The sequence below is a fragment of the Paenibacillus motobuensis genome, from assembly GCF_039521865.1.
Classification (GTDB): domain Bacteria; phylum Bacillota; class Bacilli; order Paenibacillales; family Paenibacillaceae; genus Fontibacillus; species Fontibacillus motobuensis.
This window is the reverse complement of record NZ_BAAACX010000007.1, coordinates 210,684-264,312: the sequence shown is the minus strand read 5'-3', so window position 1 is coordinate 264,312 and position 53,629 is coordinate 210,684. Positions and strand designations below refer to the sequence as shown.

The 53,629-nt window shown below is 47.9% G+C and carries 48 protein-coding genes (1 of these 48 running past the window's edge); 4 read left to right on the top strand and 44 right to left on the bottom strand.

What is annotated here, in order from left to right:
- From ABD014_RS06405 to ABD014_RS06350, 12 genes are all read right to left on the bottom strand, one after another.
- Window positions 1–2,586, bottom strand: a 2,586-nt coding sequence (locus ABD014_RS06405; RefSeq protein WP_343858897.1) for a VWA domain-containing protein, incomplete at its 3' end; no start/stop codon positions are given.
- The gene (locus ABD014_RS06400) at window positions 2,570–4,741 is read right to left on the bottom strand and encodes a vWA domain-containing protein (protein ID WP_343858895.1); all 2,172 of its coding nucleotides are present in this window, start codon (window positions 4,739–4,741) and stop codon (window positions 2,570–2,572) included. The genes ABD014_RS06400 and ABD014_RS06405, both read right to left, overlap by 17 nt.
- 496 nt (window positions 4,742–5,237) lie before the next feature.
- On the bottom strand, window positions 5,238–6,251 hold the full coding sequence (locus ABD014_RS06395) for a DUF58 domain-containing protein (protein WP_343858893.1): 1,014 nt from the start codon (window positions 6,249–6,251) through the stop codon (window positions 5,238–5,240).
- The gene (locus tag ABD014_RS06390; RefSeq protein ID WP_343858890.1) at window positions 6,248–7,237 is read right to left on the bottom strand and encodes an AAA family ATPase; all 990 of its coding nucleotides are present in this window, start codon (window positions 7,235–7,237) and stop codon (window positions 6,248–6,250) included. The genes ABD014_RS06395 and ABD014_RS06390 overlap by 4 nt, the downstream gene beginning before the upstream one ends.
- Before the next feature lie 24 nt (window positions 7,238–7,261).
- Window positions 7,262–9,004, bottom strand: a complete 1,743-nt coding sequence (locus ABD014_RS06385) for a phage tail tape measure protein (protein WP_343858888.1) — start codon at window positions 9,002–9,004, stop codon at window positions 7,262–7,264.
- A 254-nt stretch (window positions 9,005–9,258) separates the two neighbouring features.
- The gene (locus ABD014_RS06380; protein ID WP_343858885.1) at window positions 9,259–10,206 is read right to left on the bottom strand and encodes an ABC transporter permease; all 948 of its coding nucleotides are present in this window, start codon (window positions 10,204–10,206) and stop codon (window positions 9,259–9,261) included.
- The gene (locus ABD014_RS06375) at window positions 10,203–11,132 is read right to left on the bottom strand and encodes an ABC transporter ATP-binding protein (protein ID WP_343858882.1); all 930 of its coding nucleotides are present in this window, start codon (window positions 11,130–11,132) and stop codon (window positions 10,203–10,205) included. Before ABD014_RS06375 ends, ABD014_RS06380 begins: the two co-directional genes overlap by 4 nt.
- Entirely contained in the window at window positions 11,129–13,471 is a 2,343-nt protein-coding gene (locus ABD014_RS06370; RefSeq protein ID WP_343858879.1) for a DUF7408 domain-containing protein, read from the bottom strand. The genes ABD014_RS06375 and ABD014_RS06370 overlap by 4 nt, the downstream gene beginning before the upstream one ends.
- 208 nt (window positions 13,472–13,679) lie before the next feature.
- Window positions 13,680–14,576 (bottom strand): formyltetrahydrofolate deformylase, encoded by an 897-nt coding sequence (gene purU, locus ABD014_RS06365; RefSeq protein ID WP_343858877.1) that lies wholly within the window; start codon window positions 14,574–14,576, stop codon window positions 13,680–13,682.
- Between the two features lie 84 nt (window positions 14,577–14,660).
- Entirely contained in the window at window positions 14,661–15,773 is a 1,113-nt protein-coding gene (locus ABD014_RS06360; RefSeq protein WP_343858873.1) for a deoxyribonuclease IV, read from the bottom strand.
- 102 nt (window positions 15,774–15,875) lie between these two features.
- Complete coding sequence (locus ABD014_RS06355; protein WP_343858871.1) at window positions 15,876–17,012, bottom strand: sensor histidine kinase; 1,137 nt, start codon at window positions 17,010–17,012, stop codon at window positions 15,876–15,878.
- Window positions 17,002–17,724, bottom strand: coding sequence for a response regulator transcription factor (locus tag ABD014_RS06350; RefSeq protein WP_343858869.1), 723 nt, complete (start codon window positions 17,722–17,724; stop codon window positions 17,002–17,004). Before ABD014_RS06350 ends, ABD014_RS06355 begins: the two co-directional genes overlap by 11 nt.
- A gap of 163 nt (window positions 17,725–17,887) precedes the next feature.
- Here ABD014_RS06350 and ABD014_RS06345 point away from each other — a divergent pair, with 163 nt between their 5' ends.
- The 4 genes from ABD014_RS06345 (at window position 17,888) to ABD014_RS06330 (ending at window position 22,557) form a co-directional block, all read left to right on the top strand.
- Entirely contained in the window at window positions 17,888–20,167 is a 2,280-nt protein-coding gene (locus ABD014_RS06345) for an MFS transporter (protein WP_343858866.1), read from the top strand.
- A gap of 333 nt (window positions 20,168–20,500) precedes the next feature.
- The gene (locus tag ABD014_RS06340; RefSeq protein WP_343858863.1) at window positions 20,501–20,950 is read left to right on the top strand and encodes a GNAT family N-acetyltransferase; all 450 of its coding nucleotides are present in this window, start codon (window positions 20,501–20,503) and stop codon (window positions 20,948–20,950) included.
- Between the two features lie 59 nt (window positions 20,951–21,009).
- On the top strand, window positions 21,010–21,477 hold the full coding sequence (locus tag ABD014_RS06335; protein WP_343858860.1) for a DUF2621 domain-containing protein: 468 nt from the start codon (window positions 21,010–21,012) through the stop codon (window positions 21,475–21,477).
- 96 nt (window positions 21,478–21,573) lie between these two features.
- Complete coding sequence (locus ABD014_RS06330; protein WP_343858858.1) at window positions 21,574–22,557, top strand: TIGR01777 family oxidoreductase; 984 nt, start codon at window positions 21,574–21,576, stop codon at window positions 22,555–22,557.
- 135 nt (window positions 22,558–22,692) lie between these two features.
- On the opposite strand, the gene ABD014_RS06325 is transcribed toward ABD014_RS06330, so the two are convergent.
- From ABD014_RS06325 to ABD014_RS06170, 32 genes are all read right to left on the bottom strand, one after another.
- Window positions 22,693–24,471, bottom strand: coding sequence for a DUF6382 and FHA domain-containing protein (locus tag ABD014_RS06325; protein ID WP_343858856.1), 1,779 nt, complete (start codon window positions 24,469–24,471; stop codon window positions 22,693–22,695).
- A 17-nt stretch (window positions 24,472–24,488) separates the two neighbouring features.
- On the bottom strand, window positions 24,489–24,998 hold the full coding sequence (locus ABD014_RS06320; protein ID WP_343858854.1) for an A24 family peptidase: 510 nt from the start codon (window positions 24,996–24,998) through the stop codon (window positions 24,489–24,491).
- Window positions 24,999–25,069: 71 nt separating this feature from the next.
- Window positions 25,070–26,071, bottom strand: a complete 1,002-nt coding sequence (locus ABD014_RS06315) for a pilus assembly protein (protein ID WP_343858851.1) — start codon at window positions 26,069–26,071, stop codon at window positions 25,070–25,072.
- A complete protein-coding gene (locus ABD014_RS06310; protein WP_343858849.1) occupies window positions 26,040–28,256 on the bottom strand; it encodes a hypothetical protein in 2,217 nt (738 codons plus the stop codon). The genes ABD014_RS06315 and ABD014_RS06310 overlap by 32 nt, the downstream gene beginning before the upstream one ends.
- Window positions 28,257–28,349: 93 nt before the next feature.
- Window positions 28,350–29,027: a TadE/TadG family type IV pilus assembly protein gene (locus ABD014_RS06305; protein WP_343858847.1), complete on the bottom strand. Its 678-nt coding sequence runs from the start codon at window positions 29,025–29,027 to the stop codon at window positions 28,350–28,352.
- A 6-nt stretch (window positions 29,028–29,033) separates the two neighbouring features.
- Window positions 29,034–29,231, bottom strand: a complete 198-nt coding sequence (locus ABD014_RS06300; RefSeq protein ID WP_379338156.1) for a Flp1 family type IVb pilin — start codon at window positions 29,229–29,231, stop codon at window positions 29,034–29,036.
- A 63-nt stretch (window positions 29,232–29,294) separates the two neighbouring features.
- A complete protein-coding gene (locus ABD014_RS06295; RefSeq protein ID WP_343858843.1) occupies window positions 29,295–30,170 on the bottom strand; it encodes a type II secretion system F family protein in 876 nt (291 codons plus the stop codon).
- A gap of 10 nt (window positions 30,171–30,180) precedes the next feature.
- Window positions 30,181–30,990, bottom strand: a complete 810-nt coding sequence (locus ABD014_RS06290) for a type II secretion system F family protein (protein ID WP_343858841.1) — start codon at window positions 30,988–30,990, stop codon at window positions 30,181–30,183.
- 17 nt (window positions 30,991–31,007) lie between these two features.
- The gene (locus ABD014_RS06285) at window positions 31,008–32,240 is read right to left on the bottom strand and encodes a TadA family conjugal transfer-associated ATPase (protein WP_343858839.1); all 1,233 of its coding nucleotides are present in this window, start codon (window positions 32,238–32,240) and stop codon (window positions 31,008–31,010) included.
- Window positions 32,237–33,382 carry a P-loop NTPase family protein gene (locus ABD014_RS06280; RefSeq protein WP_343858837.1) on the bottom strand — a complete coding sequence of 382 codons (1,146 nt, stop codon included), beginning with the start codon at window positions 33,380–33,382 and terminating at the stop codon, window positions 32,237–32,239. Before ABD014_RS06280 ends, ABD014_RS06285 begins: the two co-directional genes overlap by 4 nt.
- A 164-nt stretch (window positions 33,383–33,546) precedes the next feature.
- Window positions 33,547–33,969 carry a thiol-disulfide oxidoreductase DCC family protein gene (locus ABD014_RS06275; protein ID WP_343858835.1) on the bottom strand — a complete coding sequence of 141 codons (423 nt, stop codon included), beginning with the start codon at window positions 33,967–33,969 and terminating at the stop codon, window positions 33,547–33,549.
- Between the two features lie 147 nt (window positions 33,970–34,116).
- A complete protein-coding gene (locus ABD014_RS06270; protein ID WP_343858833.1) occupies window positions 34,117–34,395 on the bottom strand; it encodes a hypothetical protein in 279 nt (92 codons plus the stop codon).
- A 587-nt stretch (window positions 34,396–34,982) separates the two neighbouring features.
- Window positions 34,983–35,207, bottom strand: coding sequence for a phage holin (locus tag ABD014_RS06265; RefSeq protein WP_343858831.1), 225 nt, complete (start codon window positions 35,205–35,207; stop codon window positions 34,983–34,985).
- Window positions 35,204–36,118, bottom strand: a complete 915-nt coding sequence (locus ABD014_RS06260) for a glycoside hydrolase family 25 protein (RefSeq protein WP_343858828.1) — start codon at window positions 36,116–36,118, stop codon at window positions 35,204–35,206. The genes ABD014_RS06265 and ABD014_RS06260 overlap by 4 nt, the downstream gene beginning before the upstream one ends.
- Before the next feature lie 16 nt (window positions 36,119–36,134).
- Window positions 36,135–36,335 (bottom strand): BhlA/UviB family holin-like peptide, encoded by a 201-nt coding sequence (locus ABD014_RS06255; protein WP_343858822.1) that lies wholly within the window; start codon window positions 36,333–36,335, stop codon window positions 36,135–36,137.
- A 76-nt stretch (window positions 36,336–36,411) separates the two neighbouring features.
- On the bottom strand, window positions 36,412–40,881 hold the full coding sequence (locus ABD014_RS06250; RefSeq protein ID WP_343858820.1) for an LPD38 domain-containing protein: 4,470 nt from the start codon (window positions 40,879–40,881) through the stop codon (window positions 36,412–36,414).
- Window positions 40,882–40,893: 12 nt separating this feature from the next.
- Window positions 40,894–41,271 carry a glucosaminidase domain-containing protein gene (locus ABD014_RS06245; RefSeq protein ID WP_343858818.1) on the bottom strand — a complete coding sequence of 126 codons (378 nt, stop codon included), beginning with the start codon at window positions 41,269–41,271 and terminating at the stop codon, window positions 40,894–40,896.
- Between the two features lie 32 nt (window positions 41,272–41,303).
- On the bottom strand, window positions 41,304–42,818 hold the full coding sequence (locus ABD014_RS06240; RefSeq protein WP_343858816.1) for a hypothetical protein: 1,515 nt from the start codon (window positions 42,816–42,818) through the stop codon (window positions 41,304–41,306).
- 56 nt (window positions 42,819–42,874) lie between these two features.
- Complete coding sequence (locus ABD014_RS06235) at window positions 42,875–43,453, bottom strand: hypothetical protein (protein ID WP_343858813.1); 579 nt, start codon at window positions 43,451–43,453, stop codon at window positions 42,875–42,877.
- Window positions 43,454–44,062, bottom strand: a complete 609-nt coding sequence (locus ABD014_RS06230) for a hypothetical protein (protein WP_343858810.1) — start codon at window positions 44,060–44,062, stop codon at window positions 43,454–43,456.
- Between the two features lie 53 nt (window positions 44,063–44,115).
- Window positions 44,116–44,787 carry a hypothetical protein gene (locus ABD014_RS06225; RefSeq protein WP_343858807.1) on the bottom strand — a complete coding sequence of 224 codons (672 nt, stop codon included), beginning with the start codon at window positions 44,785–44,787 and terminating at the stop codon, window positions 44,116–44,118.
- 10 nt (window positions 44,788–44,797) lie between these two features.
- On the bottom strand, window positions 44,798–46,192 hold the full coding sequence (locus tag ABD014_RS06220) for an SMP-30/gluconolactonase/LRE family protein (RefSeq protein ID WP_343858804.1): 1,395 nt from the start codon (window positions 46,190–46,192) through the stop codon (window positions 44,798–44,800).
- The gene (locus ABD014_RS06215) at window positions 46,192–46,746 is read right to left on the bottom strand and encodes a phage adaptor protein (RefSeq protein ID WP_343858802.1); all 555 of its coding nucleotides are present in this window, start codon (window positions 46,744–46,746) and stop codon (window positions 46,192–46,194) included. The genes ABD014_RS06220 and ABD014_RS06215 overlap by 1 nt, the downstream gene beginning before the upstream one ends.
- Before the next feature lie 30 nt (window positions 46,747–46,776).
- Complete coding sequence (locus tag ABD014_RS06210; protein ID WP_343858800.1) at window positions 46,777–46,917, bottom strand: XkdX family protein; 141 nt, start codon at window positions 46,915–46,917, stop codon at window positions 46,777–46,779.
- Complete coding sequence (locus tag ABD014_RS06205; protein ID WP_343858797.1) at window positions 46,914–47,471, bottom strand: hypothetical protein; 558 nt, start codon at window positions 47,469–47,471, stop codon at window positions 46,914–46,916. Before ABD014_RS06205 ends, ABD014_RS06210 begins: the two co-directional genes overlap by 4 nt.
- A gap of 14 nt (window positions 47,472–47,485) precedes the next feature.
- Window positions 47,486–49,945, bottom strand: coding sequence for a hypothetical protein (locus ABD014_RS06200; RefSeq protein WP_343858795.1), 2,460 nt, complete (start codon window positions 49,943–49,945; stop codon window positions 47,486–47,488).
- Between the two features lies 1 nt (window position 49,946).
- Window positions 49,947–50,444 carry a phage adaptor protein gene (locus ABD014_RS06195; protein WP_449290193.1) on the bottom strand — a complete coding sequence of 166 codons (498 nt, stop codon included), beginning with the start codon at window positions 50,442–50,444 and terminating at the stop codon, window positions 49,947–49,949.
- Entirely contained in the window at window positions 50,407–50,622 is a 216-nt protein-coding gene (locus ABD014_RS06190) for a hypothetical protein (protein WP_343858790.1), read from the bottom strand. The genes ABD014_RS06195 and ABD014_RS06190 overlap by 38 nt, the downstream gene beginning before the upstream one ends.
- Before the next feature lie 77 nt (window positions 50,623–50,699).
- A complete protein-coding gene (locus tag ABD014_RS06185) occupies window positions 50,700–51,659 on the bottom strand; it encodes a Mu-like prophage major head subunit gpT family protein (protein WP_343858787.1) in 960 nt (319 codons plus the stop codon).
- Between the two features lie 17 nt (window positions 51,660–51,676).
- The gene (locus ABD014_RS06180; protein ID WP_343858785.1) at window positions 51,677–52,096 is read right to left on the bottom strand and encodes a hypothetical protein; all 420 of its coding nucleotides are present in this window, start codon (window positions 52,094–52,096) and stop codon (window positions 51,677–51,679) included.
- A 19-nt stretch (window positions 52,097–52,115) separates the two neighbouring features.
- Window positions 52,116–53,063, bottom strand: coding sequence for a hypothetical protein (locus ABD014_RS06175; protein WP_343858783.1), 948 nt, complete (start codon window positions 53,061–53,063; stop codon window positions 52,116–52,118).
- Window positions 53,064–53,120: 57 nt separating this feature from the next.
- Window positions 53,121–53,629 carry the 3' end of a portal protein gene (locus ABD014_RS06170; protein ID WP_343858781.1) on the bottom strand. 1,564 nt of this gene lie beyond the right edge of the window, so 509 of the gene's 2,073 nt are visible here — the last part of the coding sequence; the start codon falls outside the window, past its right edge; the stop codon is at window positions 53,121–53,123.

The following is a 53,629-nucleotide window of genomic DNA, read 5'->3' as shown; positions in this document are numbered from 1 at the left end:
TCCAGCGCGGCGTCCCCATGGCCGCAAGCGCTCCGCGATGCGGCCCCAGGGCAGCGACATCCGCCGCACGGCGATGTCGGCCAGCCAGAGCAGGAGCGCCGCGATCAGCAGCGGGCGCTCCCAATCGTGCGGCTCGGCGTAGCCCGCCGCATGATACTTCAGCGCTTCGCCCGGCTTATCCCAGCTCAGCACCCGCCCGCCGGACAGCTCGGCCAGAGCGGCGAGCCTGTCAGGCGGGTTCCCGGATGCCAGCGAATATTCGGGAGAATACGGTACAACGAAGCCGCTCCCCGAACCATAGCTTGGCCGAAGCCCATCCCCGTTCTCTCCCCCCTGTAGCTGCACCAGAAAAGAGCCCGGATCGCTCACCTCCAGCGAACCCGTGTAAACCCCTGGAGAAGTCTGAAGGAGCGGCACCCGCTGTTCCGGTACGGCTTCCGAACTGATTACAGCATCGAGCTTTCCAGGCAGGGCTTCACCGTCTGCACGAACTTCGAAACGGACCTGATTGCCTTCAACCGTTGTCTGCACAGCATAATCCGAAGCCGTGAATTGCGGTAACGTCCACTTCACCATCTCCGCGAAAATCTCGGCAAACCGCGGCCAACCTACCCAATCCCGCGACCATTTGCCGGTCATATCGCTAGTCCAGGCTACAGTACGCCCTGAACCATACTGCCAGCGTGCAAGTAATGGATCAGGTTCCGGGCTGGACAGAACCGTCTGCGCCGTCGTTTTTGGCGTAGCCGCTACATAGCCATAAATCTGCGGTAGCCCGGCAGCGAACAAAGACTGCCAATCACCAGGCTGTACTAACGCCGGAACGAACGGTTTGTTCACCACATAAGTTCTGGATATCATCGCTGCCTCACGGCTAAAGATAGCCGGCAGTGTCGTTGCATCCTGAACATAATAGTAGCGCCCCTTGGCCCCATCTGCCAGCGACTGCAGCAGCTGCACATCCGCGTCTTCGCCGACAGCCACGGTGGACATCGTAATTTTCTCCTCTAGCATCGTATTCAGCAGATCGTTGTAACCGGAACTACCTGCCGATTGGCCGTCTGTCAAAAGAATAATATGCTTGCGCTGTGCCTCGACATCAAGCATCTTCTTCGTCGCATCAGCAACCGCAGGATAAATATCCGTACCACCAGCGCTCGGAATGCTATTGATCTGCGATAGAACAAAGTCTTTATCGCTGAGAACCTGGGGTTCAACAACCCACCAAGGTTGATCATCAAATGCCACCACGCCCACAGTATCCTTCGCTCTGAGCAGTTCAACCGTGCGCATCGCCGATTCCTTGGCCAGCTTGAGCTTATCGCCCTCCATGCTTCCGGAACGGTCAATCACCAGAATCAGACCGAGCGACGGAACCTCCCGCTTGCCCTCCAGCTCCATCGATACTGGCAGCAGCTTCTCGATTGGCGTCTTGAAGTAACCACCCATTCCAAAGCTGTCTTCTCCGCCGACCATCACGAACCCGATGCCGTAAGAACGTACCGCTTGTTCAATCAGTTCCATCTGCTTGCCACCAACCTGCTCACCGGACACATTATTGAAAATTATACTGTCATATCCAGCATACTTCGCTAGCTCAAGCGGAAGCATCCCAGGGGCAGTGACCTCATAGTTGATCAAGCTGGATTTGAGCGAATTTTCCAAATTGGTGCTCGTATTCGCTTCTCCTTCCACGATCAGCACCTTAGGGCTCCCTGTTACTCTCGTAAAAGCGTAGGACACATTATTCGCTGCCTGCTCGTCTCCAGAGGCGAACACCTCAGCCCGATACCGATGCATCCCGGTTTTTCGAGCCAAGCCCTGCAAAGCCACACGGTTCTCTCCGCGCTCCAGCGTCAGCTTCGTACGGCCGATCTCCTCATTATCCTCATAGAGCCTTAGTTCCCCTTCTCCGGCAAAAGTACTCTGCACCGTAACCTCGAAGCTGAACGACTCGGCCTGATACAACTTGTCCGGCATCTTGAGGGACTCTATCGCTACATCCTGGATCGGCTTGCGCACACTCGGCAGCACATCAAGCATAATTCCACGTTCCCGCAACAACAGAGCAGCGGAGCGTACATCGCCAACATTCTCTTCCCCATCTGAGATGAGAACGATCCGTCCGCCCCCATGCCCGCTGAACAAGCTGCCAGCTAATTGAAGCCCCTTTTCGAGATTTGTATACTGCGGGTTTATCGCTGCTTTCGAGCCAGTATTTGCCGACCAGGCAGTATCAAGGCTCTTCTCCACGACCGCATCAAGCCCCGCCCCGACGATGCCCAGTTTGTCCCGGGGATTTTTGCCCTGAGCCGCTTGATTCATCCACCCCAATGCTTGCTCGCCCTCCGGCATACTTGCGGAACGGTCGACGACAAAGACCATTTCCTTGTCGTACACCAACCTGAAGGTATGGAAGCCTGACATCACGAGAACGAGCAATATCGCTACTGTGATTCTGAGGCCGATCGCCCATTTTCTCCTCGCTCCGCTTAAGCGAAAGTCGCTGCGGAAGGCATATACAGCAAAGGCCGCCACTGCAATTAATAACAATAAGAACAAGGGATGCTCAAATTGAACGCCCACGCTGATACACCCCCCATTCGGCAAAAATAACGATAAAAGCGAGCAGCGCGATCAGGAAAGCAAGCGAGTACCTGCTCGAAAAATCTCCTTGCTCTTCTCCCGCCCTGGCTGTCTGCCCGGACTCGCTGACCTGTACTGCTGTGCTATTCCCTGCACCGTCAGCTACTTCAGTTCCAGACTGGTCCATCTGCTCTCCGCCCTGCGCTGCAGCAACCGGCTGCAATGGCCACAATGCTTGAGTGGACGATTCCAGCGGACTGGCTGTCGTCTGTAAATAGTAACTGGCCAACTCATTCCCATCCACATCACGCTGTACGAACCGCCACAATCCGGGAATCATCGGTGCTGTCTGCTCAGCCAATATGCTTCCATCCTTCGATTCTGCGGGGATATCAGCAGCTTTGCTTAACATCGCATACCCGCTGACTGGAGTCCATCTCCCCTGCCTGGCGTCGGCATTCACTGGAATGGCGACCTTTGCTTCAACCATAGCCCTACCAAGGCCAGTGGCCCTTCCGGATTGCAGCCACTCCACCGCATTATGCACCAGTATCGGAAATTCGGGACGTAACGGCAGATCACTATCCTCAAGTGCAAACAGAAATCCGAGTCTTGCTGTACCGGCTTCACTTCCCGCATAGATCGCTGGCAATCCATCGATTTTCATAATTGTCTTGGCCCATTCAGGTACCTGCGCTTGCTGAAGAAAGCCTGTTGGTGAATCCTTTAACGTAAAATAACGGGTCAGAGGATGATCCTCTATCTTCAGTTCTCCGCTTGACAATTGGAGCTTGTCGCCATCTCCTCCGATGGTCCACAGCGGAGTATGGGATACCAGTTCCGCCCAAGCTCCTTGCTGCATGTAATCCGGCATAATGCCATCAGCGACAATGATATCCGGCTTTGGCTCTGGAAGCTTGGGCTCTGTCACCTCTCCATTCCCATCCTTGTCAGCTGGAGTCATACGGATTACGCTCGCTCCAGCTAGCTGCAGCGCTTTTTCCAGAAATAGATTGCCACGAGAGACTAGCAGCACATCAGGAGCGGTATGCTGCTCCTGAAATGCATATGCCTCATTGTCCAATAGATAAGAATCTCCCGGACTGAGCGCAAGCCGATAAACTTCCGCCACAGGTAGCTCAGCAAATGATTCTGTAATAGCTTGTCCCGCACTAATCATAACTTGACGCGAAGCCAATAGCCGGTCGTCTCCGTATAGATCCAGTTCCGCCTCCAGTTCATCGCTTCCATTATTGCGAACGATGGCAACCCCATCTACCGTTCCAGATGCCTCATTACTTCTTACCCCAAACTGTTCAATGGCAGCATTGCCAGCCTTCGCATCACGAATCGTCATAATACTGACAGGAACATCAAATAAAATATCATCAGACCGCTCCATCCAACTCCCATCGGTAAAAATAACGACCTGCGCCTCCGGATCATCCTTCGTCATGGCCGCAGCCAGGGACAGCGTCTCACGATACGCGGATACCCCATAGTCCACAGCTAACGCCGATATCGCTTGCTTCCATTTACCGCGATCATTCTCCCGCGACAGAAGCACCTCCGGCTTGCTGCCCAATTTAAGCAGCGTCAGCTCGCTCTTCTTGCTCAGTGAAGCAGTGAATTGGCCTAGCTCATTTTTTAGCCGTTCCATTCGACTAATCGTTCCGATCTGCCTTACGTCTTTTCCGCCCAAACTGGTCATCCCGGACTTTCCAGCTGCCTGTCGAACGGGTTCACTTCCGGCCTGCGTGCTCAGACTCCCTGCTTCCCGAAGGAACTTACCATTCTCGGCACCTGTATCACCAGCCCAATCGGCCCCCTGCTCTGCCTGCTCATCCCAGATCGCACTCATGCTCGCCGAGGCATCAATAATCACAATCGTATGCTTACTACCGCCCTGGACCCATAAATATGGAGCCATAAGTGCAAATACAAGCAGTGCAGCCGCAAGTAACTGCAGCCATAACAGCAGACGATTCTGCAGCTTCTGCCAAGGACGGTTCGCCTCAATGTTGCGGAGAACATGATTCCATAGCAGGTGGCTCGATACCGTCGTATCTATGTATTTTCGCTTGAACAGATACATAAGCAGAATGGCCGGAATGGCCAAACCGAACCATAGGCCGGACCACAACGCTATCCCCATGTTTCTCCCCTCCTTAAGGTAGTTCATCAAGTCGGCATTTCGCTAAGAAAGCCCTCTAAATCAAGGCCAGTCAAGAGCGAGCGGCCACACCGCTGCTAATCCATAACCTGCTGGTCAGCAAGCAGGATGACTCCAATCTAAGAGACAACGCCGCTTCCCTCTTTTACCTACCAAGTTGCCTTGACGGTTTTAAAAACTGCAGATTTGCATCTTTTTATTCGCCAAACCCACTCTTTTAAGAAAAAGATGCAAATCTGCAGGCTTTTGTCCTCATTTTCCGAGAGTCAGGGCTAAAACGTATAGAAAACCTGCACTTTTGCAGGTATTTTTCTTTTCAAGGGATCCCACTGGGAAAAAGATGCATTTTTGCAGGTATTTCCGCTCCACAGTTACATGCTACGTTTCTATACGGAACATAGTTCTAAGTTCTATATCTCCATCACGGATCCAATTTAGCAGTAAGCCCGGGGCATCGAATCCCAAGCTTACACAACTCCTAGACCCCAATAGCCCCTGTCTTGCGCAGCGTTTCAAAAATCCCCGTCTCCAAAGGCTGGTCGCATGGGGCCATGACATAACGGATTCCACGTTCATTGCAGTAACGGGAGATTCCTTCTATATAATGCTTCAGGGCCGCCATATATTTCTCGAGTACCTTGCCGGTGATAGCAACCTCTTTGCCTGTCCCTAGCTCAATGTCGATCAGGCGCAGGTCCCCGCTGAGTCGTGGATTAAGTTCTTCCCTGGAAAGGATATGAACCAGTACGATCTCTTGTCTTGCCGCCTGCAGCATTTCCAAGCTCTGCCTTAGCTCCTCAAGTCCGCCCTCCAACCATAGATCCGAGAAAATCCAGGCCATTCCTGGCTGCCGGGGCATGAACTGCGCACTGCCCAGCGCCGAAGCCATATTTCCCGCCCCGCCTGCATTCACCGACTGTATAAATGAAAACAGCTTCACTGCCGCAGCCTTGCTGCGCAGCGGCGGAAGCGAGGCTTCCACCTTGGAGTTGAACAAATAGGCCTGCACCCGGTCTGAGCCAGCCAAGGCTATATAACCTACGGCGGCGGCCAACTGCTTGGCATATTGCAGCTTAGAATCTTCGCTACCGCCTCCTTGCGAGACGATCCCGCTGAGCGCACTTCCATTCGTCGAACCCTCAGCTGCCGACGGTTCACGATACGATCCCGCAGCCTGTCCAGACGTTGTAGCTCCTCCTGCTCCGCGGTGATCCATAGAGGCAGACACGTCAAGATACAGGCTGATGGGAAGCTCCTGCTCATCCCAATATTGTCTTACGAACGGACGCCCCGTCCGGGAATAGACGCTCCAATCGAAGCGGCGGATATCGTCGCCGGGAGAATATTGCCTATAATCGGCGAACTCCAGCGAGGCTCCAAAGCTGCCGGAACGGCGTTTGCCCTGTGCCGTCCCCCGGACTCGCCTGCCAGATATCAGCGACAGCCTTTCCAGACGTGGCAAGAAGGCCGGAGGTAATAAAGGAGCTGTCATCGTGAGCTCTCCAGCTTCGCGATAATCTCTTCAATCAGTGAATCCGTCGATATACCCATCGCCTGGCCTTCGAAATTCAAGAATAAGCGATGGCGCAGGGTTGGAACGGCAACTGCAGCCAGATCTCCCGTCGAGACATGCCAGCGTCCCTTGCAGAGCGCTCTTACTTTAGCGATTGCGACCATGGACTGAATTCCACGTGGACCCGAACCGAAGCTAACGTATTTACGGACCGATTCCGGTGCCGATGCTTCCTGGGGATGGGTCATCATCAATAGAGAGATACCATAGTCCAGCACTTCATCAGCTAACAGAATTTCTTTGGCGGTCTGGCGGATCTCCAGCAATTGCTCCGCGGTCGCCTGACGAACCGCATGCGGTTGCTCCGCCGCCGTCGTTCTGTGCACGATCTGCTTCAATTCATTCGGTGTAGGATAATTGACATTGATCTTCAACATGAAGCGATCAAGCTGGGCCTCAGGCAATGGATACGTCCCTTCGTTCTCGAGCGGATTTTGCGTTGCCAGCACGAAGAAGGGCTGCGGCAGACGCCGGGTCTCTCCGCTGACGGTAACCGTCTGCTCCTGCATCGCCTCAAGCATGGCGCTCTGCGTCTTTGGAGTAGCCCGGTTAATCTCATCCGCGAGAACAATCTGGCTAAACACCGGCCCCGGCTGGAACACCATCTCATTCGTCCCCTGCGGGCCGAAGCGAATAACATTCGTTCCGGTAATATCGCTCGGCATTAAATCCGGCGTGAATTGAATTCGTGAGAAGGACAACTCCAGCGTATCCGCGATCGTACGGACGAGCATCGTCTTCCCAAGCCCGGGAATCCCCTCCAGCAGGGCATGTCCCCCGGCAAAAATACACCACAGCAGTTGCTCGACGACCTCCTCCTGACCGACAATCACCTTGCCGATTTCCTCCCTTACAGTAGAGATCGTCTCTCTCCAGACCGTAGCCTGCTCCTTCGTATCCGGCATGATTTATTCCTCCCTCTCGCTCATTTAACTGTCCGGATCTATCTCCATGAAATAACGCTCTACAAGTCCCTGCATGCTCTGCGGCAATTCACTCCGCTCCAGCGAGCGCTTGGCCTCAGAGGCGTAATCACTGTATACCTCATCATATGGGCGGCTAATACCGTCAAAAACAGGCGACTTTCCACCTTTTTGCACCTGACCGCCAGTAGTCGGGCCGCCATCGTTCTGAACATTTCCACTGCCTTTATAATCGCGGGGCGCGGTAATCAGATTGCGACCGCCACTGCCTAGTCCTGCTCCAGAGCCTCCACTTCCGGCCCCGTTCCCACCGCTGCCAGTCCCGCTTCCACTTCCGCTTCCAGCACCATTGCCATTCCCGCTCCCAGTCCCCGCACCGCTTGAACCACTGCCTGCGGAGGAACCATTCCCCTGAGCGGGGCCAGTTCCGCCAGATCCACTTCCAGATTGAGAACCGGAAGAGCCACCCGAAGCTGAGCCACTGCCTGCAGTACCATCTGAACTACCCTCTCCACCAGCACTGCCAGTTTCTGAAGAAGCTAGCTGCTCAGCAAAGCCACCCATACTCCAGCTATCAGCGACCGCCATCCCAGAGGCGGACATATCCTGAGCCAGACCGAGTCCTTGCTCGGCCAAGGCCGAAGCAAGCTCAGAGGCCTCCGCAAGCTGCTGGGCACGTGATGCAGCAGCCCCAGCATTCTCTTGTACCAACTGCTTCAATTGCTCCATCGCCAGTTCCACCTCTTGCGCATTGCCCTCGCCTAGCGCCGCAGCCGCTTTGCTCAGTGCTTCAGCAAGCCGCTTCGCATCTTCATCATGCTGTGGTGCTTCCGCGGCCAGCCCCTGCAGCTCGTCAGCCAGCTTCTTCCGCTCCGCTGGTGACAGCTTAGGCAGATCTAACTTTAGCTTGTCAATCTCTTTCCCTGCTTGTTCTTGATCATTCTGCTGCAATCCGTTAGCAAGCTCTCCCGTAGATGGGTTTGCCTTCCATTTATCTAACCATGCGCTTCTCTCCTGCTCTTGAAGCTCAAGCCGGTCAGACATCTCCTGCAATTTCTTCATCGTATTCTCAAGTGCTTCAAGAGACTGCACCCCTGCCCGGCTCTCCTCCAGTGACTGCCGTAGTGTCTGCAGCTCTTCATCAAGGGCCTTCTTGACCAATGGGTCCAATGACTTACTCTCAAGCTGCTCGATCATTTGATCCGCCTCTTTCACCTGCGCTTTGACCCATTGCCGCTCCTGTTTATGCTTATCGATCACGTCATTCATCGGATTTGGCATAATAATAAACGCGGCAGCTACGGCAACCCCTAATCCTATAAATATCCACCATTTTGGTTTGCGTGTGAGAGGAAGATTGCTCTTCAGCCTGGAAATAAACGCTGCGCCATATTCCTCGGCCTGCAATCGCTGCTGTCTAGCCAGCTGGCTATCTGATTCCGTGAACGCTAGTGCTGTAACCATTAAGTCTTCGGCTTCACCGCGTTGGTTCAAGCGATCCATCGTCCTGGCGGACAGCCCGTTGGGTACATGGGCAAACCAGCCCCAGAGTCCACCTGCAATGGGTGCAAGCAGCAGGCAGGCCGCAGCATACGCCCATATCGCTTCAATCGGCCATAGCCGCCCGGCAATAAGACAGACCAGGGCACAGGCAATGCCGACCAATAGCCCCATCCTTGCTTGATCTAATGCGCGCAGCCATTTCAGGCGCTTGCGTACGATCTCTAGCTGGTGGTATATCGTCTCCAAGCCAATCCCCCCTCTCTATTTGAGGTAATTCAAAAAGTCCACCTTTGATCACGAAGTAAATCAGGGAGTATTCTCGACATCGAATCTTGAATTCACCCGGGCCCTCCTGTGCTCACGTACCCACTACGTACGCTCCGCTCCTCACGTCCTAGCTTCATTCAACCTTCTCGGTGCTGAAATTTGAACTTTTTGAATATGCAATATTGTGAATCTGAACAATGCTATTTTACGATCTATACTCTTTAAGACTTCTCCTATTGCTGAGGCTCCATTTTCCCTTCATTGCTATCTTCACTCGAGAAGTTTTGTTCCATCATATCGTAGCCCTTGCTGCGCCGTCTTACCGGACGGATATGGCGAATGGCTAGCCACAGCATCAACGCGATGACTACGCTGTAGACGATAATAAATTCCAGCCACAGCTCAATCGGTGCACTAGTCCCCATATTACCTCCGCGGGACATAAAGGCTGTCTTGGAGAAAGAGGGTTCAAAAATACTGATCAGCGCTCCACCTGGATTTAATCCAAGAATATAACCGATCCAGGAAAACTCCGGTGGATTTATAGAATTATAATTCATTTGCGTCATGGCCATGGCGAACAGATAAATGAGTCCCGTACCCAGAAAAATCACTAAACCGACACCATAGGTCACAATGACTGCAATGATCGTTCGTTTGAACAAGGTAGAGAAGAAAATACCGATAGAGCCTAGCAGCAGCATAATGAACAAATAGAATAGAAAAACAACTACAAGCTGCTTTGGGGATACACCACCATATATGAAAACGATGCAATATACCGGCATAGTCGCCATGATTAACAGGGTCATGAAGCTGAGCGATGACAGCAATTTGCTCAGTATAATCGTAGCTGAGCTCTGCTGTGTCGTTAGCAGCATGCTAAGCGTCTGCTTCTCGCGCTCTCCACTGATAACCCCTGCCGTTAACGCCGGGGTCATGAACGCAATCATGATCAACTGAGCGAAGCTCAGCGCATAGAAGATGATCCGGCTCACCATCGGATCAAAGCGGCCTGACCTGCCCATCCCGCCGGAGGTTGACACATAGATGATGCCCATCGCGATCAACCCCATCACCAGCACATAAGCTAGCAATGAAATCGCCGACCGGGGGGTTCTCATTCTGAGCCGAAATTCTTTGTCCAGCACGGGATTAATCAATATGCTTCGCCAATTCATTCGCCGCTTCCCCCTTTCGTAATCTCCAGGAACACATCTTCGAGATTGGTCTGCGCCTCATTGAAGGAGATTAGCTTGAAGCCAGCCGAGACCATTCTGGCCAGCAGCTCGGACTGTTCCTGATCGCCGCCATTGAAATGGATATGGACACCGGTAGCATCAACGAACACTTGACTGACATAAGCCTCGTCCCGCAGCCAGTTGCCTAGATTGTCCGCTTGACCCAGCGTGCGGATATGAAGAACTCTTTTGACTCTTAAGCGGTTCTGGATCTCAGCGACCTTCCCTTGAGCCACCATTCTGCCATGCTCGATCACACCGATCTCATCGACCATCTCCGCCAATTCCGGCAAAATATGCGAAGAAATGATGATCGTCTTGCCCATCAGCTTCAATTCTTTAATGATCTCCCGCATCTCGATGCGCGCCCGTGGATCAAGCCCGGAGGCCGGTTCGTCGAGAATCAGCACCTCGGGATCATGCACGAGACAACGCGCTAGACAGAGGCGCTGCTTCATCCCTCGGGACAAGCTATCCACATAGCTATCCTTCTTATCGCTCAGATTCACCAGCTCCAGAAGCTGCGGTATGAGTTTATCCCGCTCCCCTCTTGGAATGCCATAACTGGCACCATAAAAATGCAGATATTCTGTCGTTTTAAACTGATCATATACACCGAAGAAATCGGGCATATAACCAATTCTTTTACGTACTTCATGCGGATGCTGGACAACGTCATAGCCGCCTACCTTGGCTGTCCCTGAGGTGGGGAGCAGCAGCGTAGCCAGAATGGACATCGTGGTCGTCTTGCCTGCCCCGTTAGGGCCGACAAAACCGAATACCGTCCCCTTATCAATATTTATATTGACGGATTCCAAAGCATGGAAGCTTCCATATTCCTTCGTCAAATTATTAATTTCGATCATGGGCTCACCTGGCCTTTCAACGAGATCTTCGGAATGTCAAAGCTGGACCACTCTTCAGCATTCACGGCGACCCTCACCACTGTGCCGTTCAGTACATAATTGGAGACGGGCTCGGAGACTTGTGCTTCTCCATTGCTCCAAGTCAGATCTTCCCACTTGGCTTCAGTAAAATTCCAGATCATTGTCTTCGTTCGCTGGCCAGGATCATTTTGCTGCAGCTTCAGTGAAGTGTAATCGATCTTGCCCGGCATCGGCAGAGCAAATTCAAACTGCATTTCACCCTTATCCATATTTACTCTATCTGAACCGTAGTCCGTCCCCCAACTCATCGTGGATACGCTCGTGATTTGAGCAGGGATATAGCCGTATGGCACATCAATTTCATTTGCCTTGGATGGCTTGAATTGCACGGTTACAGGCTGCACCCACATGTTAAGCTGGTCTGTAGTTGGGTTCTTCCCATTCACGGTATATCCGCCAAATGAATCCTTACTCCAGGCGATTAGAATATTGCTCATTGAGCCTGTGTTCTGCTCAAGCAAGCTGTTCATCATGCCGCGTTCTCTATTCTTCTCATCCGATGGACCGCTCGGGTACGGGAACAATATCGAACTGTAGCTGCCATATGTGCTAGAGGTATAATTCGCGGGAATCTGCACCGTTTGATCCTTGGCAAGCTCACCTAAGACGAATATATTTCCGCCCAAAATTAACGCCGCATCACTAAGATCACGATTCAAGCGGTTGGTTACAGTCCCCTGTGGAACTCCTTTCGCATCCAGCGCAACCTCAATCTCCAGCGAGCCAAAGCTTCCTGTCTGCTGCTCAATCCACAGCTTCGCCATCGAGCGATGGGTCATATCCTTGAGATGGAGTGTCGTATTGCCATCTTGCTCACGGATCATTTGACGGCTGATTCCTTCCTCTCCTCCTCCGGAAATATAACCGTCCTCTCTTTTACTCGTTACGTGAGTTTCCCCTGGTATTTCAAACTCATAATTTCCCCCGCGGGGTACGAACAAAGCCGAGGCTGTCAATTGCGTGCCTTGCCCCTGACCATCCAGCTCTACGACATTCAGTGTATGCGCCTGCAGAGAGGACTTCCCTGAAGTACCGGTTACATAGATGCTTATGCTAGTAATAATAGCAATCAGTGGAATCAGGAACCAAGCCCACTCGCGCCGATCAAATCTCTTAAGTACATAATAGAGCACCGGGGCAACGAGCACAGCATAACCGATCAACAGCCAGAAGAATAAAGAAAAGGGCGGTAGAGCAAGCGATGGAAAATAGTTCAGATAATTATTCAGACTAATTTTCATTCCTTGGGTACCACTGTTTCTATCCATAACTGAACCGGATACTTTGCTCTGGAGCAGACTATTCCAAAAATCAGCATGACCGCTCCAACTGTGAACCGGCTCAGCAGCCAGATCATAAGCGGCATAGATCACCTTTCCTTTGCCCAGCGGCCAGGAAGCAATTAACGGCTGGTCCTGAACGTTAACGACGCTGTCCGCTCCATCCTTCAACTGCGCCGTTGATATAGAAATTGCGTGATCCAGCTTCAACTCCTTGTTCGCAAGCTTCTCCATCCCAGGCAGTGAGCTGACTTCCCTGGTTCCTGTATATTCAACTGGCGATAAGGCTTCTAGACCTTTGACCGTCTTCGGATAGCTAGGCCCGCCCGCTAATACAAGGGTTCCGCCCTGATGCACCCAGGTTGAAATAGCCTGCTTCTTCCCTTCCTCCATCGTATCGGAGGCAAAATTGTTAAGAAACAGAACATCAAAAGAAGACAGCATAGCTGTATCCTCAGATATTTGTTCCGAAGCTAATACGAGAACGTTAAGCGGGCTATTTTGATTGTTCAACAATTTCATGAAATTCAGGCTGTCCGGATCGGTAGCAAGCTGCCCAATAAATGCTCCGTTTCTCTGATTCGATTGCAGATAGGCTTGTCCAGAGGTAAAAGCTATATTTCTCCCTGATTCTGCCGAATCCTTATAGAAGCGAATAGAACTGTTATTCTTATCAAATGTGTTGCCTATAATGCCAAAAGTTACCTGCTTGGCAGTTCCTGCCGGCAGATCAACCTTCTTCACATAAGACTGGCTGCTGCCTGAATAGGGAACCTCGACCTGGACAACAATTTCCCCGCTAATATCTTCATCACTTTTTAAAGTAACAGTCAGAGGCGTCCACTTGTTCATTTTATAGCTTCCGTGATAGCCAACTTCACTCTCTACGCTAATCCTCGGACCTGCTGCATGAACTGGCTGCGTACTCCCCCCGACAACAGCGGCAATGACGAGCAGACATAAGATTAGCGCGTACATTCCACGCTTCCCCGAAATATACAAATGATTCTCCCCTCTCAACCTTCAAATCATCTTTCTATCAATGACCATTCAATATATTAACGCGATCCCAGAACATAAAGTTACTTAGCGACCTTAGCAGGAAATATAAACCTCTCTTCTTCTCAAAAAACAACCGCCATGCAAGTCGATAAGGTTTGCCATGGCGGTTGTTATAGAAAAAAATTTAATTGAATACAACTGTTTTGTTCTGATGAACCAGAATACGATCCTCGATATGCCATTTTACAGCTCTGGCCAGCACGACACGTTCGATCGTGCGACCAATTCGCTTCAACTCCGCCACGTCGTCGCGGTGGCTGACGCGCTGTACGTCCTGCTCGATGATAGGGCCGCCATCCAATTCCTCGGTCACATAGTGAGCCGTCGCCCCGATGATCTTAACACCGCGATCATAAGCCTGGGCATAAGGCTTCCCGCCCACGAAGGCTGGAAGGAAGGAGTGATGGATATTGATGATCCGGTTACGGTAAGGCTGAATCAGGGCCGGCGACACGATCTGCATATATCTGGCCAAGACGATTAAGTCCACCTTCCCGTTCACAATCTCCAGCTGCTTCTGCTCCGCTTCGCGCTTCGTATCCGGGGTAACCGGAATGTGATAGTAAGGGATTCCGAAGGACTCCACATATTCTTTCATATCCGGATGATTGCTAACGACCATAGAGATATCCGCATCCAGATCACCGGCTTGCCACTGCCACAGCAATTCCACAAGGCAATGATCTTCCTTGGATACGAAGATAGCCAGCTTCTTCTTATGGCTCAGTTGGAAAATATTCCACTCCATCTGGAACTTATCAGCAATTTCGGCAAAATCCCGCTTCAAGCTGTCTATGCGGTCCTCAAGCTGATCCAGATCGAACTCGATTCGCATGAAGAACATTCCGCCTTCCGGATCCATCGTATACTGGTCCGATTGCACAATATTCGCTCCATGCTCATACAGAAAGCGGGATACTGTCGCCACGATCCCAGGGCCATCCGGGCAAGAGATCAGCATCCGAGCCCGATGGTGCTCATACGGTTTGATTTGTCCACTTATTTTTGCATGTTTATCCATTGATTTCTCATATCCCCCTGGCGCACTAGTATTCTATGTTTAAACCTAATAGAGGTCGTTCAAAAATACCGCTTTGGATCGCGTTTAGTTTCTTCCCGCGAGCCAAGCGATCAAGCGATGATTGATTTGCTCTTCCGAGTAATCCGGGAATACATTCGCGGCAATCACCATATCGTACAAACGCTCCAACGGTTCGCGAGGGTCCGCTTTCTTCGCCTTCGCATCATTCTTCAACAAATTCCAAGTATCGAGAACGAAGGAACGGTAATGAACATCCTGCTTGTTGAAGAAGTCATGTAGTCCTGCTACATCGGCAAGGAAATCTACGCCGAAACGCTGCTCCACGTCTCCGCGCAGCAAGGCGATTTCGACTTCATACATTGGACGTTGAGTCTTGGCATCCTTGCCAACCCAAGGCGTCTCCAGAATGAAAGGCCGCCCCTGCAGCGCCTCATGATGAACGACACGATTGATCGCTTCGAAGCCGATCCAACCTGTACCGATAGGCGTATGACGGTCTTTGCCAGCGCCAACCGGATTTTTGCTATCGTTAATGTGAACAATCGCAATACGATCAAGACCAATTGTCTGATCGAATTTCTCTAGCACACCATCAAGATCATTGACAATATCATAGCCTGCATCGTGAATATGGCAAGTATCAAGGCAGATGGTCAGCCGTTCATTATGCTCGACCTTATCGATAATCGCCGCAATCTCTTCGAAGCTGCGTCCAATCTCAGTTCCTTTGCCAGCCATCGTCTCTAGAGCGATGTTCACTTCGGTCGCGTCTGTTCCATTTAACACTTCATTCAAGCCTTCCGCAATCCGCGCTACACCGTATTCGGCATCCTTGTCCGTAAACGCACCGGGATGAAGCACAATATTGCGCACCCCGATCGCATGAGTACGGCGAATTTCTTCCTGCAAGAAATCTACCGCCAATTGATACGTATTGGATTTATAGGAACCCAAATTAATGATGTATGGCGCATGTACGACGATCTCCTCAATCCCCGCCGCCTTCATCGCTTCCTTGCCTTCCAGCAAATACATCGCATCCATCGGTTTGCGCCGCGTATTCTGCGGAGCACCGGTATATATCATGAATGAGCTTGAGCCATAGGACATGGCTTCCCCTGTTGCGCTTAATAGACCTTTATCTGAGAACGACACATGTGAACCTATTTTCAGCATTAAAATTCCCCCTTTTAGGCAGTAAATCGCTAAACTTCCCTTATTTTAGCTTGATTGCGCAAATAAATAAAGTCATACGGACAAATACAGGAATAATCGCTATCATGTCACCTTCTTCGGAAGAGTCAATTCGAATCGGGTGATCCACTCCCCATCGCCCGTCTCCAACGTGAGCCGTCCATCGTGTTTTTCTGCAATATGCCTGGCAATCGTCAGACCAAGTCCTGTACCGCCATCGCTCTTCCTTGCCGCATCTCCTCGCACGAAGGCCCCGAATATTTTATCCCTCAACGGTTCAGATATGCCGACACCGTTATCTGTTACTTCAATCTGTACCTTTTCGCCACTATCAGCAAGTTTCAAGCCCACCCTTGTCCCCGCTGGATTGTATTTTAATGAATTTCCAAGCAGGTTGGATACCGCCCGATAAAGCAAGCTCTTATTAAACGGCACGATGATCTCCCCCTGAGGAATACTACAATCAAAGCTAAGCTGCTTCTCTTCGTACAGTTCATAGAATTCCACAGCAATCTCCCTGAGGAATTCGGTAAGGTCCTGCTCTTTCATTATAATCGGGTAGTCAGGGCTCTCAAGCTTGGACAGCTCGAACACCTCGTCAATCAATTCGGAGACAAGCTGTGATTTGGTATAAATAAGACTCAGAATCCGCTGCTCATGGGCCTCATCCTCTATCATGCCAAGCTGGAGCGCCTTCGCATAGCCTTGAATAGACGTGATCGGCGTCCTCACATCATGAGAGAGATTCACAAGCATCCGCTGCCTGCTTTCCTCAAGCCGTTTTTTATCCGCTTCTGCCTTCTCCAGCTTCGAAGCCATCTCATTAAAGCTCTCCTGAATCTGTGCAAGCTCATAATTTGCTTCGAGACTGAGCCTTTCATGATAACGTCCGCCAGCCACGCTGCGTATTCCCGAGGCAATCGCGCTTAGTGGATTGGTAATCCTCACGGCGGTCAGCCGGCTGTATACATAAACGTTGGCTCCGAACAGAACAACGAAAATCAGGCCCATCTCCAGCATTGTGCTCCAGAAGAGACGAAGTTCCTCCTGTGTTCCTGCTGCGCTGTTGGCCAGCTGCTGAGCTGGCGTATGTTCAACCGAGTAATGATTTGTTTGCACAATAAACCAGACCAACAGCAAGAATACGGTCAAACCCACCGTCAGCGAAAAGAATATATAGTTTCGGACAAGCATGCCGAACAATTTTGATTTAGGCCTCATCCAGCTCCTCCTCCCTGGCAAACCGATAGCCGAGCCCGCGTATCGTTTTTATATACATCGGTTCTCGCGGCGAATCCTCAATTTTATCCCGAAGCCGGCTGATTTGCACCATAATCGTATTATCATCAGCCACATAAATGTCCTCCCATACCTTTTCGAAAATTTGCTTTTTGGTATAAATACGCCCCGGCTTGCTCATCAGCAGCTTCAGCAGCTTATATTCGATCGCGCTTAGCGGAATAGCTTCGCCTCGTTTAACCAACATGCAGGCTTCATGATCCAGGCAGAGCTTGCCTATCTTTATCGGCGCTTCCTCTTCGTCCGCTCCTGCCGGGATAGGCTCATTGAATTCATAGCTTCGCCTAAACTGAGCTTGTATTCTCGCCACCACTTCCAGCGGGCTGAACGGCTTTGTGACAAAATCATCCGCGCCCAAGCCCAGTCCAGCGATCTTATCGATCTCTTGGTTTTTCGCCGATACAATTAATACCGGCAGCTTGTACTGCTTGCGAATCCATCGCAGCAGCTGATAGCCGTCGAGCTCCGGCATCATGATATCGATCACAGCCAAATCTATCGAATGCCGCGAGATTAGCTCTGCGGCTTCTATACCATTATTTGCTTCGAGTACGTCGTAATCTTTTTCTAAAAAGAGCTTGAGCAGTTCTACAATATCCGGATCATCGTCCACGAGCAGTATCGTTCTACGCATCGAAATTCCCCCTCCGCACGTAATTGTTCTTGCTTCCCGTCCAATATCCTGCCTCGTAAGGTTAATTTAAGAATCGTGCAACTTCGGAGACAGAATGATAATTTATACTTAACCCCGTAACATCTTCCAACCATTTATAGATTAAAAAGAAAGAGGAGTTTCTATGGCAAATCCAGTAATTCAAGAAAAGAAAAAGTCCAGATTCAGATTAACGCATGTCGCCCGTTTCCTGAAACGTCCAGCACCGCTTTCCCCCGGATGGAAAGGAGCATCACTTGCGCTGGGGGCTACAGCCCTGTGCCTCTATGTTGTGCAAGGGTATAACATGATTGGCGCTCGGGGAGCCATCCCTTACCTTATCGGGATCATCCTGTTCCTGCTTGCGACCGTCCTGCTGACCGGTGTCATCGCCCTGCTGCTTCACGGGGCCAAGAAAATGCCCACCCGATATATTTGGCTTGCCCTCACTTCACTCTGCCTGCTGATTATCAGTTTTATCGGCCCTATGCAGTTAATGTTTATCGCCGCTTTATCCATCATCGTAGCGTTCTCCTTGCTGGGGATGTTGATGTCCCGCTGGTTCACTGGCAAATATCGCGAGGCAAAAAAGCTATCCAAAATTCTCTCCGGCATAATGGCGGGAGTGGCATCTGCCTATATTCTCTTGGGCGGCTGCTGGCTATTTGGCAGTGGCAACAGCGACTTGCCGAAGCCATACCGGCTGCAGGCCATCAAGACCACCGAGCATTATCCTGTGGCAATGGCGAACCCGGCCGAACCCGGTACTTATCCCGTCAAAACCCTGACATATGGAAGCGCAGACAGCTACCGCAAGGAATTTAATGCCGAGGATTCATTGATAACCAGGCAGGTGGATGGATCGGCATTTGTGGAAAACTGGTCCTCGATCCGCACGAAAACCTTCGGATTCGGACCAGAGCAAATGGCGCTTAACGGGCTTGTCTGGTATCCAGAGGGCGATGGCCCGTTTCCATTAGTCATCGCTGTTCATGGAAACCATCTCGCTACCGATTATTCGGATCCGGGGTATGCTTATTTGGGCAATCTGCTTGCCAGTAAAGGCTATATTTTTGCTTCCATCGATGAGAACTTTCTAAATACGTCACCCTATGACGATCTGTTCATGCTGAGTGTACTGAAAAATGAAAATCCGGCTCGCGGCTGGCTGATCCTGGAGCATCTGAAGGTATGGGAGGAATGGAACAGCACGAAGGGCAATCCGTTCTTCAATAAAGCGGATATGAGCCGAATATCGCTGATCGGCCACTCCCGGGGTGGCGAGGCAGTAGCTATAGCAGCAGCCTACAACAAGCTGCCGGCAGCTCCCGAGCACGGCAATATAACATTCAATTATAACTTTGGCATCCGCTCCATTATTTCGATTGCCGGTACCGACGGACAATATAAGCCCGCTGATCAATCGACCCCCTTGAGCGACGTCAGCTACCTGACCATTCAGGGCTCACATGATATGGACGTCAGCTCATTTGCCACTGCAAGCCAGTACAGCCGAATCGGCTTTTCCAATAAGGGGCCTCACTTTAAGGCATCCGTATATGTTTATGGAGCTAATCATGGACAGTTTAATACCACTTGGGGCAGAGCAGATATTATCGGTTTTGGCAACAAATTCTATAATACCGCCCAGCTTCTGCCTGAGGAGGATCAATTGCGGGTGGCAAAGGTACTCATCTCTTCCTTTCTGGATGCCACGCTGCAAGAGCAAGAGCAGTACCTCAGCGTCTTTAAAGACCTTGGTTATGCCAAAGAATGGCTTCCAGACACGATGTACATCAGCAACTATTGGGATGCCGACACCACGCTTATCAGCAGCTTTGATGAGGATATCGATCTATCTACGACGACAATTGACGGCGGACGGCTGATTGGAAAGTCATTAAAGGAATGGAAAGAAGAAAAAGTCAGGATGAAATATGCCTCTGACTTGTACAGCGCAGTCCAACTTGGCTGGGATCGCAGAGCGACGGATGATCTCCCTAGCTATACGGTGGCTCTGCCTGACACCGGGCTCGCTAGGGAACCGGGAAGCTCCCTTGTCTTCTCTATGGCTGATCGCGACGATCAGAAAAAGACAGATACGCAGGAAGCGCTTATTGATTTAACTGTACAGGTTGCTGATAAGAGCGGAAATACCGCAGCATTGCCGTTAAGCAGCAACGCCAGCTTACTGCCGATGCTCCAAGGCGACATTTTAAAATGGCCGTTTACGTCGCTGCTGCCAACACGGGAGCCCGTGTTTCAGAACTTTGCTTTCCGACTGGACGATTTCAAACAAGTAAATCCAGCCTTCCAGCCTGAACAGCTCAGTCAAATCAGCTTTATATTCGATAAGACAGACCAAGGCTCAGTATATCTGAACGATATCGGCATTCGTAACGATGCTACTGTCAGCGGTCCCTAAATGATCGTATAGAAAAGAATATGACCAAAAAGTGAGGAGAAGTTGGTTATGAGCGAAAGTACCGACGATGCCGTATGGATTTTAATTCCATACGACGGTTTCAACGAGCCGTAACCTTGAAGGCTCGGCATTCTGTCAATCTCTAATTACCGGATTGGAGAAAATGTTCTTGTATAATAAACTACGAAAAAGGAGCTGCACTCTCGAAAAAAAACGGAAAATAAGTTATACTTCATGTCAAGACAAACATAAATTGGTGACAAAATAGACAATTCTTCAGCGAAATTTATTAATTTTATCATATCAAGTCGTTTGTATAACAAGGAGCTTACTATGAACATACGTAAAGCGACGATCGATGAAGCAGGTTATTTAAGCGAGCTTTCATTTCGTTCAAAGGCCTACTGGGGCTACAGCGAAGACTTTATGGAAGCCTGCCGCAAGGATTTAACCATCTTGCCTGAGGATATCTTATCTTCTATTATTTTTGTTCTGGAAGATGAGAAGGTCATCAAGGGTTTTATAGGGCTGGAGATTGAAGACGGTTCCTGTTTGTTAAGCAATTTATTTATTGATCCGAATGAGATAGGAAAAGGATACGGAAGACGGCTATGGCAGCACATGCTTGAGGTCGCGGAAGAACTAAACGCGCACTCCATTCTAATCCATAGCGACCCAAATGCGGAGGATTTTTATCTGGCGATTGGAGCAAGACGAATTGGAGAAATCGAATCAACTGTTTTTGAAGGAAGAAAGCTCCCGCTGTTGGAGATGCCTATCTGAAAGTAATGCAATAATATGCTAAATGAAAGAATATATTGCAAAATGAGGTGATCATTCAAATGGTACATACATCGTTTCTATTTCTCGCAGCAACCCAGCCCAATCGCTGGTTCATGAATTCTATCGCGCTATGGGGATTCATATTGCTAGGAATGATGTGCATCGGCGGATTTTTCATGTTCCGCAAGTTCCTGAAAGTACTGCCTAAGGCAGACGGCAAGTCCAAGCTGGACTGGCAGAACCATTGGGTGGAGACGAGCCGCCATCTATGGAATGAAGACAGCAAAGCCTTCCTGGATATGCTGGTTCAACCAGTTCCAGGCCCGTTCCGCGACATCGCCAAGCATTCCATCGCTGCGGAAATCGGTAGAATCGCCTTGGAAGAGCATGCCAATGCCGTTACGCAGGAGCATTGCATCAAAGGCTATATTTCGGCGACGCCGAAGCGAGACAATAAGTTTCTTATTACTTTTCTAGAGAAGAATAAGATTGATTATAAGCCTTACCAACATTTAATGAATAAATAATGTCTATGAGAGGAATTCAAATTACAGCACCCTTTAGCTATGCATCGAGCTTACTGGGATGCTGTTTTCATTATCTAGAGAAAAGGAGGAAGTTAGTTGAGATATGCAATCCTTGGCGGAAGTGGATTTATTGGCAGCGATCTGACCGAATATTGGCTTAGCAAAGGGCATGAGATCATAATCGTCACCCGTCGTAATTCGCATCAACAAGCTCCTCGCAACGAATCCACTTCGCGGCAGTTATCCTACTATACGTGGAACGATATAGATCAGGACCCACTCCTGCTTCGGGGGCTAGATGGTCTCGTTAATCTGGCTGGCGCGACAATTAGTCAGCGCTGGACCCGGAGAGCGAAGCAGCAAATCATGGATTCACGCTTGCAAACAACCCAGACTCTGGGGCGTTGGATCAATATGCTAGGAAACGAGGCTCCGAGGGTCATCGTACAAGGCTCTGCGGTCGGTATATACGGCACTTCGCTTACCGAGGAATTCACGGAGCATTCTCCTAACTCTGCCACGGATTTCCTTGCCAGAGTTACGACTTCCTGGGAAGAGACGGCCCTACAGGGCATTCTGCAATCTTTCAGCGACCAATATGCAGAACTCGGTCATGAGGGGAAGTTAGCGAATGTTACAGGGCCTCGTCTTGTTCTACTACGCACCGGTGTAGTGCTGGGAAATCAGGGCGGTGCATACCCGATGATGCGGCTGCCTTTCCTGCTTGGAGCCGGCGGCCGAATCGGAACGGGCAAGCAATGGGTTCCCTGGATTCATATCGATGATATCGTCTCGCTGATCGATTACTGTATGACCCATCCGGAAATATCAGGTCCCCTTAATGCGGTCAGTCCAAATCCGGTGACCAATGAGCAATTTGGACGCGCTATCGGACGTGTTCACCATCGACCCTTCTGGTTCCCGCTCCCGGCGTTTGTACTTAGAGCTGTACTCGGTGAGATGTCGCTACTGCTGCTTGAAGGACAGCGGGTCCTTCCACAGATCGCTACTTCATCCGGCTTTACATATAATTTCCCTCACTTGGAAGAGGCCCTTACGAATCTCAAGCAGAGGCGCTAGATGTTCCTTCAGAAGTCAAGGAGATTCACGACATACATAAACCTAATCGCTACAGCAATTCAGCCCCGGCTGATCCTGATTGGATCAGACCGGGGCTGAATTCAAGATTCTATGCCACAGTGCTTCAATTCTATTTTATGTATTCTCCATGGTTAACTTGTAGGTGCTATCCGCGATCATAAAGATATCCCCCGGTTCCATAGGATATTCCTTATACGGGGCAATAATCTCCCCCTTAAGCAATGTGCCGTTGCGGGAACCAAGATCCTTAATACTACAGCCCTCTTTGCGCACCATCAGTTCGACATGCGCTCGCGATACACCTACTGCCCGCTCGATATACCCGGCAACCTCTTCAGAACGGCCAATCACGAGGCTACCTGGCTTCAAAGTGATAACTTCGGGCCTATTCGCCTGCTCTCCCTCCGCACCATATCTCTCGAGACGATAAGACTCTCTTGGAGATGGTATTTTGGGCGGAGCATCCATACGACTTAGCAGCACTGTTGCAGGCTGGGATATCGGTTCTTCTGTTGCAGGAGGCGGGTTAGATGGGCCCATAGTCATTCCACTTTGTTCCATGGATCGGCCTTGGACCTGCGCTAAGGATCTTGAATTCGGCATGACCAAAGAGGATTCCGACTCATCCCTTTGTTGCCTAAGGTCCATAACCTCCGACCATACAGGCATCTGTCTAAATGTATCCTGATTAGTATCTTGCTTACGCGTGCTGCCTCCAGCTGCTATGTCCTGACTCCCCCATCCTCCGTTCCAAGGCTCCTTCCAGTTTTCAGGTTCATCCGCATCTGCCGCTTCGTCCCCGGAAGAACGCCGGCTTAAGCGACTAATGACTTCAGATACACCTCCAGTCACCGCATCGAACCGACCCTTACGTACGAGCAGCAATATGACAATTAGAATAAGAGTAATGCCAATACAAACATAGAGTCCCCATGAGTTGGGAGCATCTAGATAGATAAATTTCCAACAGAACGCTACAGCTAGCAAGGTACCCAGCAAATAATATGTAAATTTGCTGCTTTTTTTAATCGGCTCACTCTCGTCATCATCCGTATCGATTGCAGGTGTATTCCACATTCCTGCAAATGACGGATCTAGATCGAGATCCGCCCGAGCTTTATTATTCCCCCTGCGGTTCATCTCTCCAGCCTTTACAGGCTCATGCTGCTGTGCGGGATTTTGTCTATCATGAGGCTTCATCTGCGTGGAACGCTCCGGTGACAGAACGTATTCTCTAATTATGACCGACGAATCTGTCCGCCCCCGTCTGGTGTCATCCCCACTGATTAGGTCTACGTCCATAGCTTCTGATCTATGTCCGCCCAACAGATCAAGCAGCATCGTTTTCAGTGATGATGTAGAGAATAGTTCATCCCCGCAGAAGCTGACTATTCTCTGGATTCCGCCGCCTTCAACAATGGTTACACTGTTCAAAATACGGGTAATCAAGGTCAGCAGCGATAGACCCAGCCGCTCTTGGCCAGCCACCGATTCACGAGTAGGAACATAGGTGAGATACAGCACCGCTGAAGAGAGCGGCTCTTCAACGAATATAAAGTCCTCATTTATGATGAAATTGGAGGGAGACAGCATATATTGATGGCTATCATCCAAGATCGCAACAATTTGTAGTAGTAGACTATAGAACTCCTGTGCGCTCAGTTTGTCATTCTTCAAGCATTGGGACAGCATACGCTTACCAGTAATCTCATAATGAAGGTTAACGTCAAAATCAATCTCACGAAGGTCAACCGGAAGCAAGCCAGGAATCTCCACTGAGGCCAGCATCGTATGCTGAACGCGATTAATATCCTTGGATTTCAGCCCGCCTTCAGCCTTCAAAATCATGTAGGTACCGCCATTCCTCATAAAATCAACCTTATACGCCGGCATCAAAGCATCCCTCCTTCCTAAGAAAAAGTCAAAATCGCATACACAGCCCCCGGGAGAACCGCTAGCATGAACGGCATCTGCAATTGCTTCTTAGCCCCAGCTTGAACTGGACCTAAGCTGTGTAGAATCAGAATTCCGAACAAGCTATGCATAACATTGCGAATTCGCATAACAAACTCCCTCCGGAGGAGCAATATGATCATCCCGAACACACCCGCAGCTAGAATAGAATACATGAGGATGGATAGAGTCAGGCTAACACCTAGCCACGCCCCAATTGCACCAAATAGCTTGACATCGCCTCCTCCTACAGCCCTGAACAAATACATGATGAACATCAGTCCAAAGCCAGCTGCAGCCCCTTTCATAGCAAATAGAATCCCTTCAATCCCCCCGGTTACAGCATGATACACCAGACCGATAATGAACCCGCTAAGCGTGATCTTATTAGGTATCTTCATCGATCTAACATCTGTAATGAATGCCGTAATCAACATAGCAAGACAACCCCAATACTCCAATGTCATAGCCGTATGTCCCCCTCGTTCAATTCTTGATTATGAGCTGTATTCCAGCCAGCGTAGGCCTAGTTCACGCATTATTTGCGTGGGCTCTCAACATCGAACTGAGCTGTTGTCTTCACCCCGTCCTCAGTCTCGATGATAAAAGTCCATGTACCGGGCGTTGTGTTTCCACCCACCAGCCAATTCCATTCCACCCTGCCGTTCTCATCCGCAGTTGCATCCCCTAAATATTTGGCCTGACTTACGCCGCTCTTGTAATACACAGTGAGTTTTGCTGTGGTTCCCGGTTTGATCAGGGCCGCGACCAGGGCTCGATGCCCGGCGTAGGCTGGCTCCGGCTTGGATAGAATTACTGCAGGCTGGCCTTCACCATCCTCCCCGTCCCCACCCCCCTGACCAAGCTCATTCGTATCTCCGATCCACAAGCGCTCCATAGCCTTCGCTTGGAGCCTGATCGGTTTCTGGGTGAATGGCATTCGGATCGGCAATTCATAGCTGATCTCCAGGCCGAAATAAGGTGTTCGTCCGCTTTTGAGATCAGGTACTATTACTCGGTTCACATGTAGCCTGTCCTCATTTAGTTTCGTATCTGCCACAAAAGGATGAAGCAGGGGCTTGATTACAGGATCCAGAACAGTCTCGAGAACATTATTTTTCAGATTCTGCAAAGGCTCGTCCCCTTTTCGGGCAGCGGACCTGACCCATTCTGATAGTGGTTCCGGTAAAACGTCGGCGTACTGCCCAGCCCATTCCTCCAGCGATAGGCTCGGCATCCTCGATCCCGATTCCTCCTCACTTTTTGCCGCGTCGCCCTCTTCGTCGCTCGAAATAGCTGAGACCGCCAATGCAACCGGATATATATGAGAGGACACCTGTTTCACTGCATTCGATGCTACAATCTGAATCTGACTGGAGATCACTGTCATCTGAATCATGTAAATAAAGAAAAATACAACGATAATAAATACCGGCATGACCATAGCAGCTTCAAGGACAATGCTGCCTTGAGAATCCCTGCGCCGAATCGGAGGAGCTTTTATTGAATCAATAGGAGAAGTCCGCTTGCTTATCGACATAATATCGACTTCCTTCCACTCTTCCTTTCAAGGCCCCGGAGGCTCCTAGTGTCTTCGCTACTCCTGGCAGGAACCAAAGTGGCATCGAGATACTTACTCCTCCTCTTAAATAAGTTGCGCGCTGTTCTACTGGAATTCCGGTGTTCATCCGAATCAACGCCAGCATCCGTGACAGCCTCCGCTCACTCGGGCCATGCATTAGCAGGAAGATACGCAAATGATCCCTATAGGTCAGCTTTACCTTCATAAAATCACTAAGCTGAATACTCCCTTCTTTGGTTAGCATCAGCATATCTTTTACAGCATGTTCGATCCCATACAGTAAGGCAGCGGCAAGAATTAATAGCGGATTGCCTTTGTTCAAATTTTTCAGCAATCCTTCCATCGTACGAATTGCCAGTCGCAGCGCGAATATCTCCCCATAGGCAGCGGCGATATTCCCCGTTGGATTATGGAATCCGTACAATATGTATTCAACCTCCTGCTTCCCAGGCATGAACGAATCTCCTATAGTGTCAATCGCCCCTGACCCTTCACTACTTATCAATTCGTCTAACGTGCTGATATCGAATAGCGGAAAGTAATGTACAACATACTCTCCCTGAAAAGCTGCATCGGTCATGGATTGAAGAACGTGGGATAATCCGCCAAAGAAGACATCCATACCGCCCATTGCTTCGGCACCGGCATCGGCCGGATCGTCCCCTGGACCCATCAATGCTTCTTCTTCCGATGAGAGAGATTGATTAAACTCTAGATTGTCCTTATAGAAGGTCTGCAGCTCGTCAAATTGCTTCTGTGCATCTTTGAATTTATCCTTGAGTGCGGAAATTTTTCCGATCAATCCCTTGGCATCCTGTAGTGCTGTCTCAGCTTGATGCTCGATCGCCTTACGTTCCTGATCAGAAGAACGATGCTGCTCGAGCCGTCTTTTGTTATCTTCAAGAACATTACTGCTGCCAGAATCCACATATTTACGTAAATAAGCGCCTGTCGAGCGGTCAAGGCTATCTACGGCTGAATACAATGACGAATCTGAGATTGAAGCTGACAGGACCGAGCTTTCTACGCCTATAAAGGAACCTACTCCGGCATAAAACGAAGTAAAGTCAGCCTCTTGTTGACCGATATCCCCCTCCAGATCTGCCAGCAGTTCAGCAGATAGAAGAAGCGAACCGCTCTGTTTGCGGATAGCGGCGATCTCATCATCGGCTGCTACTGTCTCGTTATTGCCAAGACCTTCATGCGCTGCCACCTCATTGTAGCCATCAAGCACGGGACGTTGTTCCGCCTCTTCAATTGTCCTCTTCATCTGATCATTTATTACGATAACTTCTTGGAGCAGCTTCCTCGCTTCAGGAAGCAGCACTGCATGCTGCTGTGAAGATTTCTGCCCACTATTACCCAAGTTGCTGAATACCCCCGAAGCCATCGTTTGGTACATTTGAATTTCATATGAGTATTGCCTCTCCTCGGGTTCCCTTAACATATCTTCGTTATACTTAGCCGCAAAGCCTGCATATTCTCCGGCAACAGATGTAGCTGTTGCACTACCGCCACCTGATCCCCCAGAAGCACCCGAGCGAGGGACAAGCGCTGCAATTTCCGTCACAGTCAGTGCCGCAGAACGCTGTTTCTCCAGCATTTCATCCAGCTTAGCTTCCCGCTGATCATACAACTTCTGTAGTTTGCTCAACAGGTCGACGGTATTCGAAGCCTCTTTCATTACTTTCGACATCGGCTTGAAGCGATTTATGATCTCTATCGAGAAATCTATCGGCGCCTTATACTTCATTTCTTCGCGAATCTGTTGTGCGAATACTTCATAGGTTCCTAACGGCCGCAGCAGTTCAACGGTCGATGAATCCAGCCTCGCGTTCATCAGCGGAATATTATCGCTCCGCTTCGATAAATCCATCTGATCCTGCAACACCTTGGACATAATATAGTTCGCATCAGTATCCCCGAATGCAAATAAACCGTACTGCTCTACCAGCTGCGGGTCATAGGAAGACAGGACCGACCTTGATGCAGAATGAGCCATCATCTCCGTCTTAGTCTGCAGCGCCGCCATTCTTGCAAAATCAATAAATATCGAGACAAATGCAAATACCGAGGCAAAAATAACAACCAGAAACACGGTAACTGCACCGCTCTCCGCCCGATGTCGCTGCTTTTTATACACCTGCTTCCCCCTCTTTCGGAAATGTAATCACTCGGTCTTCTCCTCATTCTTCATCAGTTGGTCGATCACTGTCTATTTCTTAGCTCCCCTGAGCTAAGGCCGTTCCCCCTGTTTACCGAATAACGTCAACGCTTTGCCCGCTTCCTTCTGATCCATCTTTTCCCCACCGCCGCCTTTGAATTTAGCCCCATAGTACCTCGCCAAATCCACAGTCCGGATCCATTCTACCGGTTCGACTACATATGAGACAGCCTGTCCAGATTGCGTCACATCACCAATCACTCGTTCCAAAGGAACAAGCGGGATGAGTCTGTCCAATCCCACCCTGACTTTACGAAGCAGCAGCTTGTTCTCATATTGCATTCTGCCATGAATCGCAGCCGGAATCTCCGTACCGGTTGTCGCAAGCTTCTTCAGCGGCAAAGAGTCGCCTATATCCTCCATCTGTTCGAAGGGAAGAGACAATTCCGAAGTAGGCAAATCACTAGACCAGCCGAATATCGCCTGCAGCATGCCATCATCCTTAAGCCTCCAATAGAGAGAATCATACTTTCCAGTTTCGTAGGCGCCCGTCAGAGGCTTACGATAGCTGTTATCCCAGGAATACGCACTCCGTTCAGCTGCGACCGCCGCAACTTGTCCAAGCGCCGCGTTCTGATATAAATACAGACAGAAGAACAACAGAATTAAAATCGCTACAAATATGGAGGGGAATACGAGAGAAGACTCGAGAATAAAACTCCCCTTCTGATCACGTATCAACCTTTTCATAGATTCTTAAGGCTCATCATCCATGAATTTCTCGGTTTTGCTCTTCGCTTTGCCGAGCAAACTCTCCAAAAGCTCTTTTAATTGCTTACGGAAGATAATCGCCAAAATAACGATGACAGCAATGATCAAAATCATCTCCAACATTCCCAAGCCATCCTCATCTTGAGAGAATGTCTTGATCCTATGTGCGAATGTACTCAACATCATATAACCCTCCTATTTTTTATTGTTAATAAGGTTCAAAAAGACCGGTTTTCAGCACTACCTCTATAGCTCCATAATCATGAGTGCGGGAGCCCCTACCATAACCACGATAATTAAAAACAACATCAGCATAGGAAATACTAGTTTCGACGAAGCCTGTTCCCCTAGCGTCTTGCTGACGGCTTTGCGGCGTTCCCACAGTATATGAGACAAATCCATCAATGCGAGCACAAAGTCATTACCGCCGCGGCGATAATTAAGCAATACGGAGGTTACAAAAGCGGACACCTCCTGAACACCCAATCGCTTGCTAACCCCCTCCATCGCCTGATGGAAGGAGTATCCGCTCTCCCATTCCCGCTGCATTCTGAACAATTCACGATAGAGCGGGTGCTGTTCCGCTCCTGTCTTACGCTCCAGACACCGCTTGATAGCCTGCTGCACAGTTAAGCCCGCCCCAACCAGTAACACTATCTTATTAAGCAGCTCCGGTAGCTCCAGAATAATATCACGCTCTCGCTTGACCACTTTCTGATGCAAATCCCTAGCGAGTGCAATTGGAATGAGAACGGCCAGAAAGGCACCAAATATCATCACCGTGGGATCTTCGCCGAGAAGCAGAGAGAACAAACTGCCAGCGATTAGAATAAGCCAGCCATACGAGAGCATTTCAGCCAGGAACAGCAGAGTATACTCGCCACCACGCTTATCTCCGCTAATCTTCTGCACGGAACGCTGTATTTTGAAGAAAAAAATAGGGAACCTTTGCGACACTCTCAGCTTCTCCAGTAGTAACAGCATTGGAGGCGCTATGATCTGCAATCTGAGACCATCCATCTTCATCTCCCGGCATCCCTGATATTTAGGGCGCGAATTCCGGTACAGCAGCAACCAGGCTAGTACCAATACTGCGATCACTGCGATGCTATAAACCTTCATCGTTTGCCTCCTAGACCCGGATATCCATAATTTTGAGCATCAGCCAGAAGCATAACGCAAATACAATCAATGCAAAGAATGAGATGACGAGGCCTATACCGCTATGCATCGGCAGCATGTAATCCGGTGAAGAGAATTCCATAAATACGAGAAAAAATATCGGTGCGGCGGACATCGCTTTCGCTTCGAACCGTTTCTGAGCAATCATAACGCCGATCTCCTGACTAATCTCCAGCTTCTCGCTAATAATCGTAGACGTGCGCCGGATCACTTCGACCAAATCCCCTCCCGAACGCTTGCAAATCGTGAAGACGTCAGCAAAGTTGCTGATATCCTCCAGCCCTGCCCGCTCACTGAAATCAAGCAGTGCTTCTTCAATCGGCTGACCATACTCCAAGCGGGTGCAGATAATACCAAGCTCGATGATCATATCGCTAGAATTACCGGGATAGAGCAGCTGAAGATCTTCAATCGCTTCACGAAATCCATTCTCTACCGAGCGACCTGCCGCCAAGGAAGAGGAGAGTGAATAGAGCGCTTGTTTGAAGTGAAGTCCAAGCGTCTCTCTTCGCTTACGAAGAAGATAACCGCTCCAATACTTTGGCGCAAAAGCAGCTCCGCAGGCCGGAACCAGACTAATCAGCCATGAATGGAAGAAGATATATCCTATTAAGAAGAGACCAACCCCGCCGATCAGCAATGCTGACAGCTTTTGTCTCGAAGATAGTACATAGCCGCGATAATCCGTCAATTGGGTTGATTGTCGGACATTATTCTTCACTACTCCCTGCGCCGCACCGGATCGCTCCAATCCGTTCATCGATTCGAAGCCTCCTCTCATAAGTTCATCCCTTCTATAGAGATGCCGGCCATATTCAGCTTGTCCGTATGCACTAACCGCTGTGGAGTCCGTTTCAAACTACCGATTACTTTTCCTTTCTTCTCCGCTTCTTCCTCAAACACATAGAGCGGATGCAGCACCACCTCCCCATCTCTCATCCCGCATACTTCGGATATTTCCAGAACCCGCCGTGAACGATCACGAAGCCGGCTCAAATGAACGATGATATCGATCGCAGAGGCGATCTGTTGCCTAACTACCCCCAGCGGCAAATCAGCACCGCTCAGTACCATCGTCTCCAGCCGGCTGATCATATCAGTAGAGGAATTCGCATGCCCTGTAGACAGAGAGCCGTCATGTCCAGTATTCATCGCCTGCAGCATATCCAGCGCCTCCCTGCCCCGAACCTCTCCGACAACAATCCGGTCCGGCCGCATCCGCAGCGAGGAACGGATCAGATCGCGGATTGAGATCTCACCCTTGCCTTCGGTGTTCGCATTGCGAGTCTCCAGGGATACTAGATTGGGTAACGTCACAATCTGCAATTCTGCCGAATCCTCAATCGTAATGACCCGTTCATCTGCGGGAATGTATCTTGATAGGGCATTGAGGAAGGTCGTCTTGCCGGAACCTGTTCCACCGCTAATAAAAATATTGTATTTACTGCGAACCAAGGTCTGCATAAAACGGGCTGCTTCCTCGCTTAGTGATTCCTTCTCAATCAACTGCTCCATCGTAAGTGGATGCTCAGGGAATTTGCGGATCGTCATCGTCGGTCCCTTCAAGGCGATCGGAGGCAGCACGATATTGACCCGGGAACCATCCTTCAGTCTCGCATCCACAATCGGCGACGATTCGTTCACGACCCGATTGACTCCGGACACGATGGTCTGGATAATATCCTCCAGCCTCTCCTGGGATTCAAAATGGAGCGCAAGCTTGCGGACCCTGCCATTCTGCTCAACGAAGACCTCCTTATGACTGTTGATCATTATCTCCGATACAGAGCGATCATCGACCAGTGGCTGCAGCACATCCAAGCCGCGAAACGAATCATATAGCCTCCGTACCCACCTCCTCTTCTCCGATGAAGTGAGGTTGGCCAACCGATTATCCTCGAGCACTCGCCGTTCAATGTATTCCATCAGTTGCCCGTCTTGAAGCGTCAACGTAACATCAAGTCCGGAACGGATCTCCGCTCGTAGCTGGGTGAACATCTCCTCCGTCATCGCTGTCCGCTTCGCCCCCTCAATACTTCGACATTGCCGTACAGCTTGCGGCAGAGTTGCTGTACATCGCGCTGATAGAGTGGAGAATGCATTGCGGCAGCCTGCCGTATCCCATTCTTCCAAGCAGAGATGTACGAGAGCATCGCTTCAAATACAATTTCGCTCCCCGGTAGGGAGGTAACCAATTCTCCTGTATACCGGTTCACAGCAAACAGAGATTTGCTCAACATATGACTATGCATAGCCGGGCGAGATCGCTCCAAATGATTGAACCACAGAGCAGTCTTGCGCATGACATTATCATCATCGGTTACAAGCCATACCAGCTTATCCGCCCGTTCCAGCACCGCCTCAGTTCTTTCATTCGGATAAGAGTCGGTATCGATCACAACAGCGTCGTATAATCCGCTTGCCGCGATGAATTCGATCAGATCGACGGTCTCCTTGCGCTGCAACTCGAGCATCTCATTCAAATTATCAAGCGGAGCAAATATGTCCCCCTGAAGCAGTGGATGTCTGCAAGCATAGGCCGATATGGGGAACTTCAGCTCCTGCTGCCCATCTTCCGCAGACTTCAAATCATAAAGTAAGCGGGCTAAGCCACCCTGCTGTCCTTCACGAACATTCTGACCTTCAAAGATTAGTCTGTTATTCACCGTTTCGAGATTCAAATAAAATACTTTAGCTCCTTCGGAAGCGAGCTGCTTCGCGATATTCCATGAAACGGTGCTCTTTCCCTGACCGCCGACAATCGAATGCACACCGATTACGACCGTACCAACTTCCATATCCGCCTGCTTCCCCCTGTCCCCTCGGACCATATTCATGAGCGAGAACAGCAATTGATGCAAGGGTTGATATTTATCCAGGCTCAAACCTGAAACAGATTCTCCTCTCTCACATAAAGAGACCACGGTCAGACGCCCCGAATTCAGTCCCTTCCACGCTTCAAGAAATGTCGGTTCAGCTAGCACGATATCCACCAGTTCTCCGGAGTCTTTCATATACATCTCAAAGGCATCCTGCCGGCTGAAACCTGTTACGATGATACGCCGGTCGAACTCACTGCAGTGAACGTACTGCATAAATGGATCTATGTACAGCTCATCCTGTACAGCCAGAACCAATCTGACGGGAATCAAACTTTCACCTTCCTTCTTACCCGGAACACAAAAAAGCACCGTCCAAATACCGAATTATCGGTTCATTTGGACGGTGCTCCCGTTCACGAGTTCCTAATATTTACAGTCAGAATATCATAGATCATTTTCTCAGGCAAGTCCTAAAAATATATATTGGACTTCCTCTATAAATCTATGAAGCGTCCCTTGATCTCTTGGGTTGGCAACATGCACGCATCGGATTGGCCAAACCATCGATACCTGTTATTCGCAACCAATCGGTAAACTGCATCGCGCAATCCATGGGGAACGATGATGAATGCATATAATAATGGCCAGGGAAACTTAAGTCTTTTGGCGATTCTAAGTGCCGCAGTAGAACGAGAGTGCAGCGTTCCTTGCTCCAGCAGGAACATCGTATTCATCGGCCCGTCAGCAGTTCCTCCATACTGTTGAAGCAGCTCCCTACCAGCATCGGATTGCAGTGACGCGAACCTGAAATAGGCATCGGGATCAAGCCTGATGATCCATTTTACGGCGCCCTGACACAAAAGACACACTCCATCAAACAATACAACTGCAGTCTGACCTACATCCTTGGTTGACATCCGCAAAACCTCCCTGCTAAATCCATTATATCCGTCTTATAATATAGATTCAAAAGCAGATTGTTCCGCACTAAGGATGAGAGCTTCTCGAATTTTATCTAATAAAAAAGAATACGAAGGAGCCGATCCCCTCCGTACTCTTTAGACTTACTCTGCCAGTAGCTTCTCGATCCATTGGTCCTCAACAAGCTGGCTGTGGAAATCTTCTGTAAAGCTCTCCATGCAATTGCAAATGTAGTCTTTACGGCATACCGGACATGGCGTCTTCTGCAGTCGATTGATATTCGTGAGGCGCCATTCTGGAAAACGGTGATAAAATACTCTGCACTTCGTTCCATCGGCCAATTTCACGGCAAATTCGTACAATCCTTCCTTCTCGTTGCTCCCGGCTATGGACACGTTCTGAATACTTGGTCTGTAAGACATCGTCATCACCCGTTTTATTAAATTAGAAAAGCTGTTCAAGCGGAAGTTCAAAAAATCATCTTTCAAATAAAGCTTGACTTTTGGAACTCTCACTTTAAGTACTTAGACATATTAAATAATTTTTTATGACATGTCAACTTGAATCCCCGCACTGAGCCTCATAGATCCAACAGAATTCAAAAAAAATAATAATTTCAAGCGTTTACATAAGCAAAAACAGAACATCACATTGTATTATATTGTCCAAAAAATAAAAAAAGATCCTTACCAGAAGTAAGAATCTTTTCACTGTTCTTCGTAATGCGGTAGAGAGGACTCGAACCTCCACGGGCGTACGCCCACTACCCCCTCAAAGTGATCTGAGGGCTATAGTAGAACCTAACAGACCTTTGCAACCCTTGTTAATCAGGGGTTGCTTTTTTATATATAATAGTAGAAACGAGTGAAAACTGGTGTTAAAAAGTAAAGTGTGTCCCCAATTTGTCCCCAATCGTCCCCCTGTAAAAAAGCCCCACCAGTTGGACACTGGCAGGGCTTCATCACCGGTGCTTCCGGATTTGATTTTAGTATACTATAAATCCAGAATATTACAAGTTGTATCCCTGACCGCCGGGCTTTGTTGGGTTACTGATAATACCCAATGTAGCAAGCAAACCAAGCAGTACATCCGTCACGGCCAGAATATCATGCTTCATCACATCGGTTAAGTTAAACAATCCTGTCAGATGTCCCAGAAGTTGAACGAGGAGCAGTACTTGGGATACGATACTTACCCATAAAGCATAGTTCCGCCATCTCTTCTTATTCATCATTGCAGATCCCCTCCCTTCTCGATTACTTCAAGCTGCCTCTCCAACTCACTGATCCTTGCCGTATTGCCGGCAATAAGCTTGAGGAAGTTATTCCGCAGCCGGTTGATCACAATGGCCGTTTCTTCTCTTGTTATGGCAGCTCCTGGACGCTTTCCATCAAAGTAACCATTCGCCTTGGCTTCGGTCCAGTCATCAGCCGCCCAAGGGCTTACTTGATTAACATCGCGTTCTATCACCTTCGGTTCCTCCTTCTTCGGTCCGTATTTATTCTTCAGTTCAGCCTCGGTGCCATCGAATTCATTCAGGTCCACGTTTCCGTTAATTCCGTTTACCTTACGGGATCCATTCGGCAGGTAACCTCCGGCTTGTCCGTCACTGTATTGCCAGAACTCCCAGCGCTTCCACCCCGATGCATCAGCTGGCGTCTGTGTGCTGTATCTTGCTATCCAGAGTGGGTAATGGCTCAATCCGCTGAAGTTACCAATGAACGCCGGGTAAGTGTAGAGGATCGGTGTGACGCCTGTTAAGCGTGCCAGCTCCTCCAGGAATACCTTTGCCACAGTTGTAGCTCCGGCGATGCTTAAACTACTGGATTTTGATTCGTAGTCCAGTACCGGAGGTAGGTCAAACTTCACTCCTGCTGACTGGATGGCATTATAAAACGTCCTAGCTGCTGATTTGGCAGCATCCGCCGTGGTAACCTTTTCGTCTAAATAATGATAAGCGCCGATCAAAATCCCTGCTGCTTTGGCTCCCTTGACATTCTCTACAAACCGCTTGTCCACGCTATTTTGGGTTGCCTTGATATAAGTAAATGATATGCCGCTCGCCGCTACTTTAGGCCAGTCGATTGTTCCGTTCCAATGTGAAACGTCGATACCTTGAGCATTGCCTGATTTACGTCCTTGCATTTTTAATCCCTCCTATTTATCCGTGCCTTGGAAATCGATCTTTAATATCTCGAAGCTCCCCGATGATTACATCGTATTTGTCGCTAAACTTGTCTAGCAGATCCTGCAGCCTGCCTTCTCTTTCCTTATTTGCTCGCATTACATAAATAAGAAGCCATACAAACAACAAAGCAAATGGCCCTTGCGTTAGAAAATACTTAACGATTTCATTCTCCATCGCCCTTCCCCTTTTCAAATTAAATAGCCCCCGGTATACCGAGGGCAAAATAAAAACGCCTATCGGCGCTGCTAACTTAATACGGGATTTTATTTCGTGCTATTGTGTTACCTTTTTCAGCCATATTATTTAGCTTATCTTGTAATTCACGAAGCCTTGTTCTCTTTTCTTTGTTGCTGATAGATGTATCTTCTTGTACTACCCTAATCTCCATTCTTACTTTGGACATGTTCTGGTTAATTTTGTTTAACTGTTTTCTCAATGGGTCGCTATACCACTCTGGTAACTCCTTGATTTCTCTATCGTTATAAGCTTGGTCAATTTTATCTTTAAAATGGTAGAACTCTGTTGAAATATCATTGCTGAATACCGGATCTGCTGTTACCTGCTGCGCCAAGGCGCTCCCCAAATCACCACCAGGAGCCAACAACGGTTGTCCAAACTGACCTATGAATCCTGTATATTGCTTCACAAGATAATCAAGCTTCTTAGGTGATTGCTCGAACGGCGTTCCATACGTCTTGTCACCGATCCACTTAGCAATATTAGTTGTTTTTGTATCAGCCTGTAATCCTGGAGATAAGTTTTTCAAATGACCGGGAACGATTGGAGCGCCAGAGAAAGTCTCGTTTGCCGCCAAATCTGCGAATGGGCCTAAAATTGTATCGCCCACAACGCCCAACATTCTATCTGTAATCCCTCCGCCTTTAGCGGCTCCTGAAATACCTGGAGGTAAGAACTTAGTTCTTAGTTGATCAGCAAAGTCTCGGAATGCCGCTGGATCATCCTCAGCAAACTTTCTCATTAATCGCTCTGGTAAGTCAGAGAAAAGAGTGCCTAGCTCCATAGGTTTAGCGATTTTTATAAATGTTCCATCACCTTTAGGAACCAATAGGAAGTTATCTTTTGTACGATTACTTAGTTTCTTGTAATTTGGATCATTGTAGTTAACAGCATATAAAACAACGCTCGGAACCGTAAACGCAAGGAAAGCTTTGATAGTAGCCTGAACAGGATTGTTTTTGTACAATCTAACCACTTGATCGAAGCCCTGTATTGCAGCGTTCATATAAGGGAACACCTTATCAAGGTCTGCGACTATCTTCCCGCGACGCTTAAAGTTAACTGTTATGTCCTGCGCCTCAAACAAAGCCTTTTTAAGATCATCTGGTAAACCGCCTTTTGATGCCCTCTTAAACTCAGCAAGCCGCGGTGCAGACTCAACGGCATTCATGACGTTTTCAAGTCCATAGTAAAGACGTGGGCCCAAATCCTTCAAAAGACTCTTAGGAAGAACCGATCTTTTGCTTTGTGCTAACAGGTTTCGGTTCGCCGCGATACTAGACGAGTGACCACCACCAACGCGTTTATACTGTTTATACAACTCACCATCACGCATGATTTGGACAGATGCCTCAGCCATGTCAGCAATGAATCTTATAGGGTTATTTGTTGTCTTAGAAGCGACATAAGCATGCGGTATATCTCTTAGAATATTTCGCGTAAAGCTGAAAACAGGGTTAGCGCCAGTTGTTAATGTCTTCATCTTATTAGTAAGCCATCCGACCGCATCCATAACGTAATTACTGCTCTTCGGTCCGAGCGCTGTAATCGCATCAAGCAATTGAGGATCGTTTACTTTTAAATGAATCTGCTCACCGTTATTCATTACACGAACAATATTGTCTTTGTCTAGGGCTGTTTTCTGCATAGCCTTATCGAAGTCATCACTGAATCTCGATAAAACCTCATCTAATCCATTACCGTCCAACGGCAATTTTGTAAGGTCCTCTAAGCGTTCTGGCTTTTTCACTATTTCGAAAAAATCTACAAACGCTTCTGGATCCGCTTCTATATTTTTTACAGCCTGCTGCATAACTTGATTGCGTTTAGCTGTCTTAACAAAGGCATCCGTATTTTCGATTATTGCTTCGATTGGTGATATAATCTTGCGCTGGGATCCGGTTTTCTCATAGCTCTTTACCGGGTTTGATTGATTGCCAAATCCTTTTTTCGCCCTACTCACTCCATTGTTTCTTTTTTCTAAGGGCGTAAAATAACGTTTGTTTGGTACGTAGTAAGGGTTCGCATCAAACCACGCTTGAGCCATTTCAGGAGATATAACACCAGTATCCACAAGCCAACTATTTACCATTTGTCGATTGAAATTGTACAGCTTATCCGCCGTTTCTTTGAATTCAGGGAATAACTTCTCGTATTCAGCAACCTTCTGAGCACCGTATTCCGGAGTCCAATTCAGTTTTTTATCGAATACAGTTTCGCCGCGCTCGGCACGCGTAATTGCGTGCTTGTTAATCAGATAATCCTCAAAATCAACGTAAATATCCTTGCTGACTTTTCTTATTTGGGATTTGGTGCTGCTATTAACTTCACCTCTCACCGCTTTAGGCAGCCCGGAAAGAATATCCTTAAGTGACTCACCGATTACTTGGCCGTTGCTGTCCACCAAAGCGTCAGTAATAATCTGCCTAGCCGTCATGTCAGATCCTCGCGTAGCTAATGCCAATTTATGAACGCTATGAGCCGCGCTTAGTGGCTTATCCAAAACATCTTTAACCAACTTGTCAAATTGATTGAGTGGATGAAGATCGTCAACCAGATTTGTATATAAGCGGTCGGCAACACCAGCAAAACTAACTGGCTCTTTATCAAGTCTTGTGACTAATTGCGAACGTGTTGTATTGGATAGGGAATCATATGGATTCGTTTTAGAAAAAGCTGATATTCCCAATCCATTATTATCGGCAAACTGTCCAGGACGAAGTATCGGATCCGCATTAGGATCGATCTTAGGCGGATCAGGCGGCTTTATTGTGCGCTCTGCAGCAGGAGCCGCCTCACTCGCAAGAATATAATCAATGTCCTCTGGTGATAAATTACCCCCAGACGATAGACGTTCATTAATTTCTTGGCGACGAGGATCTAATTTCGATGTTCCTGGTTTAACAGGCTGAGCCGGAGAAGGTGTTGCTCTCCTCACCCCACTTGGCTCAACACGTGCATCTTTTAACTCCTGCGATATAATCGGCTGATCTGTAATGTGGAGGGCCGGATCAATTTCACGCAAGCTGTTTTGTAGATTCTCACGCACAGCAGCTAGTCCAGCTAACTGCTCATCGTATCCATTCTGATCTCGCCAAGAAGGTACAGCACCTGCTTCATCCACGAACCCATTATCAACACGCTCACGGGCTAACTGATACAGGTCCTTATTTGAAGGAACCTTACCGTTTTTAGCGTAGAACTCCTGATACCAAAGAGGATTATTGGACTGGCGTCCAGAGCGGCCAATCACATCCCCGCTTTGATTTCTCTGGATGTTACCCTGCTGAACGCCACCACGACTATCACGAGACTCTTTCAGAAACTTATACTCATCTATAACGCGTTGTTCATAACTAGTCTGCAGATCGTTAATAGCCTGGTCGATCTCCTTAAGACCGGAGCGACCTTCGGCGGCATTGGCTGATGCCCGAACAGTAGAAGGCGAAGCCTCTGGAAGCTCAAACGTGTACGGATTCGCTATTGGTTCTGTGCTGGCAGCCAAATTACCACGCTCTGCAGCAGCTGTCATCCGCGTATCCTTCTTACCTTCCGGCAAAGCAAGTATTTCGTCTATTTCCGCTTGCGGGATACCATTACGCTTAAACAACTTAGCAAGGCCAAGTTCCACACCCTTAAACGCGGCCCCTGTTGCGCCCCCAATCGCTCCACCTGTGACTGCAGATGTTAATATACCCTTATCATCCTCACCAGTCATCGCGCCGAACGCAGCGCCTTGCATTGTCCCTGCCGCTGTCTCTCGCAGTGCTTCGCGGGTTATTGCTTGAGCGGTCTGAGGATTCTTGAATACCTTACCAAGTTGATTGGCTGCTGCCTGTTCTAGCTTCTGTCCAGCTGGAGAGGTTAGAACCTTGTCAGTCACACCATAAGTTCCAGCTATTGGCCCAGCACCAGAAGGGGCGCCTGTAGGTGTAAATACAGACGCAACTCCACCCGTTATATCAGCCACCTTATTAGCTACCTTGCTGCCCGTGTCAGGCTGGGCCGTAACAGGATTGCCCCCTGACATGATGCTATCAGCAGAATGACCGATACGAGACAAAAAGTTACCTACATTAGTCTTATAGAAAAAATCATCCAGCGTATTGCCGAACGCTCTAACAGGAGCTGGCATGCTCTCGCGCTCCTGCCTACGCTCATTGTATTCGATATCTCTTGGACTCTTCGGAGCTTCAACCTGAGCAGCAGGTGCTTGAGCCTTCGTGAGATTTTGAATCGAGTTAAGCGGCGAGGCAGCCCCGTACTTTTGAATCAAGTCCGACATAGGGTGATCACCTTTTTCTGGATCCAGCGGAGCAGGCTCATCTACGGTGATCGTTCGATTCCGAACTGCGTCGAACATGCTGGTTGACTCCGCGGGAGACTGGACAGGATTCTGCAGCCGCTGCCTTACCCTTTCTCTTGCTTCTTGCCCTTGTTGTCTCCTATCTCGTTGTCTGATTGCATCGAATTGGCTAGCCATTGTTACACCACCTTAGGAAAACATGTTGTAGTACTTAGTTACACCGCTAATCCAATTCTTATTTAGATTAGTCGGATCGTTCGCAGCGCCAACAGGAGCATACTTCCTCTGTATCTGAGCAATGGAAGTAAGCCCTTGATCAAAATAATTGCGTTTGAGGTTGGACGCCATTTTATCAATTCCCTCCTGGATAGAACTGAACGACATTAGACCGTTTTTACCCATCATACCGCCTACGTTATTCTTGTTTTTGGCAGCATTGCTTGTACCATTACCGGTCTCATGGATGGCAATAGCGGCAAGTAAAGCAGGATCAATTCCATACTTCTTACCGGCCTGGACAAAGGCATCGCCTTGTCCTTTTAGTACACCGCTAAGGGTATTGTTCAACTTGGCCCCACTAGCCGAAGCCGTGGGGCGAGTCAGTTTCCCGACGATGCCCCATACTTCTGCATGTACTTGTCAATCTCAGTCTTAGTCATTCCAAGGGACTGAAGTATCTGGTTTGTTTCAGTATCGCTCAGACCAGAATCAACAACATTCAAGAACATTTGTTCACGCTTCGCAGCGTCTTGAGTGATTTGAGACCCTGCCTTTGTCTGGTTACCGAACTCGTCTTTTGTATAGACAGGTTCTGTATAAAGGCTCTTCATCGATTGCAGCACCTGATTCGCTGACAACCCGCTGGTAGCCGAGGATGAAGGATTACTCATTTGCCAATCTAATTGAGACCAAGCACGGTCGCTATCATCCCAACTCAAAGCGAGCTGCGCCTGTCTGTATGCCTGCTGATTGGATTCTTGCAACCTGGATAATCCATAACCAAGACCGAACTGACGAACATCTTCATCGAACTTCATCTTCCACTGCTGATCAGTAATAGCGTCACGAGCTTTCTGATAGGCGAATTGTTCCTGACTAAACTTCTGATTAAAGTCTTGAGATTGCTTCTGGAGATCCATTTGTTGTCCTGCCAGCGTTCTTATGCCTTGGTTATTGGCGCTTGCTGTCTTAGAGTTCACATTAGCTCCATACAGGCTAGGATCAACGCCTAAAGCTTGCAATTTTGATCTTAGTACGTCTGCTTGTTGACTTAATCCAGCCCGTTCCTGCGCGGTAATTCCTTTTGTTTCTGCTTGTTGCTTCAATCCCAATATTTGATTTATAACTTGGCGGGCTTCAGTAGGCAGATAATTACCTGTTAACTCTGCTTCAGTTATTGGATTCTGGAAATACTCTTTATCCTGCAATCCATACAGGTTGGACAATCCGCTAATCGTGTCTTGACCAACTCCGTAATTAAGCTGCTGAATCTGCAAGTTTCGATTGGCATCATCTGTATAACGTTGATAGGCTTGCTGCATTAACTGCGGCACCAGGTCATTAGCAATGCTAGCCATTGTACTATCAGCCACTTGGTTAGATACCATCTCAGAATAAGAGGACTTTCCTTGCCCGTTGCCCCGCAAAAATGCGTTTGTATCAGCCTGCTGATTAGCAATGTTCTTCTTCGCTTCAGCTAGTTGCGCCTGATAAGCGGGATCGGTATTCGGATCATACGTAAACGGATCTGGAGCGTTGTACTGATATTGTGATTGTTTGTTAATAAAGTCTTGAATCTGATTCAACGTGTTTTGTGTCGGTGGAGTATATGTCGCCTGAGGCGTACTAGATACATTGTTTGCTGCCTGAACCATTGGATTAGGTTGGTTGCTTGGGGTATAGCCAAGGTTTACCGTCAAGTACTTTTGTTGTGCCGACGTATCCAAGCCTTGCGCCTGTCTGCTGGCAATAACAGATAGCGTTCTATTTATTTCATCTTGTTTGAAATTCTGGTCGTTAGCTATCTTACTTTGGTTCTGAACAATACCTTGTCTGCCTGTAGAATTGGCTGTTGCGTAGTTAATGCCACCATATCCTAGATTATTTGTAGCCATGTTACACCTCCTTGTAGGCATAAAAAAGAGCCCTCGATTTTGAGAGCTCATATCAATCATTTAAGTTTTAAATTGTTATCCCTATTAGACCATCCATTTACCGTGCCGTTGCTGAATGTCACTGAAGAGTTTCCGTATTTCCAAATTTCATGTAGTTCCCCTCCTATAATACCATCAGGAGTTCCCATGACTTCTTGAACTCTATCAGGACTATCTCCTTTTTCAAAAAAATCACTTGATTCATTTGGAGAACTAACTACATCGGCGTTCTTATTCCTATTCCTGATGCTATCAAAATTTATTTCACCATAATCATCATTGGTGATGTTATCTTGATTAGCTAATTGCAACTCAGATTTAATAGCATTCAACATTTCTTCTTTTAGTTTTTCGATTTTCTCATCAATAATGGCATCAACATCTTTATTACTTTTCTCAGCATTGTCTACCTGAGCATTGTTATTTACTGTTCTCCATCCATCTGCATAAAGTATTTGTGTATTACCCGTAATACGGTTAATTTTAACTAGAGTTTTCTGATTAAACTTATCGTATTTATATAAACCAGGGTAAATGAATATACCAAATGAAATTATCAAAACAAAACATAGAGAAAACAAATAAATTCTTTTCATTTATTTACCTTCTAATTTATCCAACTCTGCCTCAAGTTCAGTCAATTTTTGTTTGTACAATGGAAGGTTAGTTTCTGCATCTTGTAGGTTTTTTTTGGACTTTTCAAGTCGTTCTACATACATAGTGTACATATTTTCATCGTAATACTCATTGTTATCGGCCTTTTGCTGTTCAAGCAGTTCAACCATGTCTTGACTGCTTTCTATCAATCTTAAAATCGCTTCTTTATTCCCTATTACGTTTTCCGCGCCACTAATCTCCTTGTTCAGTTCACGTATCTGCTCCTGCAACTTCTTCATTTGCTCTGAATTGTTAACGGCCTGAGTTCCAGACACTTCCGATCCACTGGACAACAATACCTCTTTGGTGTCCACTTTCGTCACTTCCAATCCCATTTCATTTGCTGTTGCTCTTAACGGTAGATAGGTCGTTCCATTGATTACAGCACCTTGTCCAATGGACTTATCATCAATTTTGACACTCACTACATTGCCCACCTTGCTACCTAACAACTTACTGGTAGCCGCTTGAATTTGCGGCGTAAACATCACTGCTGCGCCGAGTACAAAACCAGCCAAAACTAACGATAGATTACGAATCATTTTCATAGGATTCACCTCTGTGTCATATTTTGGCACCATTATAACATACTAGCACTGGCCTACCCTAGACCTAATAGTTCACTCAATGATTTTCCTGTATCGTTGTCACACAATTGAGCAAACGATACCCATACTCTCCCGCGGCTGCTCGGACTTAATTCAATATCATAGGATGAACTCACCATTAAATTTTTTGTGGAATGTAAAAGAGAACGCTGGCTTTGTTGGTATAAAATAACGCTGTCCCCTCCCCCTGATAACGTCAACTGAGGGGAACCGTTTGCCGTTCCAACTGCGGCCATTTTTACATAACTGCTAGGAGATGCGTACGTAGAAAACATATCTTCTGTTTGGCTCATCTCGGCTCTTGGGTACCCACCGCGCCTAGTGGCGATATATGAACCGTATATCTCTACTGATTCGATCAATCCTGCAATAATATGACCAAGGTTTGCTGATATGGCAGATAATTCATTAACCATGATCTTATCGGCTGTAACAGATCCTGCTTGAAGCTTTTCAGTAGTTATGGAACCGGCCTTAATATTCTTGGCTTCTATACCATTTGTTCGAATATTATCGAACGCTACATTACCATTCAGAATAAATTCCAAATCCTTAGCCATCTTCGCTGTAATATTTGCAAGCTTCTTAACATAATCAAGCAGCACCGCAACATCTCCCGTTTGCGGCGGCCCCTGTATCTTTGGAGCATCAGACCAAGTACTCATAGGCTCCCTCCTAATAAAGCGGCAGTTGTCGTGTCTGACGGGTGAATTCATGCATTCTAACCCGACCAGTGCCGCTGAACTTAACCCGTATCCAGTTCTCTCTAGCGAAACTAGCAACTGGAATAATTACTCTCTTAACCTGTGTACCGTTACTTGTGATCGTCTGGACCAGCGTCCAATCCTCTCCAGTGATCGATGGAGACAAGTGAATCTGCATAGTCCCGGTTAACTCAACAACCACCCATAGCTTATACCAACGCATCTTTTGAGCCGCAGAACCGCCGTTAAATGGCTTTGTAATTGCATACCAAGGTATACTATTCCCCGCATCTGTAGCGCCATCTAATCGAAGCACACGGCCTTGTGCGTCGCCAATATATAACTTCCCTTGCATCGAAACAAAATGGAGTGCCGTAATACCGCTCCACTTGCTCCAAGACTGCACGCCAGCGCGCGGATCATAGACCATTAACTTGTCATCTGGGATGTTGAAATACAGTTTCGTTCCATCAGTGCCAGCTGCGCTCTGATCGGTTATTCCAGTTAGGTATTTTCCAACAATATCGGACACCGACTTTTCAGGAGCGACACCGCCGCCGTATTCATAAATTCCTGTGCTGTGCATGAACCGCATAAAACCTTCTTGAGTCACAGCGGATTTATGGTTGGCTAGCCCGGTATCTTCTGTAATTAGCCTAGTATTAAAATCTGATGGCCTACTTCCGTATAACTCATGTAGTCCGTTAGGCATACCAATAGTCAGTTTTGTTAAACTACCGGACAGCATATTTATTTCTTCGCCCAGACTGGATTCCATTGTTTTACGGTAACTCGCATCGTCATTAAGGAAACTATCCCAAATGGTTGCGTTGTCCAATTTACAGGCCCACAATTCCACGCCTACTGCGCACCAGAGCCTATTCTGATATGTTGTGATGTATTTACCCTTAGAAGGCGCGCCGGACAAATTAGATACTGTAGAGCCGTTATAGCGCTTCATCGTGTCTACACCGTTGCAGCCGATCAAGTTCACTTCATCAAAATTACCCTGAAAATTGGTGAAGCTCCATTCAGCAGAAGTGTTTAATCCGCTGGCCAATGTTGTCCATGCGTTGTTCTTCCACCTGCGCCATGTACCATCATTAAATACTACATGCAATTCTTTACCTTCCCATACGCCCATCCCTAATACTTTTGTTCCACCAGATCCAATAACAGAATAACCCGGCCTAGTAGATACAGCCGGGTAATCATCGGAAGTCATATTTTGCATGTCTGTGAAAAATCCATCCGGTATAGTTAAAGGATCAAATGTATTTAACCCCTTAAATTCTCGAATAGGTATAGGTTGCATCTGACCAGGCAAAGACTGATACTGCGGCAGATTGTATTGAACAGTCTTCATTAACCATCACCGCCTTGGTAGTTCTGAGCTGCTACATTCCAAGCTGCCTTATATTGTGACTCATAGTTTGAAGCCTTTACACCGTCATCCTGAGTGTTAGCGATGTAAGCAGCCAAAGCTGGAATGAACGTCCAATGGTATTCTTCTGGAGGATCAGGGACAACCGTCAGGTTCGTAGAAACAAAAGTTGTGGTGCCTACCCTACGGTATCTTAGCACGCCCTGCAGATCAGAGTATGGAGCAGGATAAATAGATAAAGTATGGCTTACGTCGTCAAAGCTATAGGCATTTTGTGCTGGTGTAACTGCGTCACGATCCAAGCTCTGATAACGGAACATGCCGACCATTAGTAAATCAATGTTCTTTGAACGTACATCGTTGGGTAAAATGTAATCTTGCTTAGCTGCCGTACAATTAAACTTTGTGATCTTTGGGATCTTCACTACGTTGAAAAAATCCTGATTGATAGCATTTAGCCAAACGATTTTATCCGCAGTAGGAACTTCGTTAGGTACTAACAGATCGGCTTCTTTTATAATATCTCCTACATTCATATACTCACCGCCAAGGAAAATTTTCCTGACCTATTCAAATTTAATTCCCGTAATCTCCTTGTACTGCTCAGGTGTAATCTCTCCAAATGGATTGGACTCAGTAGTGACCGCACCCTTAAGCGCCTCTGCTGTCACCCATTTCATCGAAAACGCCAATGTCCAAAATTTCATTGTGCCATTCCACCTTTCATTTGAATGATTTCGAGTTTAGCTGCAGCCAGCTCCGATCCTAAGGAAGCAATGGTCTGCTGTTGCTCAATTGTCGTGAGCTTAGTTGTTGCTAATTCCGATCCCATACTACCGATTAAGGATTGTTGTTGTATGCTTTGTAGCTTCATAGCCGTCAACTCTTCGCCTAGCAGATCCACCGGATTAGGCTCCTGCGGCTGCGGCTTAGTCAGTTCCTCGATCTCTTCTGGCGTCAGTCCCTCCACCCAATACCCGGTTGGATCAGTCTGCACGTCCTCTTCCCTCGCTTCCCATGCCGCCAAATCAAACTGCGGCAGATACAGCCCCTGCGGTACAGGAACACCAACAACATACCCGGCAATCTCCGGTTCAGCCTCTTCTACCTCTTCCTCCGGTTCATCTGCCGCCTCAGGATCGGTTTCAGGCGGCAGCTCCGGCAACGGGGCATAAAAAGGGACGACACCATAAAAGGCATCGTCCACTAGCGTATCCTCTAAGTAGAGGCCGTCTGTATTTACTTTAGGTACTGCTTTCAATGTGTATCACTCCTTTATTGTGTAGGGAAGTTCATAGTAAGTGAGATACCAGAGGCCGGATTTCCCGTTACCAACATTACTCTGCCCGTAGTAGCGTTAACGTCAATGATTGCCACTGACCCATCCGATACTGCTGCAAGTACACGGATATTTTTAACCGGGCGATACCCTTCTGGCAGGTTAAAGATCGGCACTGCTAGCGCACCACCAGCGACTAAACCCACCACCTCCACCATGCCATCCGAATCTTTTCGATAGCCTTTAAAGGCATATGATGTATCCGTATACGCAGACCACCCGTTAAGCAATGTCGGAGCAATCCATCCCGGCGCATCCTTCTCCGCTTTCTTCTGCGTTAGCACCGATACACCGTGTAACGCTTCGGCAACGCCTGCGGTAAGGTCGGATAGCTGCGCCTTTTCATTCGCGGCCACTACGCCGGAGATTGGAACAACAGGCGATTTGTCGAGCTTGATGTAGGTGACGCTGTAGGCTGAATTGACAGAATAGTTATATGCATACGCAGCCGCTCTTTGGTTACCCCAAGAATTACCGTCAACGTAAAATATCCACTTATTAGTATCGTCACCGCTGTCCCTATAAATATTAAGTAATTTAGATGCTTTTGATTTCAGAGGTGACGCAGGCACATTAGAATTAGGAGCAGCATTAATGTTATACGCATTGTATGTTGGGTCATGCGATGGTTTAATGCCCTCCCGCAAAACAATCCCCGTACCTACTTGTACCACGTTATCGCCTTCTTTAAGAGTTAGGCAGTCTTCGGATACGACTGGTTCGACATCCTCTTTGGCGAGCCGGTATAAGAGTTGGTATGGGGTATAGCTATAATTTGCAGGGAAGGTTGAAGGGATGACATTCACCCCAAAAGTGTAATCACCAGTAATAGGTGTCCAGCCTTTATTCAAACCATCCGTTCGATTGTAAACAGAAGTTGCAGAAGCTTTTGTACCGTATTCGTACATCTTCCAGCCGTTAAAATACGCCTTGATCTCGTCCGGTGTCGGTGTGTATGCGTCTCCCCATCCGCTGTCTGTGTTGGATATCGAAATTATTAAGCGACCTACGCCTTGAAATGCTTGTTGATCAGATGCGCTCGTATTTGTACCCCACGCTACTCTTGCGAGATTCGCTCCGTTATATTTCGTTAAGTATGCGCTATCCACTGCGCCAGAAAATCCGTCTAGTTGAAACCTTTTAAAAGCCGTTCCTGCACTGTGATAAGTCCAGCCTAACGATCCGTCCAGTACAACCTTTCTCCACGGGCGTAGCGCAAAATACTGCCCATTCCGCTCAAACAACTGGTCAGGATCGGCTCCCGTCTCTGGATTAGCGTGTAACTCTGTCTGGAAGGCAAGCATAGAGTCTTCGCGCGGGACAAACGGCTTAGGCTCGGTGCCTAATGTGAGCATAGGATTTGAAAATGTAAGTGTTCCTGCAACTATCGTATTGTTAGAAACAGTAAATTGAATAAACGCCGTATCTGCTGTTGTTTCAATAACTCCGTATTGATCAGATGTATAAGGATATGGCCGAGATAATTCTGTTCCAGCTTTATTTTTAAGCGCCACTACAATTTTCCCGTTATGTTCTAGTGAAAAATAATATCTCTTTGAAGCCATAGCAGTAACTTCCACACCACTATTTTGATTTACCGCATCTGGAGTCAACTTCAATTCATACGGCGCTATTACATTAGCTTTAGAATTTAATGACCATTCATAAAACGGCGGCAATAGATTCCCGCTGATTTGCGTAACATAGGGATTCTCTACACCTATGATGCCGATGCGACCCTGCCCGTTGATCTCGCTCTTGCCCTTTATACTGCCGAGATTAAAGCGTGCGTCACGCTGTGCGTTGATAACCTGTAAGCCTGGTTGTAAAGTGATCTCGTCTGTGTCGGAGGTATCAAGGCGATTACGAATGTCAACAAGTTCTGGGATAGGATCTGCACCATCGTGATCATGACTACTTCCGTGTAGTCCGGGAATAGCCTCTCCATTTGCGGTAAATGTTATTTCCTTGCTATTCTTATTAGTCGAGATTATAATCCCGGTTCCGCCTTTGAGTGTGATTGCATCTGTTTTATTCAAAGCTTCAACATCATTGACTTTTGAAAAAGCATTCTGATTTACTTCAGCTCCTGGAGCGATTCCGTCAAGTTTCTTTTTGTCTTCAGGTGACTCAAATCCTGCTTGTGTTTGCGTGGCATTTGGGTGCGTATGATTTCCGGAAGCTTTGCTGTTCCAGTTATCCTTATCAGCCTGAGTGACGTGGATAACTGAATTCTGAATGTGATCATCAAACTGTTGATTCTTCTCGTCAGTGTACTTATTTGCTTGTTGTAACGCCTTGTCAGCTTTATCCTGTGCCCCTGCGGGCGTTTCCCATTGAGATGTTGATTGCCCTGCGATATCTTCGCTCGTGTCTCTCCAAGGATATCTGCTCATTCTACCACCTCTCATCTACGCTATATTTTTCATATCCATTGTTAGCAGCTTTCCAATCATTTAAGAGTTGCTGATAAAGCTCGTCGAAGCCGCCAGTAATCTCTCGAAGTACTCCATATACAAGCACCATGTCATAATCAGGATCAAAACCCGTCATTCCGTCCATATCGTTAATAGATAGCGGCGGCAATACAGGGATATGAAATATCTTAAGACCCATTGTTACATCCGTATCTGGTGTTGGAACAAGTCCGATCATCCCAGATTGAACGTAATAATAAGGTTTGATCGAAGCATTATGAAATTGTCTGTACGGTATACGACGCCACTCCCCTTGCCAGAGAATATCAACGTCCGTAATATTACCGACTGGGCACGGGAGAATGTAGAGAGCCTGGCCAGTCATAAGGTCAATCCCTGTACATACGGTTTCGGTTTGTTGTTGGCCAGAGCCTAACTGCCTAAGTAGTCGATCCCTGACTTGAGTTATCTTCCTCACTATCGACTGCGGCGACAGGTAATTCGGCGCCTTTTCTTGTATTTCCTCTACCACGTCCCTTACTAGCAACGCTTCCACTCTCCTTCAAATCAACTAATCTCTGCAGCAGCTCATTTGTTTTACACTGCTCTACATAAATAGCATTCAATGCATCTAATTCATCACGATAGATTTGCATTAGCCCCACCTTCCCTCTTTTAAAAACTCATGTGAATGCTTAAAACAAGGAAAGGGAGCCGTAGCCCCCTAAGCTTGTTACTGTACATTGTGACCGTAAATGAATGAATAGTTAGTGAAACCATAACCCCAACGACCGATAGCTTTAAACTTGGATACTTCTGTATCGAAGTCAGTCATATTGCCATTCTCGATCTTACGTCTCCACTGCCATTGGTTGAATTGCTTTAGTCTAGCAGAGTCGGCGGCGAACCAGTTTTTACGTTTAGCTGGAGAAATAAACGGATTGACGATAACTTTGATGTTGCCCATGTACATATTGGCATCAAAGTTATTGCTTCCTGGTTCGTATTTAGGCAAGTCGGAATCTGGAAGTCCTGCGATTTTGAAAGCTGCTCGGGCATTGTATGGCGCGACAATCAGGGTATCTGGAATCACAGCCAATGGATTACCACGGTCATCTTTCCACTCTTGCATAGCAACTGCTGTTTCGTCCCAAGAATCAATTGTAAGCGGCTTATCACCTAGATTTGACTGTACATCTTCGCTGTTTGTAGGACTATACGGGTGGTCCACAGCGCAAAGCGGCTTTCCATCTGGTCCTACAAACGACTCGATTCTTCCTCGGAAATTCTCTCCGTTTGCTACGAAAGCATTGTTTAGGAACTCCACAGCCTGCAATTGTTGTGTTTTATAAACCGCATCTGCCAGACTGATAATGCGCGTTTTGATTTCAGTGAGCTTAAGATCATCGATAAAATCGCGCTCAATAATTCGACCATCAGAATATTTGCGATTTTTGATGATCTTTTGCCAGAGCTCATCGATGTCCTCGTAGAAGACCTGATTGTTCGACTTATTCCATTCTTCCATCAGGCCTTCGCCGCCGACTCCATCATAAGACTCCATTGACTTATTTGATGTTGATGTGTTGTAAAGTAGTGGGATGAAATCTTTCTTACCACTCATCGCAAGCGAGTATAGCTCCTTAAAAATAGGTTCAAGGACTAGCGGATCCCAACGTAGTGCTGTTTGCATTGGTCATTTCTCCTCTCTTATGAAAACTGACGGGATTTTACTTTTACCCGTACCGTTTTGCTATTGGTGTTCACGGCGAACACGGATAAGGAACCATCTGTAACCGTAGCGGCATCTACCGAAAGACCGTCTGCAGCAGTAGCAACCTCATTCGCTCCGGATACAAATCCAGCATCTTCAGTGCCTGTATACGGCGCATCGTACCAGTCGCCTTCCCTAGCCAAGATATACTCAGCTTGCTTATCCGTACCGGCCTCAATATTTGCCGTCAAAAAGCCAGCAATCGCATCTGTCGGACCTGCTTTCGTAATACGACCACCAACAATCTTAATTGCTTCCCCAGCAAAGCCTGCTTCGTTGTCTGTCATGAGTTGCTCTGTGACCCGGGTAGGATCCTTACCATAGTCGTTGTACACATATTTAAATCCTTGTGCCATTTCTTATCACCTCGTTTTATTATTCAAAGTTCTTAGCGTATTTCTGCGCCCTTTTCGGATCGATATCAAACATAGCAAAAGCAGATGTAAGCTCTTCCGGTGCGCTTGGCTCCAGATCCGCTCCACCTGCTCCTTCAACTTGCGCCCTTTTATTTAAGCGCTGATTCTTCAACACAGACTGTTCAGTTCGCTTTCTCTCGTTCGCAAGAATACTATCCCTGTAAACAAGCTCATAGGCGTCTACGGGATCGTATCCCCGCTGTAACCTACTTTGCATTTCAGGAGTTAGCCAAGTGGCCGTACCTGTCTCAGCATCTACCTGTTCAGTTAGCTCCGGGTATTTCTTGAACAGAGCTTCCCACCCTTGAAGCAATTGCTGTTGTGATTGCTCCTGTTGGCGCAATTGCTGCTCCTGTTCGCTGCGTTGGACAACCTCTCTGGCTTGTTGTAGCAAAGGATGGTTATCTAGGTATTGGTCAAGGACTACCGGATCAATACCCGCATTCTCCGCATCCTCACGCAATTGCTGTTTAAGATTGTCGAATTGATCCCGCTGCTGCTGTATTTGCTTTTGCTCGATAGCGTCAAGATTCTCTATCAATTCAGCATGGTCTTTGTACCCTTGCTGCCTAGCTAACCTGTCCAGGGCAGATTCGTATTGTTTTGCTTGACCCTTTACCTTGTCGTAATTAAGCCCCTTTTGAATATGCTCCGGTATTTGGTCATCCAATACAGTTACTTCTTGACCGTTGTGTTTGACTGTTATCCCCTTAACCTCTTGCTCAGGTTCGCCGTCTATGGTTGGATCAGCCTCACCATCATTAGAGGTAGTATCACCTTGTTCAACCTCTTCTGGGTAATCCAAGTCAAACGCTTCATAGTAACTCTTCATTTCTTCGTTGCTTTGGCTGGCAACGTCCGTGATTTCTCCGCTATGGCTGGCGTTTTGAATCACTTCATTTTCCATGGTTATCCTCCTAATCCGCTATGGCTGGCGGTAAATAAATAGGCCTGTGAAGTCTCATCACAAGCCTGGTTGAATAAAGTTGGATTGCATTATCTCATTTGCCGTTTTAGCAGCATCAAGTTCTAGCTTTTGCTGCTTCATAGATTGCTCATTTTGTTTATACTGCATATCCTGGGTAACCTTTTGATCGGTTAGTTGCGCAATGGCTTGCTGCATCTGCTGGTTTTCCTGCTGTAGTTGCTGCGCCATTTGCTGGGCTTGTACAAATTGTTGCTGTATACCTGACTCTTCTTCAATCCTGCGCTTAATAACATCCATAGGTTCCATGCGCCCGGTCTGGATTACAAAGCGAATTCCCTCTGCGTCAATCATCGGCAACCCCGTTATAGGGTCTCTCGCATTCAGAAGATTGAAAGCAAGTTGCAACCAGTACTCACGATCCTGCGGCTTATCTACACCTATATGGACATTAAGATCAAACTCGGGCACAAACTCTTCCAGTACCTCTTGTTTTTCAACCGGAGCCCTATCCTCTGCTTGCTGCGATTCATATTCAGTTGGTGCCA

Coding starts and splice junctions, on each gene's coding strand:
- ABD014_RS06295 (WP_343858843.1), bottom strand. CDS start 30,170: ATGAAGGTTTATAGCATCGCAGTGATCGCAGTATTGGTACTAGCCTGG.
- ABD014_RS06315 (WP_343858851.1), bottom strand. CDS start 26,071: ATGTCGATAAGCAAGCGGACTTCTCCTATTGATTCAATAAAAGCTCCT.
- ABD014_RS06390 (WP_343858890.1), bottom strand. CDS start 7,237: ATGCCGGATACGAAGGAGCAGGCTACGGTCTGGAGAGAGACGATCTCT.
- ABD014_RS06210 (WP_343858800.1), bottom strand. CDS start 46,917: ATGAAATTTTGGACATTGGCGTTTTCGATGAAATGGGTGACAGCAGAG.
- ABD014_RS06190 (WP_343858790.1), bottom strand. CDS start 50,622: ATGCAAATCTATCGTGATGAATTAGATGCATTGAATGCTATTTATGTA.
- ABD014_RS06340 (WP_343858863.1), top strand. CDS start 20,501: ATGAACATACGTAAAGCGACGATCGATGAAGCAGGTTATTTAAGCGAG.
- ABD014_RS06200 (WP_343858795.1), bottom strand. CDS start 49,945: ATGAGCAGATATCCTTGGAGAGACACGAGCGAAGATATCGCAGGGCAA.
- ABD014_RS06235 (WP_343858813.1), bottom strand. CDS start 43,453: ATGAAAAGAATTTATTTGTTTTCTCTATGTTTTGTTTTGATAATTTCA.
- ABD014_RS06380 (WP_343858885.1), bottom strand. CDS start 10,206: ATGAATTGGCGAAGCATATTGATTAATCCCGTGCTGGACAAAGAATTT.
- ABD014_RS06300 (WP_379338156.1), bottom strand. CDS start 29,231: ATGTTGAGTACATTCGCACATAGGATCAAGACATTCTCTCAAGATGAG.
- ABD014_RS06215 (WP_343858802.1), bottom strand. CDS start 46,746: ATGAATGTAGGAGATATTATAAAAGAAGCCGATCTGTTAGTACCTAAC.
- ABD014_RS06265 (WP_343858831.1), bottom strand. CDS start 35,207: ATGATGAATAAGAAGAGATGGCGGAACTATGCTTTATGGGTAAGTATC.
- ABD014_RS06255 (WP_343858822.1), bottom strand. CDS start 36,335: ATGGAGAATGAAATCGTTAAGTATTTTCTAACGCAAGGGCCATTTGCT.
- ABD014_RS06240 (WP_343858816.1), bottom strand. CDS start 42,818: ATGGCTACAAATAATCTAGGATATGGTGGCATTAACTACGCAACAGCC.
- ABD014_RS06395 (WP_343858893.1), bottom strand. CDS start 6,251: ATGACAGCTCCTTTATTACCTCCGGCCTTCTTGCCACGTCTGGAAAGG.
- ABD014_RS06350 (WP_343858869.1), bottom strand. CDS start 17,724: ATGCGTAGAACGATACTGCTCGTGGACGATGATCCGGATATTGTAGAA.
- ABD014_RS06400 (WP_343858895.1), bottom strand. CDS start 4,741: ATGGGGATAGCGTTGTGGTCCGGCCTATGGTTCGGTTTGGCCATTCCG.
- ABD014_RS06360 (WP_343858873.1), bottom strand. CDS start 15,773: ATGCTGAAAATAGGTTCACATGTGTCGTTCTCAGATAAAGGTCTATTA.
- ABD014_RS06185 (WP_343858787.1), bottom strand. CDS start 51,659: ATGCAAACAGCACTACGTTGGGATCCGCTAGTCCTTGAACCTATTTTT.
- ABD014_RS06250 (WP_343858820.1), bottom strand. CDS start 40,881: ATGGCTAGCCAATTCGATGCAATCAGACAACGAGATAGGAGACAACAA.
- ABD014_RS06370 (WP_343858879.1), bottom strand. CDS start 13,471: ATGTACGCGCTAATCTTATGTCTGCTCGTCATTGCCGCTGTTGTCGGG.
- ABD014_RS06305 (WP_343858847.1), bottom strand. CDS start 29,027: ATGAAAAGGTTGATACGTGATCAGAAGGGGAGTTTTATTCTCGAGTCT.
- ABD014_RS06175 (WP_343858783.1), bottom strand. CDS start 53,063: ATGGAAAATGAAGTGATTCAAAACGCCAGCCATAGCGGAGAAATCACG.
- ABD014_RS06285 (WP_343858839.1), bottom strand. CDS start 32,240: ATGACGGAGGAGATGTTCACCCAGCTACGAGCGGAGATCCGTTCCGGA.
- ABD014_RS06260 (WP_343858828.1), bottom strand. CDS start 36,118: ATGCAAGGACGTAAATCAGGCAATGCTCAAGGTATCGACGTTTCACAT.
- ABD014_RS06275 (WP_343858835.1), bottom strand. CDS start 33,969: ATGTCAACCAAGGATGTAGGTCAGACTGCAGTTGTATTGTTTGATGGA.
- ABD014_RS06335 (WP_343858860.1), top strand. CDS start 21,010: ATGGTACATACATCGTTTCTATTTCTCGCAGCAACCCAGCCCAATCGC.
- ABD014_RS06345 (WP_343858866.1), top strand. CDS start 17,888: ATGGCAAATCCAGTAATTCAAGAAAAGAAAAAGTCCAGATTCAGATTA.
- ABD014_RS06180 (WP_343858785.1), bottom strand. CDS start 52,096: ATGGCACAAGGATTTAAATATGTGTACAACGACTATGGTAAGGATCCT.
- ABD014_RS06220 (WP_343858804.1), bottom strand. CDS start 46,192: ATGAAGACTGTTCAATACAATCTGCCGCAGTATCAGTCTTTGCCTGGT.
- ABD014_RS06230 (WP_343858810.1), bottom strand. CDS start 44,062: ATGAAAATGATTCGTAATCTATCGTTAGTTTTGGCTGGTTTTGTACTC.
- ABD014_RS06375 (WP_343858882.1), bottom strand. CDS start 11,132: ATGATCGAAATTAATAATTTGACGAAGGAATATGGAAGCTTCCATGCT.
- ABD014_RS06355 (WP_343858871.1), bottom strand. CDS start 17,012: ATGAGGCCTAAATCAAAATTGTTCGGCATGCTTGTCCGAAACTATATA.
- ABD014_RS06290 (WP_343858841.1), bottom strand. CDS start 30,990: ATGAACGGATTGGAGCGATCCGGTGCGGCGCAGGGAGTAGTGAAGAAT.
- ABD014_RS06270 (WP_343858833.1), bottom strand. CDS start 34,395: ATGTCTTACAGACCAAGTATTCAGAACGTGTCCATAGCCGGGAGCAAC.
- ABD014_RS06325 (WP_343858856.1), bottom strand. CDS start 24,471: ATGCCGGCGTATAAGGTTGATTTTATGAGGAATGGCGGTACCTACATG.
- purU (WP_343858877.1), bottom strand. CDS start 14,576: ATGGATAAACATGCAAAAATAAGTGGACAAATCAAACCGTATGAGCAC.
- ABD014_RS06225 (WP_343858807.1), bottom strand. CDS start 44,787: ATGAGTACTTGGTCTGATGCTCCAAAGATACAGGGGCCGCCGCAAACG.
- ABD014_RS06320 (WP_343858854.1), bottom strand. CDS start 24,998: ATGACATTGGAGTATTGGGGTTGTCTTGCTATGTTGATTACGGCATTC.